Raw genomic sequence first — 55,423 nt, 5'->3', positions numbered from 1 at the left:
CATGACGCCGCTGGTGTCCTTGTCCAGCCGGTGCACCACGCCGGCGCGCGGCACCTTGGCCAAGGCCGGGTCGCGGAACAGCAGCGCGTTGACCAGGGTGCCGGTGGGGTTGCCGGCGCCGGGGTGGACCACCAGCCCGGCCGGCTTGTCGATCACGAGGACGTGCTCGTCCTCGTATAGCACCGACAGCGGGATGTCCTCGGGCAGGGCATCGGTTTCGACCTCCAGCACCGCGTCCAGCGTGGCCAGCTCGCCACCACGCAGCAGGTCGCGCGGGCGCGCCGGGGCGCCGTCGAGCAGCGCGGCGCCGGACTTGATCCAGTCGCTCAGCCGGGACCGGGAGAACTCGGGGAACAGCTCGGCCAGCACCGCGTCGAAACGGCGGCCGGCGGCGGCATCGGGCACCCGCGCCTGGCGGGAAGAAGGGGAAGCGTTGTCGGACATGGCAGGGGGCAGCGGAAGGGGAATTCGGGGTCCCGGTGGCAGGAGTCAGTCGCGGGACAGGCCACTAGGCTATCATCGCCCCTTCGTATTCCTGCCGCGTCCCGCCCCGACCCATGATCCGACGCTCCTTGCCGTTGTCCACGCCCGTCCGCATCACCGCCCTGCTGCTGGTCCTGGTTTTCGCCGCCAGCGGCTGCCACCGCGGCAGCAAGAAGAACGCGGACGAGGGCATGCCGGTCGAAACGCTCTTCGAAAAGGGCCACAAGCTGATGGAAGGCGGCAACTGGTCCGGCGCCGAGAACAGCTTCAGGCGCCTGATCGCGCAGTACCCGTACGGCCCGTACACCGAGCAGGCGATGATCGAAAGCGCCTACGCCCAGTACAAGGCCGGCAAGAACGACGACGCGGTGTCCAGCATCGACCGCTTCATCCGCACCTACCCGACCCACCGCAACATCGCCTACCTGTACTACCTGCGCGGGCTGGCCAACGGCAACAGCGACACCGTGTTCCTGCGCCGGGTGTGGTCGCTGGACTCCAGCCGCCGCGACCTGTCCGCCCCGCGCCAGGCCTATGCCGACTTCAACATCGTCACCGAGCGCTACCCGAACAGCCGCTACGCCGCCGACGCGCGCCAGCGCATGATCGAACTGCGCGACGTGTTCGCCCAGTACGAGATGGACAACGCCCTGTACTACATGCGTCGCGGCGCCTGGATCTCGGCCGCCGGCCGCGCCACCTACCTGCTGGAAACCTACCCGCAGAGCGCGTTCCAGAACGACGCGGTGGCCGCGCTGGGCGAGTCCTACACCCACCTGGGCAACAAGACCCTGGCCGACGACGCCCGCCGCGTGCTGGAACTGAACCAGCCCGACCACCCGTGGCTGCGCGGCGACTGGCCGAAGTACCCGTGGATGATCCGCAAGCTCAACCCGTTCGCCGGCGAGAAGTCGGCCGCCACCGGCCAACGCAACGCGCAGATGACGCGCAAGTAAGCAAGCCAGTCCCCCGCAATGGAACAGCACTGACGCCCCGCAAGGGGCGTCATGCGTTTGCGGCAGCAACAGCGTCGGGGATGTAGTCCCGACCTACCCGGCCGCACCGGAGAAGGCCACATGCCACGCGGCCCTGCCCGGCCCACGTTGGGAGCGCACTCACGCACGTCGGCTGGGCGCGTAAACCTCAAAAGCAATCACGGGTGAACCCGCTCCCACGGTGGCGCAGGTCGGGGCTACGCCCCCGACGGCGACACGCACAAAGCATCGGGGGTGTAACCCCGACCTACCCAGCCGCATGCGGGGCGAGCCGCGCATCTACGGCGCGGCTTCGTCGACCTTGAACACAGTCCTGCAGTCGCGGCGGAATTCCTCGCCGGTGCCGCGCCAGATGAAGCTGCGGCAGTGGCGGTTGCCTTCCTGCGTGTCCACCACCTTCACCGCGTAGAAGGCCTGGAAGAACTCGTCGCCGCTGACTTGGCCATCACCGTTCCAGTCCATCTGCTCCTTCTCCACGCCGCGGGTGATGGCGATGCCGGCGTACCACGCCCAGCCCAGCCAGCCCAGCGCCACCAGGACCAGTACCAGCAGCGCGCGGCGGCGCGGGGTGAACCTGCCGCGCAGGATCATGGCACCCGCCGGATGCGCGCACCGAGCGCACCGAGCTTCTCCTCGATGTTCTCGTAGCCGCGGTCGAGGTGGTAGATGCGGTCGATGCTGGTGTCGCCATCGGCCACCAACCCGGCCAGGATCAGCGACGCCGAGGCGCGCAGGTCGGTGGCCATCACCGGCGCCCCGCTCAGGCGCTCGACGCCACGGCAGATGGCGGTATGGCCCTCGACCTGGATGTCCGCGCCCAGCCGCAGCAGCTCGTTGACGTGCATGAAACGGTTCTCGAAGATCGTCTCGTTGACCACGCCCACGCCGTCGGCCACGCAGTTCAGCGCCATGAACTGCGCCTGCATGTCGGTCGGGAACGCCGGGTACGGCGCGGTGGTCAGGTTCACCGCCTTCGGCCGCCTGCCCTGCATGTCCAGGGTAATGCTGTCTTCGGTGGTTTCAATGCGCGCGCCGGCCTCGGCCAGCTTGGCCAGCACCGCGTCCAGCGTGTCCGGGCGCGCGTTGCGCAGGGTCACGCGGCCGCCGGTCATCGCCGCGGCGACGAGGAAGGTGCCGGTCTCGATGCGGTCCGGCAGCACCGCGTGGCGGCCGCCGTCCAGGCGCTCGACGCCCTCGATCACCAGCCTCGCGGTGCCCAGCCCCTCGATCTTCGCACCCAGCGCGATCAGGCAGTGCGCCAGGTCGGTGACCTCCGGCTCCATCGCCGCGTTTTCCAGCACGGTGGTGCCCTCGGCCAGCACCGCGGCCATCAGTACGTTCTCGGTGCCGGTGACGCTGACCATGTCGAAGGTGAAGCGGCCGCCCTTCAGGCGTTCGGCGCGGGCCTTGATGAAGCCGTTCTCGACGCTGATTTCCGCACCCAGCGCCTGCAGGCCCTTGATGTGCTGGTCCACCGGCCGCGAGCCGATGGCGCAGCCGCCGGGCAGCGACACTTCCGCCGCGCCATGTTTGGCCAGCAGCGGGCCGAGCACGAGGATCGAGGCGCGCATGGTCTTGACCAGCTCGTAAGGCGCCACGTGCTGGTTGACGCTGCGCGGGTCGACCACGATCGCGCTGCCGCGCGACAGCGTGCCCTGGTCGATGGTGACCTTGGCCCCCAGTTCGCCGAGCAGCTTCACCGTGGTGATCACGTCGTGCAGGTGAGGCACGTTGGTGATCTCCACCGGCGCATCGGCCAGCAGGGTCGCGCAGAGGATGGGCAGGACGGCGTTCTTGGCGCCGGAGACATTGACTTCACCGTTCAGCGCATTGCCGCCGGTGACCACGATTTTCGCCATTGGATTAAGGGCCGGTAGGTGGGCGGGGCCGGCTCAGCCGGCTTCGCCCGGGGTAATGGTTTTCAGCGCCAGCGCGTGGATCGCGCCGCCCATCAGTTCGCCCAGCGTGGCATAGACCATGCGGTGGCGGGCCAGCGGCAGCTTGCCGGCGAAGGCCTCGCAGACCACGGTGGCCTCGAAGTGCACGCCGTCCTCGCCCCACACCTCGGCGCGGGCGCCGGGCAGGCCGGCTTCGATCAGGTTCTGGATGGTCTCGGCGTCCAAGGCGCTTTCCTAATAAAATGAACGTCCATTCTACCCTTCGAGCGGCGCCCGCATGGTTGCTTCCCCCCTTTCCCCGGACACGCTGGACGATACTGACTTGGCCACCAGCGGTCGCCACGTATTCAAAATCGAATGCGCCGAACTGGAACGGGTCGGCAACCGCATCGGCGCCGAATTCGCCGCCGCCTGCCGGCTGGTGCTGGGCTCGCGCGGGCGCGTGGTTGCTACCGGCATGGGCAAGTCCGGCCATATAGCGCGCAAGATCGCCGCCACCCTGGCCTCCACCGGCACCCCGGCGTTCTACGTGCACCCGGGCGAGGCCGGCCACGGCGACCTGGGCATGATCACCGAGGACGACGTGGTGCTGGCGTTGTCCTATTCCGGCGAGTCGGACGAGGTGCTGATGCTGCTGCCAGTGCTCAAGCGCCAGGGCAACCCGCTGATCGCGATGACCGGCAAGCCGCAGTCCAGCCTGGCCCGCGCCGCCGACGTGCACCTGGACGTGAATGTGGACCACGAGGCCTGCCCGCTGGCGCTGGCCCCGACCTCCAGCACCACCGCCTCGCTGGCGATGGGCGACGCGCTGGCGGTGGCGCTGCTGGACGCGCGCGGCTTCACCGCCGACGACTTCGCCCGCTCGCACCCGGCCGGCAGCCTCGGCCGCCGCCTGCTGCTGCACATCACCGACGTGATGCACAGCGGCGACGACCTGCCGCGCGTGCGCGAGGACGCCAGCCTCAGCGCCGCCCTGATGGAAATGAGCCGCAAGCGCCTGGGCATGACCGCCGTGGTCGATGCCGGGGACAGGCTGGTCGGCCTGTTCACCGACGGCGACCTGCGCCGCGCGTTGGACACCGACATTGACGTGCGCAGCGCCGGCATCGCCAAGGTGATGACCCGCAACCCGCGCACCATCGGCGCCGACCAGTTGGCGGTGGAAGCCGCGCGGCTGCTGGAAAAACACCAGATCAACGGCCTGGTCGTGGTCGATGGCGACGGCCGTGCGGTCGGTGCCCTGAACATTCATGACTTGTTGCGGGCAAAAGTGGTTTAAAAGCCCGCACACTGACGTACCGGGCCACCCGGCCCGCCCCTACCGCAACGGATCGCCTGATGCCCTGGTCTCCCCTCGCCCACTTTCCCGCCGAACTGCATGCCGTCGCCGGCGGCATCCGGCTGGCCTGCTTCGACGTGGACGGGACCCTGACCGACGGCCGCCTGTACTACGACCATGCAGGCAACGAGAGCAAGGCGTTCTACGTGCAGGACGGGCTGGGCCTGAAGCTGCTGCAGAAGCACGGCATCCACCCGGTGCTGATCACCGCGCGCAACAGCCTGTCGGCACAGCGGCGCGGCGCCGACCTCGGCATCGATACCCAGATCGCCGTGGGCGACAAGCTGGCCAGCGTGCGCGCCCTGTGCGCACAGCATGGCATCGGGCTGGAACAGGTGGCCTTCATGGGCGATGACCTGCCGGACTTCGCCCCGCTGCGCGCGGTCGGGCTGGCGGTGGCGCCGGCCAACGCCCACCCGCTGGTTGCCGAACGCGTGCACTGGCGGACCCGCGCCGAAGGCGGCCGCGGCGCCGCGCGCGAGCTGTGCGACGTGCTGCTGGCCGCGCAGGACAAGCTCGACGCGGCCGTGGCGGGGTTCGCCCGATGAACTGGCGCATCGTGCTCGGCTTCGGCCTGCTGCTGGCCGCGCTGGCCAGCGGCTGGTCGGCATGGCGCCACCGCGCCGCCGCCACGCCGGCCAGCGTCGTCGAAAGCCGCACCGACTTCGTGCTGGGCGATTTCGAAATCGTCGCGCTGGACAAGGACGGCAAGGAATCGATCACCCTGCGCGCGCCGTCGATGGAACGCAACCGCGCCGACCAGACCTCGACCATCACCCGGCCGCTGTTCCTGATGCCCGACGCCGACGGTCAGCACTGGCAGCTGCGCGCCGATACCGGCTGGGTCAGCGCCAAGGGCGAGCAGTTGCGCCTGCGCGGCAACGTCGCCGGCGACAGCCCGCGGGACGGCAAGACCCCACCCACCACCTTCCGTACCAGCAGGCTGGACGTGTTCCCCGAACGCGACCTGGCCCGCACCAGCGCGCGCGTGACCATGACCCGCCCCGGCCTGCAGCAGACCGGCACCGGTTTCCGGGCCAACCTGAAAACCCGGCAGTATTCCCTCCTTTCCCAGGTCAAGACCCGCTATGAACCCAATGTTGCCCGCCAAGCTCGCTAAGCTCGCGCTGTTCGCCGCCCTGCTTGCTCCCGCGCTGGCGTGGGGCAAGGCCTCGGACCGCAACCAGCCGATGACCATCGATTCGACCAACAGCGACTGCAACTTCTCCGATGACGGCCGCTGCCGTTTCAGCGGCAACGTGGTCATCGTCCAGGGCACGATGGAAATCCACGCCGACACTGCCGACGTGATCCAGAAGAACGGCGAAACCGAGCGGGTGCTTCTGACCGGCAAGCAGGCCACGCTCAAACAGCAGATGGACGACGGCACCTGGATGAACGCCCGCGCCGACAGCCTCGACTACAACGTCAACAGCGAGGTGATCGTGCTCACCGGCAACTACAACGTCGAGTCCGAGCGCGGCTCCAACAGCGGCCAGCGCATGGTCTACAACACCCGCAGCGGCGACATGCAGAGCGGCGGCGACGGCACCCGCGTGCGCACCGTGATCCAGCCCAAGAACAAGGCCCCGGCCACGCAGGGAGACAAGAAGTAATGCTCGTCGCCGAAGGCCTGCGCAAGCGCTACAAGAACCGCGAGGTGGTCAAGAGCTTCGGCCTGACCCTCGATGCCGGCGAGGTGGTCGGCCTGCTCGGCCCCAACGGTGCCGGCAAGACCACCTGCTTCTACATGATCGTCGGGCTGGTCGAGAGTGACGCCGGCCGCATCGTGCTCGATGGCCGCGACATCACCAGTGAGCCGATGTACGCCCGCGCCAAACTCGGCGTCGGCTACCTGCCGCAGGAGCCGTCGGTATTCCGCAAGCTCAGCGTGGCCGACAACATCCGCCTGGTGCTGGAACTGCGCGAGGACCTCGACGCGGACGGCCGCGAACGCGAACTGTCGGCATTGCTGGACGAACTGCAGATCGGCCACGTCGCCGAACAGGCCGGCGCCAGCCTGTCCGGCGGCGAGCGCCGCCGCTGCGAGATCGCCCGCGCACTGGCCGCACGACCACGGCTGATCCTGCTCGACGAACCGTTCGCCGGCGTCGACCCGATCTCGGTCGGCGAGATCCAGCGCATCGTCACCCACCTCAAGCAGCGCGGCATCGGCGTGCTGATCACCGACCACAACGTCCGCGAAACCTTGGGAATCTGCGACCGCGCGTATATCCTCGCCGAAGGCAGCGTACTGGCGCAGGGGGCACCGGAAGAACTGCTGAACAACACCGACGTTCGCCGCGTCTACCTCGGAGACAGCTTCACCCTTTGAGCCGCGGCGGGCCCCACGTCACCTGCCGGGAAACGGGATGAAGGCACGGCTGCAGACATCGCTGGGACAGAACCTGGTCATGACGCCCCAGCTGCGCCAGGCCATCCGCCTGTTGCAGATGTCCAGTACCGAGCTGGAGCAGGAACTGGCCGAGGCGGTGGAAAGCAACCCGCTGCTGGAATGGGACGACGATGCCGGCGGCGGCGAAACCGCCACCGATGGCGTCGAAGCCCCCGCCCCCGATCCAGCCGACGACGGCGATGCGCAGGCCGAGTCGCCCCCCGCCGACGCCGACTGGAGCGGCGGCCACGGCGGCTCGTTCGACGATGACGACGACGGCAGCGCCGCCGAGCGCGTCGCCGAGGCCGACACCCTCGCCGACCACCTGCTGTGGCAGTTGCACCTGTCCCACCTCGGCGCACGCGACCTCGCCATCGGCATGCTGCTGGTCAACGCGCTGGACGAGGACGGCTACCTGCGCGAACCACTGGCCGCCATCGCCGAAACCCTGCGCCCGGACATCGTCGCCGACGAGGACGAGATCCTCGCGGTGCTGCGCCGCATCCAGCAGTTCGACCCCGTCGGCGTCGGCGCGCGCACGCTGGGCGAATGCCTGGACCTGCAGCTGGCGGCCCTGCCCGCCACCACGCCCGCTCTGGCACTGGCCCGGCGGATCGCCACCGGCCCGCTGCTGGAACGCCTGCCACGCGCGGGCATCGCCGGCATCGCCACCGAACTGAAGCAACCGCAGCAGGCCGTCGAACAGGCCGTGCAACTGCTGCGCTCGCTGGACCCGCGCCCCGGCGCGCAGCTGGGCGAACCGGCCGCCGACACCTACGTCGTCCCCGACTGCGTGGTCTGGCGCCAGCGCGGCATCTGGAAGGCGGCGCTGGCCAGCCACGCCGGCCCGAAGGTGGTGATCCACCGCGGCTACGAGCAGTTGATCCGCCGCTGCGGCGAGGCCGACGCCAGCTACCTGCGCACGCAGCTGCAGGAGGCGCGCTGGCTGCTCAAGGGCCTGCAGGCGCGCGGCGAAACCTTGTTGCGGGTGGTGGGCAGCCTGCTGCACCACCAGGCCGGCTTCCTGGAATTCGGCGAACAGGCGCTGCGGCCGCTGACCCTGCGCGAGATCGCCGCCGAGCTGGACCTGCACGAATCCACCATTTCCCGCGCCATCGCCCGCAAGTACGTGCGCACCCCGCGCGGCACCCTGCCGCTGCGCGCGTTCTTCGCCTCCGGCATCGACACCGATGGCGGCGGCGAGGCCTCCAGCACCGCGATCCAATCGATGATACGGCGCCTGATCGACGCCGAAAACCCGCGCAAACCGCTGTCTGACGCCAAGCTGGCCGACCTGCTCAAGAGCAGCGGAATACCGGTGGCGCGGCGCACCGTGGCGAAGTATCGTGAAGCCATGAACATCTCCGCCTCCCACGAACGCGTCCGCATCGCCTGAGGCGTGCGCAGGGGGCGGCAGCGGTTCATATCGCAAACCCGAACCACAGGAGGCACCCGATGCGTATCGAGACGTTTGGCAAGGACGTGGAAGTCACCCCGGCCCTGAAGGAATACGTGGAAACCAAGCTGCAGCGGCTGGGCAAGCACTTCGACCAGCACTGCGAAGTCCGGGTCACCCTGTCACTGCAGAAGAACGAACACCACGTCGACGCCAGCGCCAACCTCCCCGGCCAGACCCTGCACGCCGAAGCCGGCGGCCAGACCATGTACGCGGCCATCGACGTGCTGGCCGACAAGCTCGACCGGCTGGTCATCAAGTACAAGGAGAAGCACCTGCCCCACGCTTCGCACGCACTGCGCGACAATGGCTGACACCAGCCACCGCCAGTTCCCTCCATGCCCTTGAACGACCTGATGGCGGCCGTGAGTACCCGGGTACTCGCGGCCGCCGACCGTGACAGCGCCCTGCGTGCCGCCGCCGGCATGCTCGCCTGCCGCGAAGCCTCCGAAGACGCCCTGTTCCACAGCCTGCGCGAGCGCGAAAGCGTCGGCAGCACCGCCATCGGCCACGGCATCGCCATCCCGCACGGGCGCTCGCCGACGCTGCAACGCCCCCGCGGCGTGCTGCTGCGGCTGCAACGGCCGGTGGATTTCGGCGGCAGCGAACCGGTGGACCTGGTGTTCGCGATGGCCGTGCCCGAGCATTACACCCACCAGCACCTGATGCTGCTGTCGGAGCTGGCGGAAATATTTTCCGACGCCCACGTCCGCGACGCCCTGCGCGCGGCCGCCGACGGCGATGCATTGAAACGGATCCTCGACCACCCGCCCCGGACCTCCGCGCCATGAACACCCGCATCACCGCCCGCGAACTGTTCGACCAGCAGCGCGAGAAGCTGGAACTGCGCTGGATCGCGGGCCAGGCCGGCGGCGAACGCGAGCTGGATGCCGGCGACACCGTGGCGCGGCGCCCGTCGCTGGCCGGCTACCTCAACACCATCTACCCGAACAAGGTGCAGATCCTCGGCACCGAGGAACTGAGTTGGCTGGACTCGCTGGATTCGCGCCAGCGCTGGGAAGTGATCGAACGCATCATCCACGCCCGCCCGCTGGCGCTGGTGGTCACCAAGAACCACGGCTGCCCGGAGGACCTGCGCGCGGCCGCCGACGAATCGCAGACCCCGCTGTGGGGCTCGCCGCGGCGCGGTCACGAACTGCTGAACCACATCTCCTACCACCTGGCCCGCACGCTGGCACCGCGCATCATCCTGCACGGCGTGTTCATGGAGATCTATTCCATCGGCGTGCTGATCACCGGCGAGGCCGGCTCGGGCAAGAGCGAACTGGCGCTGGAACTGCTCAGCCGCGGCCACCGGCTGGTCGCCGACGACGCCCCGGAATTCACCCAGATCGCCCCCGACGTACTCGACGGCACCTGCCCGGAACTGCTGCAGGACCTGCTGGAAGTGCGCGGCCTGGGCGTGCTCAACGTGCGCCAGATGTTCGGTGACACGGCTGTAAAGAAGAACAAGTACCTTCGGCTCATCGTCCACCTGACCAAGCCGATGACCGAGCCCGGCACCTATGGCTACGAACGCCTGACCGGCGACTCCGGCAAGCGCCACGTGCTCGACCTGGACGTGCCGCTGATCACCCTGCCGGTGATGCCCGGCCGCAACCTGGCGGTGCTTACCGAAGCGGCCACCCGCCTGCACATCCTGCGCACCAAGGGCATCGACCCGGCGGCGATGTTCATCGCCCGCCACAGCAACCTGCTGGAGCAGCGCACCCCATGAACGCGCAGCCGCACCCGCTGCTGGTCATCGTCAGCGGCCTGTCCGGCTCGGGCAAGTCGGTGGCGCTGAAGACCTTCGAGGACCTGGACTACTACTGCTCGGACAACATCCCGGTGAACCTGCTGCCGGAGTTCGTGCGCGGGGTGCTCGGCGAACCCGGCAAGGAGAGCCCGCGGCGCATCGCGCTGGGCATCGACGTGCGCGGGCGCAGCGACCTGAGCCAGCTCGGGCAGTGGCGCCAGACCGCCAGCAACCACGACATCGACGCCACCCTGCTGTTCTTCGAGGCCGACGACGACACCCTGCTGGCCCGCTACGCCGACACCCGCCGCCGCCACCCGCTCAGCCACCTCGGCCTGTCGCTGCCCGAGGCCATTACCCGCGAGCGCGAACTGACCGCGCCGCTGCGCCGCGAAGCCGACGCCATCATCGACACCAGCCGGCTCAACGTGCACCAGCTGCGCCGCCACATCATCACCGAGCACGCGCTGAGCCACAGCAACAACCTGTCGCTGCTGTTCGAATCCTTCGCCTACAAGCGCGGCGTGCCGGCCGAGGCCGACTTCGTGTTCGACGCGCGGGTGCTGCCCAACCCGCACTGGGACCCGGAGCTGCGTCCGCTGACCGGCCGCGACCGCCAAGTGCGCGAGCACCTCGACGCCCAGCCCGAAGTGGCCCGCTACGTCGCCCAGCTCGAAGACCTGCTCGACACCTGGCTGCCGAAACTGGGCAGCGAGACGCGCAGCTACGTCACCATCGCCTTCGGCTGCACCGGCGGCAAGCACCGCTCGGTGTACCTGGCCGAACGCATGGCCCGGCATGCCCGCGCGCAGGGCTGGCCGGACGTGGCGACGTTCCACCGCGAACAGGAATGACCGGGCCGGGGTGAGCGCGGGAACGGGAAGCGGGAACGGCACCGCGAAAGACCGGCGCGCTCCCTTGTTTCCCTCCTCCCGACGCCTTACTTCTGCCTTCCGACCTGCTAACGTTCGACAATGACCTGCGGCATTCTCCTCGTGACCCATCCCGGCGTCGGCGCTTCCCTGCTGGAAGTGGCCACGCGCCTGCTGCGGCAACTGCCGCTGAAGGCCGAAGCCTTCGAAGTACCGTTCGACGCCGACCTCGACGCACTGCTGCCGCAGGCATCGGCGGCGCTGCGGCGGGTGGAGGGCGAAGCCGGCGTGCTGCTGCTGACCGACCTGTACGGCGCCAGCCCCAGCAACCTGGCCGCGCGGCTGGCGCGGCTGGGCACGCCGGTGCGGCGGGTATCGGCACTGAGCCTGCCGATGCTGCTGCGGGTAATGAACTATCCGGAACAGGGACTGGACCAACTGCCCGCCACCGCCGCGGCGGGCGCCCGCAATGGAGCCATCATCGACGATGCTTGAACGAGAACTCACCGTATCCAACCGCCTCGGCCTGCACGCCCGCGCCACCGCCAAGCTGGTGCAGCTGCTGTCCGGCTTCCGCGCCAATGCCACGCTGGTGGCCAAGGGCCGCGAGGTCAACGCCAAGAGCATCATGGGCGTGATGCTACTGGCCGCCGGCCAGGGCACGCCGGTCACCGTGCGCGTGGACGGCGAGGACGAAGCCGCCGCCCTCGACGCAGTCGCCGCCCTGTTCGAACGCCGCTTCGACGAGGACAGTTGATGGCCGCCGGACCCGCCCGTCCAGCCGGCGTGGCCGCATGAGCGCACTGCGCCTGCAGGGCCACGGTGCCTCGCGCGGCAGCGCGCTGGGGCGCGCGCGGGTACGCCTGCCTCCCACCCAGGACGTCGGGGAAAAGCGCATCGCCGCCAATGCGGTGGATGCCGAGCTGCAGCGCCTGCACCAGGCCATCGAGGCCGCGCGCACCGAGATGCGCGAGCTGCGCCAGCGCCTGCAGGGCGCGCTGCCGGCCGAGGTCGGCGAGTTCCTCGACCTGCACGCCATGCTGCTGGACGATCCCGAACTGCTGTTCGCGCTGGACGAGCTGATCCGCAGCCACCGCTACAGCGCCGCCTATGCCCTGCGCGTGCAGCGCGACAAGTTGGCGCAGGTGTTCGAGGGCATGGAGGATGACTACCTCAAGAGCCGGCTGGACGACCTGGACCACGTCATCGGCCGCATCAACGCCTTCCTGCACAAGCGTCCGGCCAGCGTGAAGGGGCTGGCCGGCGAAATCCTCGTCTGCGAGAACGTGGCACCGTCCGAACTGGCGCAGCTGCAGGCGCAGGGCGTGGTCGGCATCGTCAGCAGCGCCGGCAGCTCGCTGTCGCACAGCGCCATCCTGGCCCGCAGCCTGCACCTGCCGCTGGTGGTCGCCGCCAGCGGCGTGCTGCACCGGATCAACGACGGCGACGTGCTGATCGTCGACGGCGGCAGCGGCGAGGTGGTGCTGGACCCGGCCGCCGACGACCTGCGTCAGTACCGCCAGCGCCTGCGCGAACTGGCACGCGAGCAGCGTGAGCTGGGCCACCTGCGCTCCAAGCCCAGCCGCACCCTCGACGGCGCGGACATCACCCTGCTGGCCAACGCCGAATCGCGCGAGGACGTGGCGCAGGCGCATGCGCTGGGCGCGCACGGCCTGGGCCTGTACCGCACCGAATTCCTGTTCCTGCAGCGCAATGCGCTGCCAGACGAGGAAGAACAGTTCCACAGCTACCGCGACGCGGTGCTGGGCATGAGCGGCCGCCCGGTCACCATCCGCATCCTCGACCTCGGCGCGGACAAGGCCGACCGCACCGGGCTGGCGCTGGGCAGCGAGGAAAACCCCGCGCTCGGCCTGCGCGGCATCCGCCTGCTGCTGGCCCGCCCCAAGGTCGCCGATACCCAGCTGCGCGCCCTGCTGCGCGCCTCCGGCTACGGCCCGGTGCGCATCCTCGTGCCGATGGTCAGCACCCGCGAGGAAGTGCTCGCCATCAAGCGCCGCATCGTCAAGCTCGCCGGCATCCTGCGCGCCGAAGGCCACGCCCTGGCCGAACACGTGCCGGTCGGGGCGATGATCGAGGTCCCGGCCGCGGCGCTGGCGCTGGACAGCTTCATCGACCAGGTGGATTTCCTCTCCATCGGCACCAACGACCTGGTGCAATACCTGCTGGCCGCCGACCGCAACAACGAAGCGGTAAGCGAGCTGTATTCGCCGCTGCATCCGGCGCTGCTGCGGCTGCTGGCGCAGGTGGTCGAAACCGCGCGCGCGCACGGCGTGCCGCTGTCGGTCTGCGGCGAAATCGCCGGCGATGCGCGCATGACCCCGCTGCTGCTGGCGCTGGGGCTCACCGAACTCAGCCTGCACCCGGCCACGCTGCTGGAAGTGCGCCGTGCCATCCGCGAAAGCAGGCTGGCCGACCTGCGCGCCCTCGCGCCGAAACTGCTGGCGCTGCGCGATCGCCGCGGCATCGAACGCTGGATGATCCAGGCAACCACATAGGCCCCCCCTGGTGCGCGAGGGGCATTACCGGGGAAGCCACATCGCGCACCAAGGTGCGCTCCTGCACCGTGCCCCTGACCCACGGTAGTGCCGGCCGCTGGCCGGCAGCCTCACGATCATTGCCATTGCAGTTGCCGGCCAGCGGCCGGCACCACCGCATCCGCGAGGGTGTGCACTGAAACGTCGCCGCGTGATAATGACGCGCCGAACATCCCCGTCGCCGCATCCTGCACCGGACCGCGTCCTTTCCCCTTCCCCCTCCCCGGAGTTCCGATGGCCGAAGCCGTCCGCCACGACAAGACCGCACGCCAGTTGCGCATGCTTTCCGACGCGCTGGACAGCGGTCGGCTCGGGCCGGTGCGACGGCTGGTCAACACGCTGGCGCCGGCCGAGATCGGCAACCTGCTCGAATCGCTGCCGCCGGGCAAGCGCGAGGTGGTGTGGGGGCTGGTCGATCCCGAGGACGACGGCGAGGTGCTGGTCCACGTCGGCGACGAGGTGCGCGAGAGCCTGCTGGCCGACATGGACCCGGACGAGATCATCGCCGCGGTCGAGGACCTGGACATCGACGACCTCGCCGACCTGGTCGAGGATTTGCCCGACACCGTCATCGACGAAGTGCTCAAGTCGATGGACCGCGAGAACCGCGAGCGGCTGGAGCAGGTGCTGTCCTACCCCGAGGACAGCGCCGGGCGCCTGATGAACCCGGACGTGGTCACCGTGCGCGCCGACGTCAACATCGACGTGGTGCTGCGCTACCTGCGCCTGCGCGGCGAACTGCCCGACCACACCGACCATCTTTACGTGGTCAACCGCCGCCACCAGCTGATCGGCTGGGTCGCATTGCAGGACCTGATCACGCACGACCCCGGCACGCCGATCAACAAGCTGATCGACGACGAACTCGAATCGCTGCACGTCGACGCTTCGGCCCAGCAGGTCGCGCGCCAGTTCTCCGACAACGACTGGGTTTCGGCCCCGGTGGTGGACGACGGCAACGTGCTGCTGGGCCGCATCACCGTCGACGACGTGATCGACATCATCCGCGAGCAGGCCGAGCACCAGGCCCTGGGCGCCGCCGGCCTGGACGAGGAAGAGGACCTGTTCTCGCCGATCAAGCGCGCCGTGCGCGGCCGCGTGGTGTGGCTGGGCATCAACCTGTGCACCGCCTTCCTGGCCGCCAGCGTGATCGGCCAGTTCGAGGTCACGCTGGAGAAGGTCGTGGCGCTGGCGGTGCTGATGCCGATCGTCGCCGGCGTCGGCGGCAACGCCGCGGTGCAGGTGCTGACACTGATGGTGCGCGGCCTTGCGCTGGGCCAGGTGGGCGCGAGCAATGCCCGCATCCTGCTGTGGAAGGAGATGCGGGTCGCGCTGATCAACGGCACCCTGATCGGCGCACTGGTCGGCGTGGTCGCCTTCCTCTGGTTCCACAGCCTGCTGCTGTCCCTGGTCATCGCCCTGGCACTGGTCATCAACTTCTGCGCCGCCGCCCTGTCCGGCGTACTGCTGCCGCTGATGCTCAAGCGCATGAACGTCGACCCGGCCGTCGCCGGCACCGTGGTGGTCACCGCGGTCACCGACGTGATGGGCTTCTTCGCCTTCCTCGGCCTGGCCACGATGATCCTGCTGCACTGATAAAAGCAAAGCCGGAACCCCGCGAAGGGCTCCGGCTCCATGCACCGGCTTGCGGCGATCAGAAACTGGCGCGAATGCCCAGCCGGTAGAAGCGCACGTCCTCGTAGAACTCCGCTTCGCCCACCACGCCCCAGGTCGGGGTGAAGCGGTATTGGATGCCGACGTTGCCGACCGCCGAATCGTCGATCAGCAGGTTGTCGTCCACGCGCAGGTAGCCGGCCTTGGCCCACAGCTCCAGGTTGGACACCGGCCTTGCGCGGATACCCAGCATCAGCTTGCCGGCATACAGGTAGTCGCTGCCGCTGAAGTCGTCCTCGGGGTAGTCCCGGTCCTTGTAATCCAGCTTGCCGCCCAACCGCAGCAGCGACAGCTCGCTGGTGAAATCCACGCGTCGGGAAAGCGAAACACTCGCACCCAGACCGAACTCTGCCTGGTCGATGGTGACCTTGGCGTGTTCGGCATCCACGCTCCAGCTTTTCGCCACGCGGTCGTAGCCGCCGAACAGGTAGAGATCGTCGGTGATGGCCAGCGAGCCGCGCAGGTAACCGCCATTGCCACTCTCGCTGACGTCGTACATGTCCACGTCCACGCGAGCGGCGCCAGCCTCGATGTAGGTGTAGCCCGGCCCTTCGATCTTTTCCCGCCGGACGGCAGGCACATACGGCTGGTACGGCTGCTGCACTGCCGGTTGCGCGGAGCCATCCTGCGCGACGGACGTGGCCTCGCTTGCCTGCGCCGCCTTCTGTCGCTCCCACCACGGCGAACGCTGCGCGTGGGCGTCCTGTACCCAAGCCATCGCCGCGAGCACCACCGCGCCCGCGCAAACGGCCCTGATTTCCATCTTCATGCGTTTGTCCCCTTGTGAATTGATGCCCCTTGAACCGGCAGTGCCCCGGCCATGACCGGCGTGGCCTGCATTCAAGTATAGGGATTCAAACACAGTAGATTGATACGCTGTAGATCGTCAAGCGGTAGTCGCTGACTCTGGCCGGCATGGTCAAGACCGCGCCCCCGCCTGCCTGCACCGCCCGGCAGCGCATTTCCCGCAACATCAGGGCCTTGCGAAACGAACGCGGCCTGAGCCAGGAACAACTGGCGGAGCTGGCCGACTTCCACCGCACCTACGTGTCGCAACTGGAGCGCTGCGTGACCAACATCAGCATCGATGGATTGGACCGGCTGGCCACTGCGCTGGAAGTGGATATCGTCGATCTGTTGCGCGATGACGCTCCGGCGACCTGACATGACCACCACCGTCACCGACTACTACCAGCCCGGCTGGCGCGGCCAGCGCCACGCCTGCCCCGCCTGCGACTGGCAGGGCGACTCCCGGCAGATGGAAATGGAACTGCACGACGAGCAGAGCGAGTACGCCTGCCCGCAATGCGAATTCCCGTTGCTGGTGGTGTTGCACCCGGACCTCGCCCGGGTGCAGGCGGCGGCCGCGGCCGGCAATGCCGAGGCGCAGGAGCAGTTGGCGATATTGGCCAGCGCCCCGCCTCCGCATTGATGCCATGCAGGCTGCCGGTACCGCGGCAGCCCGCTAGGATGTCGGTGGCCCCGAACCGGAATCCGTCATGGCACTCCCGTTGCTTCGCCCGCTCACCCGCCTTGCCCTCGCGCTTGCCCTGCCGGCCCTCGTGGCCGCCTGTGCTTCGCTGCCCGATGCCGGCCAAGGCCGCTTCGTTGCCCGCAGCATCGAGCTGGAAGGCACGCGCATGCCCTATCAGGTGTTCGTCCCCGCCGCATCCGCGCGCAGGTCCGGCCCCTTGCCGGTGGTGCTGTTCCTGCATGGCTCGGGCGAACGCGGGCGCGACGGCGTCAAGCAGACCGAGGCGGGGCTTGGCCCCTACCTGCGCACCCATGCCGCCGATTTCCCCGCGCTGGCGGTGCTGCCGCAGGCACCGGATGGCGAAGAATGGAGCGACCGCAACAACCGGCTGGCACTGGCCGCGCTCGATGCGGCGATTGCCGAGTTCGCCGCCGACCCGGCGCGCCAATACCTGACCGGCATGTCGATGGGCGGCTACGGCAGCTGGAACATCGCCTTGGCCGAACCGACGCGCTTCGCCGCCATCGTGCCGATCTGTGGCGGCATCCGCGCCCCGCGCAGCGAACGCCCCGGCCTGATGGTCGAAGCACTGGCGCGGGAAAGCGACCCGTATGCCGCACTGGCCCAGCGCCTGAAGGACGTGCCGATCTGGATTTTCCACGGCGCACTGGACGAGGCGGTGCCGCCGGACGACGACCGCCGCCTGCGCGACGCCTTCCAGGCGGCGAACGCCCGCGACGCGCGCTACACCGAATACCCGCAGGGCGACCACAACGCATGGGATGCCACCTATGCCGATCCGGCGCTGTGGCAATGGCTGTTCGCGCAAAGGCGCTGACTCCTCGGTGGGTGCCGACCGTTGGTCGGCACGAGCAGCCCGCCCGCTGAACTTCCGACTCCGCGCACCGCTCGACCAACGGTCGAGCGCTACCAGGAGAGGATGACCTGGATGGAGCCGACCGGTGGTCGGTACCTGGCATCATCCATCAGCACTCCGGCTACGCCCTCAAGCGGAATCGCCCGACAGCCATGCTGGCGGCTTCCCCGCACGCTGCCCGCATGAACCGGAAGCGATTGCGATTGGGACGCCGATCCATCGTCGGTCACACCTACATGCTTACTACGGTATGCCACGACCGGCGGCGCTGGTTCGAAGACGATGCAGCCGCTCGCATCGTGACGGCGCGGTTCCGGCGGCTGGAACAGCAAGAACTCGCATCGTCCCTGGCATGGGTCGTCATGCCCGATCATGTGCATCGGCTTATGGAACTGCGCGCCTCAACACTCGGGCATGTCGTGCAGCGCTTCAAATCAGGCAGTGCGCTTTTGTTGAACCGGCGGCATGGGCGGAGCGGGCCAGTATGGCAATCGTGCTATCACGACCATGCCATTCGCTCGGATGAATCACTGCGGCAACATGCCGCTTACATTCTTGCCAATCCAATTCAAGCGGGATTGACTGAACGAATTGGGGATTACCCACATGCGTGGTGCTGTTGGAATCGGTGAAATTTTCCTGTGCCGGATGGATAGTGCCGACCAATGGTCGGCACCCACCGATGAAAGCCGGTAACGCCTTTGGGTGCCGACCGTTGGTCGGCACGGCCCTCAGCCCAGCAGCGTCTCCAGCACCGCCATGCGCACGGCGACGCCGTTGCAGACCTGGCGCAGCACCCACGATTGCGGGCCGTCGGCCACCTCGTCGGTGACTTCCACGCCACGGTTGATCGGCCCCGGGTGCAGCACCGCCGCGTCCTTGCCGGCACGGGCAAGGCGGGCGTTGGTCAAGCCATAGTCCGCGTGGTACTGCTCCAGCGACGGCACCAGCCCTTCCTCCATGCGCTCGCGCTGCAGGCGCAGCATCATCAGCGCGTCCACGCCTTCGAGCATGGCGTCGAAATCCCCGCCGACCACACAACCCTTCAAGGTGTCATCGTCCGGCAGCAGCGATTGCGGGCCGCACACACGGATTTCGCCGGTACCCAGCGTACGCAGCGCGTGCAGGTCGGTGCGGGCCACGCGCGAGTGCTTGACGTCGCCGACGATCAGCACCTTCAGCTTCGAGAAATCCGCGCCCTTGGCCTGGCGCAACGTCAGCATGTCCAGCAGGCCCTGCGTGGGGTGCGCGCTGCGGCCGTCGCCGGCATTGACCAGCGCGGTGCCCTCGCCCGCGGCGGCGGCCAGTTCGGCCACGGCGCCGTCGTCGGGATGGCGCACGACGAAGCCGCGCACGCCCATCGCTTCGAGGTTGCGCAGCGTGTCGGTGGCGGTTTCCCCCTTGCGCGTGGACGAGGTGGAGGCGTCGAAGTTCAGCACGTCCGCGCCCAGCCGCTGCGCGGCCAGCTGGAACGAGCTGCGGGTGCGGGTGGAGGGCTCGAAGAACAGCGTGCACACCGCGGTGCCGGCCAGCACGTTGCGCTTGTTGCCAACCCGCCCTACCGCCGCGTCGCGGATCTGCCCGGCGCGGTCCAGCAGCTGCAGCAGGTGCTCGCGCGGCAGCCCTTCCAGGGTCAGCAGGTGGCGCAGGCGTCCATCGGAATCGAGTTGCGGGGCGGTGGCGGTCATGGCGGGTCTTTCGGTCAGGTGACGGGAATGGCGTCGTGCGGGGCGGACAGCCAGCGTTCGACGATGACCGCGGCGGCCACCGCGTCGAGGCTGGCGGCATCGCGGCGGCGCTTGCGGCCTTCGGCGCGCTCGACGGCGAAGCGGCGCGCGGCCTCCACCGAGCTGGAACGTTCGTCCACCAGCAGCACCGGCACGCCGTAGCGCTGCCGCAGCTGGCGGGCGAAGGCGTGGGCGCGCCTGCGGTTGGGCTGGTCGTCGCCTTCGAGCGTGAGCGGGTCGCCGACGATCAGGCCCTGCGGCCGCCACTCTTTGTGCAGGCGGTCCAGCGCGTTCCAGTCGGGGCCGTCGGCACGCACGTCGATCATCGCCAGCGCCCGTGCGCCGACGCCGAAAGCGCTGCCGATGGCCACGCCGATGCGGCGCGAGCCGACGTCGAAGCCGAGCACGGTGCTGTCGGTGGACAACGGTGTCTCAGGCATGGCCGCTGTATCCGGCCAGGCGGAACAGGTCGACGCCGATGCGCGATGCCGCCAGCTGCCAGCGCTGCTCCAGCGGGGTGTCGAACAGCACCGCGGCATCGGCCGGCACGGTCAGCCAGCTGTTCTCGGCCAGTTCCTGCTCCAATTGCCCCGCCCCCCAGCCGGCGCAGCCGAGCGCGACCAGCGCATTGCGCGGGCCATCGCCGCGGGCCATCGCCTCGAGGATGTCGCGCGAGGTGGTCAGGTACAGGCTCCGGCCCACCTGCAGGCTCGAATCCCAGCCGCGCTCGTCGTCGTGGATGACGAAGCCGCGCTCGGGATGCACCGGCCCGCCGCTGAGCACCGGCAGCGCGGTCAGCTGGCTGTCGTCGGTATCGATTTCCATCTGCGCCAGCACTTCGCCCAGCGTGTATTCGGAGGGCTGGTTGACCACCACGCCCATCGCGCCGTTGTCGTCATGCTGGCAGATCAACGCGACGCCGCGCGCGAAATGCGGGTCGGCCAGCGACGGCAGCGCGATCAGCAGGTGGTTGGCAAGATTGTCGCAGCGCATGGACATGGCGGCATTCTACCCGCACGAGGTCCCCGCCCGGTCGCCCTGCATTCACGCCGCGGCGCTGTGCCGCGTGGCCGGTGCCCGTCCTGGAATGCGCAGCAAGAAGGTGCTGCCGCGGCCCGGCTCGCTTTCGGCATGGATGCTGCCGCCACCGGCCTCGATCAGATCCCTCACCACCGAAAGCCCCAGCCCGGTGCCCTGCCCGCGCGGCTTGATGGTGAAGAACGGTTCGAAGATGCGCGCCAGCACCGCCGCATCCATGCCCATGCCGTCATCGCCGAAAGCCAGCAGCAGGCCAGCGCCGGTGTCTTCCCGGGCGGTCACGGAAAACACGCCACCGCCCGGCATTGCATGGTCGGCGTTGGCGGCGATGTTGAGCACCATCAGTTCGAAACGGGTGCGGTCGAAATGGATCTCCGGCAGCGGCGTGGCGATGGAAAACCGCATCCGCACCGCCGGTGCCAGCAACTGTCGCAACATTGGCTCCAGGTTGGTGAGCGCCGGCCCCGGATCGAACCATTCGCGGACCTCGGCCTCCTCGCGGGAGAACGCCATCAGCCGGCGGGTCAACATCGCCGCCCTGGTCGCAGCCGACTCCATCCCGGCAAGGGCCGCCTTCATCCGCGCCGCATCGTCCGTCCCCAGGCCCCGGTGCACGTGGCCACCGATGATTCCCACAAGATTCCCGAAGTCGTGCGCCACGCCGCTGGCCAACCGGCCCATGGCCTCGGTCTTCTGCGACTGGATCAGTTGTGCATGGGTACGCTCGCGCTCGGCCATCTCCGCATGCAGGCGCGCATTGGCCACGCCCAGCGCAGCGCCGTGTTCGCGGGCCTCGCGCAGGCTCTCGCGCAGTGCCACCGAACTGCGGTCGAGCACGACCGCCACCAGCAGGAAGATCACCGCGCTGACCGCCATGTCGTTCGCAAAGGCAAGTGCCGCCCCCTGCATGCCGATATCGACCATGATCCCGCCGGCGAAAGCCAGCAGGATGCTGCAGAACATCCACCACAGCGCCGCACGCCCCACGATCAGCGCGGCGATCACCATCCACACCACCAGCAATGGCTGTTCGAAGCGCTGGGCGGAGAAACCGGTGGTCAGGTAGGCCAGGACCACCGAGGTGGCAAAGCCGGCCAGCAGCAGACGCGCGGCCCACGCGAAGCGGCCCCTGCGCACCAGCCGGAAACTCACCGCCGCCAATACGCTGACCGACAGGCCCACCAGCATCGAACCAACCTCGCCGGGCCGCCACGGCACGTCCGGCACCAGCGCGCGGGCCAGCCACGCCAACGGCGGCAGCGTGGCCAGCAACAGCGATACCACCTGCAACATCGGCGCATTGCGCCGGTCCAGCGGATCGTCGACGGGAACATCGCGCAACCATGCCCGCAGCCACCGCACAAGCATCAGCGGGGCATGCAGAAAACGGGCGACAAGCTGGTCTGGCATCCGGGTCCGGCTCCCGCAAGGGCACGAGGCAGCATGCAGCATGATGCCTGCGGCGAGTATAGCGACGGACGCCCACGCCTATACTGGCGGTCGCATGCAACCACCGGCACCCCCATGAGTTCCTACTGCGACTTCGCCCCCGGCCACCCGGTCCATGTGCACTACCACGCCCGTGAATACGGTTTCCCGCAACGCGCCGAGCCGGAACTGTTCGAGAGGCTGGTGCTGGAGATCAACCAGGCCGGCCTGAGTTGGGAAACCATCCTGCGCAAGCGCGACGGTTTCCGCCGCGCCTACCACGGCTTCGACGTGGACACGGTGGCCGCCTACGGCGAGGCCGACGTCGCGCGCCTGCTGGCCGACGCCGGCATCATCCGCAACCGGCTGAAGGTGCGGGCCGCCATCCACAACGCCAACGTGATCCGCGGCCTGCGCGATTCGCATGGCGGCTTCGCGCAATGGCTGGACGCCCACCACCCGCGCGACAAGGCCGGCTGGGTGAAGCTGTTCAAGCAGACCTTCCGCTTCACCGGCGGCGAGATCACCGGCGAGTTCCTGATGAGCCTGGGCTACCTGCCCGGCGCGCACCGCGCCGATTGCCCGGTGCTGGCCGACATCGTCGCCCGCAACCCACCGTGGACGCGGGGCTCGTAGATGCGGGGCTTGCCCCGCACGGAGGCTTTCCCGGTGAAGCTTCGTGCGGGGCAAGCCCCGCACCTACGGGTCAAGACCCTCTATCGGTTGGATGCCGAAACACGAAGCCCGGCCATTGGCCGGGCTTTGCATGCGCAGGCATGGCGCGGGCCTCAGCGCACGCCTGCGATCTCCACGCCGTCCAGCCCCTGCGCCAGGGTCTTGGCATCGCCGCCCTGCGAGAGCTTGATGCGCAGGCGCACCTCGTTCTGCGAGTCGGCATAGCGCAGCGCGTCGTCGTAGCTGATCTCGCCGGCCTGGTACAGCTCGAACAGACTCTGGTCGAAGGTCTTCATGCCCAACTGCACGGATTCCTTCATCACTTCCTTGAGCTTGTGGATCTCGCCGTCGCGGATGTAGTCCTGCACCAGCGGCGTGCCGAGCAGGATTTCCATCGCCACGCGGCGCGCCTTGCCGTCGGGCGTGGGCACCAACTGCTGCGCAACCACGCCCTTGAGGTTCAGCGACAGGTCCATCAGCAGCTGGTTGCGGCGGTCTTCCGGGAAGAAGTTGATGATGCGGTCCATCGCCTGGTTGGCGTTGTTGGCATGCAGCGTGGCCAGCACCAGGTGGCCGGTCTCGGCGAAGGCGATGGCGTGGTCCATGCCCTCGCGGGTGCGGATCTCGCCGATCATGATCACGTCCGGCGCCTGCCGCAGGGTGTTCTTCAGCGCCGCTTCCCAGCTGTCGGTGTCGATGCCGACCTCGCGCTGGGTGACGATGCAGCCTTCGTGCTTGTGCACGAACTCGATCGGGTCCTCGATGGTGATGATGTGCCCGGTCGAGTTCTGGTTGCGGTAGCCGATCATCGCCGCCAGCGAGGTCGACTTGCCGGTGCCTGTGGCGCCGACGAACAGGATGATGCCGCGCTTGGTCATCGCCAGCGTCTTGATCACCGGCGGCAGGCTCAGTTCCTCCACCGTCGGGATGCGCGTCTCGATCCGGCGCAGCACCATGCCGACCTGGTTGCGCTGGTAGAAGCAGCTGACGCGGAAGCGGCCGACGCCGGACAGGCCGATGGCGAAGTTGCATTCGTGGGTCTTCTCGAACTCCTCGCGCTGCGCCGGCGTCATCACGTTGAGCACCATGTCGCGGCTCTGCTGCGGAGTCAGCGGCGTCTGCGTGATCGGGCTGATCTTGCCGTTCACCTTCATCGACGGCGGCATGGCCGCGGTGATGAACAGGTCCGACGCCTTCTGGTGCGCCATCAGCTTGAGGAACGAGGTGAAATCGATGGTGCTCATGACCGTTCTCCGGGACCGGGAGCCGGGGATCGGGAAACCGCGCCGGCCAGGGCCGATGCCGTTCCCGCTTTCCCGGGCCATCCCCGTCCGTTCTTGGGGAAATACAGGAAACACTTCACTGCCGTCGCCGGTTCCCGTTCAGGGCCCCGGCCCGGCCTCACTCGAACAGGCGCTTGTCCTTGGCGTATTCCCTGGCCTGGTTGCGGGTGATCAGGCTGCGCTTGACCAGGTCCTGCAGATTCTGGTCGAGGGTCTGCATGCCCACCTGCTGGCCGGTCTGGATCGCCGAATACATCTGCGCCACCTTGTCCTCGCGGATCAGGTTGCGGATGGCCGGGGTGGCCACCATGATCTCGTGCGAGGCGATGCGGCCGCCGCCGACCTTCTTCAGCAGCGCCTGCGAGATCACCGCGCGCAGCGATTCGGACAGCATCGAGCGCACCATCGGCTTTTCGCCGGCCGGGAACACGTCGATGATGCGGTCGATGGTCTTGGCCGCCGAGCTGGTGTGCAGGGTGCCGAACACCAGGTGGCCGGTTTCCGCCGCGGTCAGCGCCAGGCGAATGGTCTCGAGGTCGCGCAATTCGCCGACCAGGATGATGTCCGGGTCCTCGCGCAGCGCCGAGCGCAGCGCCTCGTTGAAGCCGTGGGTGTCGCGGTGCACCTCGCGCTGGTTGATCAGGCACTTCTGCGAGGTGTGGACGAATTCGATCGGGTCCTCGACGGTGAGGATGTGGCCGTAGTCGTTCTTGTTGATGTGGTCGATCATCGCCGCCAGCGTGGTCGACTTGCCCGAGCCGGTCGGCCCGGTCACCAGGATCAAGCCCTGCGGTTGCTCGATCAGCTGGCGGAATACCGGCGGGCAGGCCAGGTCCTCCAGCGTCAGCACTTCCGAGGGAATGGTGCGGAACACCGCGCCGGCGCCGCGGTTCTGGTTGAAGGCGTTGACGCGGAAGCGCGCCAGCGACGGGATCTCGAACGAGAAGTCGACTTCGAGGAACTCCTCGTAATCGCGACGCTGCTTGTCCGACATGATGTCGTAGACCAGCGCGTGCACTTGCTTGTGGTCCAGCGCCGGGATGTTGATGCGGCGCACGTCGCCGTCCACGCGGATCATCGGCGGCAGGCCGGCGGACAGGTGCAGGTCCGACGCTTTGTTCTTGACCGAGAACGCCAGAAGTTCGGCGATATCCATGTGCGCGTATCCCCAAATGGTTTGCGAAAGATGTTTCCCCGGCCGGCAGTATAGCCCTCCCGCGTAACAGGTCGATGCCGCCGCGGGGACCGGTTTCCGGCACCGGCCCCCGGCCCGCGGATGGGTACACTTCGGGGGATTCCCCCACCCGCGACGAGGCCGCCATGACCGCACCCCACGACACCGTTCCCCTTTCCGGCGGCATCGCCTTCATCGGCGGCGGCAACATGGCGCGCAGCCTGATCGCCGGGCTGGTCGCGGCGGGGACGCCGGCCGCGTCGATCGAGGTGGTGGAGCCGCAGGCACCGCAACGGCAGGCGTTGCAGCAGGAACATGGCGTGCGCGTGGCCGAATCCCTCGCCACGGCGGCGCTCGACGCGCGCACGCTGGTGCTGGCGGTCAAGCCGCAGGTGATGGCCACCGTCTGCGCCGAACTGGTGCCGCGGCTGGCGCCGGGCGCGCTGGTGGTCTCCATCGCCGCCGGCGTCACCACCGCCGCGCTGCGCCGCTGGCTGGGGCCGTCGGCCGCGCTGGTGCGGGCCATGCCCAACACCCCCGCGCTGCTGGGCGCCGGCATGACCGGCCTATATGCCGGCACGGACGTGGAAGCCGCCGAACGCGGGACCGCGCAGGCTATCCTCGCCTGCGCCGGGCAGACCCGCTGGATCGACGACGAGGCGCTGATGGACGCGGTCACCGCGGTTTCCGGCAGCGGCCCCGCCTACGTATTCGCGCTGGCCGAAGCGATGGAGGACGCCGCGCTCGCCCAGGGGCTGGCCGCCGATGCCGCGCGGCAACTGGTGGTGCAGACGGTCCTCGGCGCGGCGCGCATGCTGGCCGAAAGCGGCCAGGACCCCGGCGCGCTGCGCAAGGCCGTGACTTCCCCCAATGGCACCACCCAGGCCGCACTGGAAACGCTGGCCGGCGGTGGTTTCCACGCGTTGGTCGGCAGCGCCGTGGCCGCCGCCGCGCAGCGTGGGCGCGAACTGGCCGCCGGCACCTGAAGGCCCGGCAGGGGCATGAAACGGCGTCCCGGCCCGCGGGTGCGATCGACGCACCCACGCCCAGCATGCTTCCGCCCCACCGCAATGCAGGGCTTCCCGGGGCAACCCTGACTGCAATCCCGCGTGGCGTTCCGGGACCGGTGCGTACTCAGCGCCCACGCGCCTGCTGCTCGCGCAGGTCCTGGCGCAGGATGCGGCGCACTTCCAGCACGGCTTCCGGCGTCTCCTGCACGCTGTGCCCGGAAACGACGACCTTCTCCGACAACGCGCCATCCAGGTGCGCGCTCCAGTACGGCACCAGCCCGTCGTCGGAACCGGCCAGCGCTCCTTCGGCCTTGCGGCGGGCGATGATCGAGTGGTACGCCAGCCCCGGCGCCAGCGGCAACTCCGACGCGGCGCGGATGAACGGGTCGGTCGCCTTGAGGTTGTCGATGCTGGTGCCGATCCGCGGCGCCTTGGGCTTGCCGCCATCGGGCTCGCCGGCATCCTGCATGGCCAGGAACACCTCCTCGAACTTACCCAGGATGGTCAGCGGCAGGCGCACCAGCTTCCCGATCAGGCGGCCGAGCCGGTCGCCGGCGATGTCGGTGCCGCGGTGCGGCGAGGCGATGAAGATCGCGCGCTCCACGTCCGGCTGCGGCGAGAAGCGCACCAGCGGCCCCAGCCTCGCCTCCACCCGTCGCAGCCGGTCGCCATGCAGGTCGAAGCGCTTCACCGCGCCGTCCCACAGGGCGTCGCCCGACTCGCTGAGCATCAGCCGCGCGATCACGCCGCCCATGCTGTGGCCGATGAACACCATGTCGTGCGTCGCCGGCGCGGTGCGCTGCGGGTCGAAATGGTCCAGCGTCTGGTTGAAGGCGTTGCCGATCGTGTAGCGGTTCAGCGCGATGGGCGCGTTGGTCGGGTAGTAGGCCGACCATATCTGGTAATGCCGGCGCATCTCCGGGTCGCCCATGATCTCGTTGGCCAGGTTCACCCACGCCTCCGGGCTGCTGGCCAGCCCGTGCAGCAGGAAGATGATGCGGCGGTTCGGATCGTAGGGCTGCATCAGGTAGATGTGCGGCTCGCGGATGCCCTGCCCGCGCCCGAACAAGGTGCGCAACGATTCGACGGCAAAGCCCGACTGCGCCATCCACACGCCGTAGGCGGCGGTGAAGTTGCCGGCCAGCGGCACCTGTTGGCCGTGCAGTTGGATGCTGGCGGTGGTTTCCGGCGACCACGCGGCCATGCGCACCGCATGGGTGGCCAGCACGTCGTCCAGCGTGTCGCCATCGAACTGCAGCAAGGCGGTGATGTTGACCGCCGGCATCTCGCTGAACACCGGCACGCTGGCGTCGGCGTCTGCCACGGCCAGCAGCGGCGGGGCCTGCACCGCCACCAGCTCGGCGCCGAAGCCGTCGCGCCGGTAGTTGCTGCGCAGGCCGGCGAAGCCCACCTGCGCGGCCGACACCAGTTGCCGGGGAATGCCGGCCAGTTGCAGCCGCGCAAGATCGGTGGTGATCGTCCATTGCTGCAACTGCACCGGGCGGCTGTAGTCCTGCCCGTCCAGCGCCCGCGCGCGGGCGTGCTGGAACACCACCGACGCCGCCTGCTGGGTGGCGTGATTGTAATAGTCGCGCACCTGGGTGAGCCGGTTCTCCAGCGCGCGCTCGGCCGGCGTGCGGCCACTGAAGAACAGGTAGGCGTAGGAATAGCGCGCCGCTTCCAGCCATGCGTCCAGCGCCGCGTCCGACAGCGGCGGTGGCTCGCCGCCCTTCGTCTTCGGGGTCAGCGCCAGCGCCTGCTGCATCCACAGCTCGGCCAGCGTGGAAAGGCGCTGCTCGGTCTGCAGGCCGTCGGTATCGGCGACCGCGCGGCGGCAGGCATCGGGCTCCTTGCCGCATTGCGCCGCGGTCAGGCCGATGACGCCCAGCGATTCCTGCGACAACGCGCTCAGGTGGCCGCTGTCGAGGATGTCGCCACGCTTGAGCAGCACGTATTCCGACGGCGCGACCTGCTTGATCTTCACCATCGCGCAACCGCTGGACAACAGCATCAGGACGCAGGCCGCCGCGCCCAGCCAGCCGCGCAGCCCTGCATGGGGAGTTGCTCTCATCGTGTCTTTCCTTCGGCAATGCCCGGCACGCCCTCGCGTATCCGGCGGGAAAAATCGGCCGCGTCGCCCGCCTCGCGGGCGCGCAGGGTGATGCGGCCACGCTCGCGCAACTGCGCCAGCGGCACGCCCGGCGCCAGCCCACCGACGTCGGCGGCGTAGTCGGCCAGGTAGCCGGACAGCAGCAGGCGGTAGTCCAGCGGCAGGCGCGGCGCGACGCGGCGCATCAGTTCGAACACCACCGTGGTGCAGTTGCTGGTCAGCGTGTTGTAGAACTCCGGCATGCGCTCCAGCTGCTGCCCGCGCGCCACGTAGGAGTGCACCAGCTCGCGCATCGCCTGCGGCGACAGGCCATGCAGGCGGTAGAGGTAGACGTCCTCGCCACGCACGTTGGTGCGCACCTGCACGATATCGCGTTCGTCGGCGGCCACCAGCACCGCCTCGAAGCGGCGGAAGAAGCCTCCCAGCGCCGAGAAAGACTCGCCGCGCTCCTTGCGGATTTCCAGCGAGAACACCAACTGCCGGCCGTCGGCGAAGCCGAACGACACCAGCGTGTGCGCGATGGCCGGCCCCATCCAGTACGACAGGATCAGGTCGACCGAACGCAGCTGCGACAGGTCGTATTCGCGCCGCTCCCAGCGGACGTCGTAGTCGTCCTGCCCGCGCCAGTGGAAATTGCGCACGTTGTCGACCAGCAGGCGGTCGCCATCGATTCGCGCATGCAGCGGTTGCGCCACGTCATCGGCCCATTGCCGGTCCTGCCGCGGCTGGATCGTCGCCCAGCCCCCCAGCAACGCGCAGGACAACACGGCGAACGCCGCCAACCTGCGCCAGCGCCGCCGCGGCGTGGCGCAGCCGTGCAGGGCCACGGCCGCAGCCACGCCCCACAATACCGCCACGACGACGCGCACGGCCGGCCCGGCGGGCAACTGGAACCACACGGCCAACGCGCCCCAGGCCCCGGCCAGCCCGCAGGCCAGCATCAGGCCGAGGCGCCCCATCCCGCGCAGCCAGCGGCGCAAATGGCCCCCGTCACCGGAGGCCATCGGTGCCTTCGCCACCCGCGCCATGACATGAAGGACGGCCCTTCGCGTCCCTCCTGCGTCCCATGCATGCAGTTGCTGCCATTCGATCGTTCCATCCACCTTTCCGGCCCGCGCAACGATAGCGTGTGCGCCGCGGGAAACCGAGTGGAATGCCTCCCGTGTATTGCCGGCCATGCCGCCGACGCTGATGTATATTGCGGAACCACGGAGATGGCATTCCTCCGCGAACCGCCGCGACAGCGGCTGATGATGCCTACGCTTGGCCGGACGGGCTGCGTGGGCGCGCGCCTGTCCTCGAACACCGATTCAAGGAGAGGACTCCATGTGGAAACCGATCGTCGCCATCGCCGTCGGCTCGGTGCTGGGCGGGCTGATGCGCTGGGGGCTGGGCCTGCGGCTCAACGCCCTGTTCCCCGACGTACCGCCGGGCACGCTCGCCGCCAACATGATCGCCGGCTACATCGTCGGCATCGCCCTGGCCTTCTTCGCACAGGCCCCCGGCCTGTCGCCGGAATGGCGGCTGCTGGTCATCACCGGCTTCTGCGGCGGCCTGTCCACCTTCTCGACGTTCTCCGCCGAGATCGTCGCCCTGCTGCAGCGCGGCCAGTACGCGCTGGCGCTGGGCGCCATCGCCATCCACGTCGCCGGCACGCTGCTGATGACCTTCGCCGGCATCGCCACCGTGGCGCTGTTCAAGGCCAGCTGAGGAGAACCCCATGAACGGTTACCAGATCACCTTCTTCACCCGGCAGGACCGCCGCCACGGCGGCTGCCCGCTGGCCGAGTGGCTGCTCCACCTCGCCGCCGAACTGGGCCTGCGCGGCGCCACCCTCATCCCGGCCAGCGAGGGTGTCGGGCGCGACCACCGCCTGCACTCGGCGCGCTTCTTCGAACTGGCCGAGCAGCCGCAGGCGGTGATGATGACCCTGACCACGGAAGAAACCGACAACCTGTTCCAGCGCCTGCGCACGGAGAACGTGCACCTGTTCTACACGCGCATGCCGGTGGAGTTCGGGAGCATCGGCGAACCCGGCACGCAGGGCTGACGGCGCTACTGCGGCCGACCCTGTGCAAGTCCACCGGGCTCCGGCCCGCACGGACCCGGTCCCGCCGAACGCCAGCATGGCCGTTGGCCAAGGAATCGCCCCGTATCCCCGATGCGACAGGCTCCAAGCCGCCCCCGGAATCCGGGCAACAAAAAAACCGCCAGGAGCGGTTTTTGACATCGCTTGTCGATGGCCCGAAGGGTTGCCGCCACGGATGGTGGCAACAAAAAACCCCTGAGGAAATCAGAGGTTCTTTCATTCGCTTGGTGGGCGGTGCAGGGTTCGAACCTGCGACCCTTGCCGTGTGAAGGCGAAATACATCCTATTAGTCACAAGGATTTTGGAGTAATTTTCACTCCAACGTGGCAAAAACGTGGCAACTCCATCATGGCAGCAATCACCCTGAGAGAGTCGGGGTTCACCCCCGTTTACACGGACTGTTGGGTTAAGAGTCTGAAGGCCTGATCCCGGGCATCGAGCCTTCGCTGGATGATCGGGTTGTGGAACCGTTCGATGTAGTCGAACACATCGCTCCTGGCTTCGGCCAGGGTCACGTAGCGACGACGGTGCACCCGTTCCCGCTTGAGCTTGCCGAAGAAGCCCTCGGCCGCTGCGTTGTCGCCGCAGTGGCCGACATCACTCATGCTGCTGACGATGTGGTGATCCTTCAGGAACTGCTGGTATTCGGTGCTGGTGAACTGTGTCCCTCGATCAGAGTGCAGGATGACTTCACTGCGGTCGGGACGTTGCCAGCAGGCCATCATCACCGCCTTGAGCACCAGGTGCCGATCCTGCACCGGTGACATCGACCAGCCGACCACCTTGCCCGCGTACAGGTCGACAACCGCGCACAGGTACAGCCAGCCCTCGCCGGTGCGGATGTAGGTGATGTCGACCACCCACTTGGTGTTGGGCTCGTTGGCGGTGAAGTCCCGGGCCAGTTGGTTGCGAACATGTGCGGGACGGGCGCCGGAGGGTTTGTGCCGCCAACGGCGTCTCTGCGGCACGCCTGCCAGACCATCGGCTGCCATCAGCCGGGCAATGCGATTGAGGCTGGCCGTCTCTCCTTCGTAGCCCAACGCCTCGTGCATGCGCCCGGCGCCCATGACGCCATCACTTGCTGCATGGTGTTCCCTGATCTTGTCGAGCAACCTGCAGTTGTCCAGAGTCCGGGCACTGGGGGCACGACTGCACCAGCCGTGGAAGCCACTGGGCGAGACCTTCAGACACCGGCACATCAGCCTGATCGGGTACTGGTCGCGGTGGCGTCGGATCGCCTCGTACCTCAAGACGATTCCTTGGCGAAGAACGCCGCCGCATCGCGCAAAAAATCCCGTTCCTTCTTGACTCGTGCAAGCTCCATCTTCAGAGCCAGCAATTCCTGGTCGCGTGCGGTGCCGTTGCCGGGGAAGGCCTTCTTGCCACCGGCTTCCAATTCCCTGCGCCAACGATGAATTTGGTTGGCCCGTATACCGAGGTCACGTGCGATCTGAGACACCTTCGCACCAGGCAAACGGGTCAGGCCGACGGCCTCACGCTTGAACTCTTCGCTGTATTTTTTCCGCTGTGGCATGACACTCCTCCTGCCCCATCATGGGGCCTAACTGAAGTGTCCGTGCTAGCGGGGGTGAACCCGTCGCAGACAAGCCACTGAGCGATCGTCGCGATGCGATCCGCGCGCAGCTCGACGATCTGCCTGAGGCCGGGCAGTTGCATAGCGACTTCTACGATCGCGACCGGCTGGCTACATGGGTCAATCACTATCCCGGGATTGCTGCCTGGGTCCGCATGCGGCTCGGCATCGGTATGTCGGGCTGGAGCAGCATCGGCGATTGGTGCGGCGTCGGCGTGAGCGAGGAGACGCCCTATCTCTTCAATGACAAGGCTTGCCTAACTGATGAGCGAACGAGCGATCGCGAGCAACTCACCATCGGCGAGGGTATCGCCCGGCTTCGCGTCTCTCTGACCAAAGCTCGCCAATGTATCCGGTTGATCGGCTTGTCCGGTCTCGGAAAGACTCGTCTCGTGCAGGCACTGTTCGAGGATGGTGTCGGCGAGGCGCCGCTGGACCCGGGGCTTGCCGTTTATACCGACTATTCGGTCGAGACTGACCCGACCGCCCGGGACATGGCGCGCCAGCTAGTTATCGCACGGCAACGTGCGATCCTGATCGTCGATAACTGCAATCCGGCGACGCACAGCGAACTTGCCCGCATCTGTTCGGAAGCGGGGAGCCAGGTCAGCCTCCTCACGGTCGAATATGATGTTCGCGACGATGAGCCCGAGCGTACCGAGGTCTTTCGCCTGCAATCAGCATCGCCCGAAATGGTGGAACTGTGGCTGGAAAAGACCTTCCCCAATGTGACGCAGGTGGACCGGCGCACGATATCGGAGTTCAGCGACGGCAATTTCCGCGTGGCGCGCGCCCTCGCCGAAACCCTCGGGAAAGGCGAGACCCTGGGAAAGCTCAAGAGCCGTGACCTCTTCGAGCGGATTTTTCACCAGCGCAACGAGCCCGACCGGGATCTCCTTTCCGCCGCCGAAGACCTTGCGCTGCTCTATTCGATCGATGGCGAAGACACGTCGGAAAGCGGCGAACTTGCGCGGGTTGCTGCTATTCGCGGCGCTTCCGTGGCGACGATATATGCGGCGCTGAACACGCTTCGTCAGCGCGGGATCGCGCAGCTGCGCGGACGGTGGCGCGCGATCCTGCCGCACGCGATCGCCAACCCGCTCGCCGGGTTCGCCCTCGAACGCATGCCCCCGGCCGATTTCGATCGCTTCTGCGCGTCGCTCACGGCGCGGATGCAGAAGTCCCTTTCGCGCCGCCTCGGCTATCTGCACGACAGCGCCGAGGCACGGGCCGCGGTCGAGCGCTGGCTCGGTGCCGACGGTCTTCTTGGCGATCTCACGGCGTTGGGCGAAGACGGCCTCCAGATCATCACGAATATCGCTCCGGTCGCGCCCGATGCCGTGCTCGCAAGGATCGAGCGAGACGTGGCCGGGCCGCGCGGCGCCAAGATACTCGATCCGCAGTCGAGCGACCGATGGCAGTGGATACGGTTGATCAAGCTCCTCGCTTACGATCCACCGCTATTCGACCGCGCGGCGACATTGCTTGCCCGGTTCCTTTCCGCCGAACCGCCCAATCACAACAACAACTCGGCATCGGACATGTTCGCCGAGCTGTTTCACCTGCACCTGTCCGGCACCAAGGCTTTGCCGGACCAGCGGCGATCGCTTGTGCGCCGGTTCGCGCAATCTGGTGATCCGGCTTTGATGCGCTGCGCCGGCGTCGCTCTCGATGCGCTGCTGAAGGCGCACTATTTCAGTTCATCCAGCGATTTCGACTTCGGCGCCCGGTCACGCGACTATGGCTGGCACCCGCCGACCTATGGCGACATCTGGGCCTGGTACAACGGCGCGGTCGACTTGGCGGTCGAGCTGTCGCCAATCATCGAAAACGCCCGGGACCACCTTGCCCATAGCGTAAGGGAGCTGTGGCATTTCGGCGCCTGTCACGATGCGCTCGAACGGGCGGCGACCCACTTCTCTTCCGAGCGGCCCTGGATCGAGGGGTGGATCGGCTTCCGCACAGCGCTGCGTTTCGAGGGCGACGCTATGCCTGATGAGGTGCGCGCGCGTCTCACCGCGCTCATCGACCGCCTAAAACCCACCGATCTTCTCCATCAGGCCCGTGCGGTGGTACTGGGGCGCAGCAGTTTCGGTTGGGATGTCGCTGACGGTGATGCCGACGACGGCGATGTCATGAAGCCGTATGAGCGCGCCTCCCAGCTCGCGAAGGAGATCGGAACCGCGCTCGCGCACGACCCGGAGACGCGCGCTGCCTTCATCGCCGAACTGCTCGTCGAACAACATCCGCAGCGCGCCTACGAGTGCGGCATCGGCCTGTCGGATGGCGCCGCCGATCTTGATGCGATATGGCGGGAACTGCTGGGTCTCTTTTCTGCCGCCGATGTGGACAGCCGGAATGCGACGGTGCTGGGCGGGTTCATCCATGGCGCACACGCCAGGGATTCGGCCTTCGCCGACGCCGCGCTGGAGGATGTGATCGAGAATCCCGATCTCGCCGCGAGCTTGCCCTATCTTCAGGCGCGTGTTGCTATCGATACCCAGGGCATTGCGCGGCTTCGGCGTGCGATTGAACGTGGCGTCCTGTCGGCGCGGACTTTTCACAGCATCGCCAATGGCAGCGTCGGCGAGTCTCCACCCGACGCTTGGCCCGCTGCTCACCGACATCGCCAGTCTCGCTGACGGCGTGGAGATCGCGCTCGATATCCTTCACATGCACTTCTACCGCGATCGGGAGGAGGGCCGACAACGCGCTCCATCCTTGATTGCCGTCGGCCGTGAGCTGCTGCTGCGCGCCGACTTCGGGAAGAAGCAGTCGCTTCGCGATTTCGGGCTGCATACCGTCATTCGGGTCTGCTGCGCCGGACCTGATGGTGCGGCGACGCTGCGCGAGATCTGCGCGCGGGTCCGGGCTGGGCTGGAGATCGTCTATCTCTCGTCCTACGATCTTGGTTATGTCTTGAAGGCGCTCTTCGAAACGCATCCCCTCATCGCTCTCGACGAATTCCTGCTTCCTGAGCTCCGGCCGAGGAATCGTGGACTGTTTGAGGGGGACTTCGGGTCTGGCACGCTGGTGGAAGATGTCGGCGCCGAGACCCTTGTTCAATGGGCGAATATCGATCCGGATCGGCGCTATCCGCTGCTTGGCAAAAGCATCTCCATGTTCAAGCGGCGGCAGGGCGAAGAGGAGAATGGTGTCTCCACGCTTTTCCTGGAAATATTGGGCCACGCGCGAGACAAGCGGGCGTTTCTCGGTGATATCTGGTCGCGGCTGCATCCGCGCAGCTGGAGTGGCTCGCTCGCCGATATCCTGGTTCAGCGTCGCGCAGCTATCACAACGCTGGGTGACAATGTCGGAGGCGAGGTTCGGCAATGGGTCACCGACATGCTGCCCGAACTGGAACGCTGGATCGAACATGAGAGCAAGCGCGATCGGGAAGGCGAGCAGAGTTTCGAATAGCTGCTGATCCGAGCATCCTCAGCGGGGCTCTGACGCCGATCGCGGCTCTCGCGGAGTCTTAGGCCGGATCCGCCGCCCTTTGCATTTCTGCCCGACGGCTTCGCGCCGGGGCGACTGGCCGGTTTTGGCACACCGCTGCCGAACGGCTGCTTAGGGTCGGAAGCAGCCATTTCGCTCCAGCAACAGTCATCCATCACCTACCTGAAATCCCGGCTCCTCGCCTCTACGCCACCGAGCAGTTCATCGAGTTTGGCCATGCGCTCAACGATCAGGTGGGCTACGCCATCCACCCGCTCCCACCGCCCTTCGAGGCCCAGTAATTGGCTCTCGACCAGGGTACGCCGGTATCGCTGCATCACATGCTGCCAGACCACGGCATTGACCATGCCATCCTCGTCCTCCAGCGTCACGAAGGTGACGCCGCTGGCGGTGCCCGGTGACTGCCGCATCCGCACGATGCCGGCGTGGCGCACGCGACGGTTGTGCGGGAGCTTTTCCAATTGTGTCGAGCGCAGGTAGCGGCGCGCTTCCAGTTGCCGGCGAAGGAAAGCCAACGGGTGCTTGCCCAGCGTGGTCTGGGTAGTCGCGTAGTCGGCCTGCATGTCTTGCCACGGGGTCGGCACCGGCAATGCAGGCGTCGGCTCGCTCGTTCCCGGCAGGCCATCGAACAACGGCAATGATTTCTCCACGCCCGATGCCTGCCAGCGCGCGCGATGGCGGTGTCCGGCTAGCCCTTTCAGTGCACCAGTATCGGCGAGCAATGCCAGATGGCGGGAATCCAGTTGGACACGATTACTGAGGTCGGCCACGTCGGTGAAGGCACGACGCTCGCGCTGCTGCTCCAATCGCTCGGCGACGACCGGCTGGAAGCTGTCGATCATCCGAAATCCGAGACGGATTTCGGGGTTTTCCGATACGTCATCGCGGGCAAACTCCAACGTGCAATCCCACTGGCTGTAACGCACGTCCACCGGCCGCACCTTGATGCCGTGGCGGCGCGCATCCTGAAGGATCTGGTCTGGGGTGTAGAAGCCCATCGGCTGGCTGTTGATCAGGCTGGCGGCAAACGCCGCGGGTTCGTGGCACTTGAGCCAGCAACTGGCATAGGTGACCAGTGCGAAGCTGGCCGCATGGCTCTCGGGAAAACCGTAGTCACCGAAGCCCTTGATCTGGTGGAACAACTGATCGGCGTATTCGCGGCTGTAGCCGCGGTCGAGCATGCCTTGGGTCAACTTGGCCTGATACGGCTCCAGTCCACCGCGTCGCTTCCACGCCGCCATTGAACGACGCAGCGCATCGGCCTCGCCTGGTGTGAAGCCGGCAGCGGCTACGGCCAATTGCATCACCTGCTCCTGGAATAGCGGCACGCCCAGCGTGCGCTCGAACACCTGATGCAGTTGATCGGGATATTCAACCGGCTCCTCGCCATTGCGACGGCGCAGGTAGGGATGAACCATGTCGCCCTGAATCGGCCCGGGGCGCACGATCGCCACCTCGATCACCAGGTCATAGAAATTCTTCGGCCGTAGCCGCGGCAGCATCGCCATCTGCGCCCGCGACTCAATCTGGAACACACCCACGGTGTCGGCCTTGCCGATCATGTTGTAGGTGGCCGTGTCATCGGCCGGAATCGTGGCCATTGTCAGGTCATGCCGGCCGGTGGCGCGAAGCATGTCCAAGCATTTGCGCACGGCGGTGAGCATCCCCAGCGCCAGACAATCAACCTTCATCAGCCCGAGCGTATCCAGATCGTCCTTGTCCCACTGGATAACGGTGCGCCCGTCCATCGCCGCGTTCTCCACCGGCACCAGCGTATGCAGCGGATATTCGGAGATCACGAAGCCGCCCGGGTGCTGGGACAGGTGCCGGGGGAAGTCGACCAACTCACTCGTCAGTGCCAGCAGCTGGCGCATGACCGGTGCTTCCGGGTTGAAGCCCCGCTCGCGCAGCGTACCGGGTAGCGGCGTATCCCCACTCCAGCGATCCAATGTCCGGGCCAGTTCGTCGATCTGATCGGAGGGAAGCCCCAGCGCCCGGGCCACGTCGCGAATGGCGCTGCGCCCGCGATAGCTGATCGCCACCGCCGTCAGTGCGGCACGGTCCCGCCCATAACGGGTGAATACGTATTGCAGCACTTCCTCGCGCCGCTCGTGCTCGAAGTCGATGTCGATGTCCGGCGGTTCGTTGCGCTCGCGCGAGATGAAGCGCTCGAACAGCAAGGTCATCCGCGCCGGGTCGATCTCGGTCACACCCAGCGCGAAACAGACGATGGAGTTGGCCGCCGAGCCGCGCCCTTGGCAGAGGATGCCGCGGCTGCGCGCGAACCGCACCAGGTCGTGGACGGTAAGGAAATAGGACTCGTAGTTCAGATCGGCGATCAGCCGCAGCTCGTGTTCGATCTGGGCGTGGGCTTTGTCCGGCACACCCTCAGGCCAACGCCAAGTGGCCCCTTCTTCGACCAGTTGCCGCAGCCAACTAGTTGGCGTGTGGCCTTGTGGCACCAACTCGTGCGGATAGGTGTAACGCAGTTCGTCGAGGCTGAAGCGGCAGCGTTCGGCGATACGCACACTCTCGGCCATTGCCTCGGCCGGGTAGATCGCCGCCAACGCTTGCTGGGTGCGCAGATGGCGTTCGCCATTGGGGAACAGTCGCCAGCCGGCCTCGGCCACGGTGCAGTGGTGACGAATGGCGGTCAGGGTGTCCTGCAATGCGCGGCGGCGGCGCACGTGCATGTGTACGTCGCCGGCGGCTACCATCGGCAAACCGTGACGGGTGGCTTTCTGCTGGACGTTACTCTGGTGTTGTTCGTCGTCCGGCCCCCGATGCAGTTCCAGCGCCAGCCAGAGACGTTCCGGGAAAACCCGTTTCAACCAGCCGACGTCCGAATCAGGTGTCGGGATTTTCGGGCATAGCAGGCAGCAAAGTCCGATCGCCTCGTCAGGAAAGTCCGCACGCAGGCATCGGTATTGCCCCTTCTTTGCCCGCCGCCGGGCCACGGTGATCAGTTGGCACAGGGTCTGGTAGCCGACCAGGGTTTCGCACAACAGGACGAGCTTCGGCCCGTCTTCGATCTGTATCTCCGCACCGACGATCAGCGCCACGTCGGATTCCTTGGCGGCCTCGTGGGCACGCACGATGCCAGCCAGCGAGCATTCGTCAGTGATGGCCAGTGCGATATAGCCCTGTTCCTTGGCCCGCTCGAACAATTCCTTTGCCGTCGAGGCTCCGCGCTGGAAGGAGAAAGCCGACAGGCAGTGCAGTTCCGCGTAGGCCGGTGCGTTCATGCGAACCACCCGTGCAGCATGAATGGACCATGCTCGCCCGGTGCGGTGAAGGCCCAGGCGCGTTGACCCTCCCGGGTCTGGAGGACGTAGTAGTCACGGCGCACCGGTTCGCCGTCCCACCAGCCGGTTTCGATGCGCTCCGGCCCGGACAACACCTGCATGCCGAAGCCGCGCAGGGGGGTCGGTTGCGGCAAAAGCCAGGCAGGCCGCAGGGGTAATTGTGGGGGCAGCGTTGAAGCAGGCAAAGCGCCGGAGGCCCGCTCGGGGCGATGGTCGGCCTGCACACTCAACCGCTGGACGGCGTCATCACCCAAGCGGGCGCGTAACCGTTCGCGCAGTTGTTCCCAGCCCACGGCCTGCTGTGGCCGGGTGTCAAACAGGTCTCGCGCCACCGGCACGAACGGCGGCAGCTCTTCCGCCACCAGTGACATGCCGCGTGTTCCAGTCGGCAGTTGCAGGTGATCCAGCCGACTGCGGGCCAGATCGAACAGCACGGCTGCATCGCGCTCGGCTGTCAGCAGACCCACCACCAATTCGCTGTCCGGGTGGTGTTCGTGCTCGAACTTCAGCACGAAGCGCTGCACGCCGCCGTCGCGACTGGACAGGAAGGCGGCCAGATCACTGGTCAGCCGGCGCAATGGGAACAGCAAGGCGGTGCTGGATTCGACTTCGTACTCGAACTCGATGCGTGCAGTGAAGCGGTCTGGTGGCTGGAAGTACGTCAGCGGCGCCACCTCCCGGCCTCGGATGGCATCCAGATGCGTCAGCACCTCTGGCAGAAAGCGCCGCACCAGACTCTCGCGGGCCAGCGCGAACACTGGCCGCAGGGTACGCAGGCCCGAGCGCGACAAGGTATCGACTGCGGTTTTGGGCAGGCCGCTGCGCTCGATAGGCACTTGGCCCAATACGGTTTGCAGTCGTCCTTCATCCACGCCCAACCCATCGTGGTTACGGGCCAGCACGTAGGCGGCGTGGGGATTGGGTGCAGCGACCAGCCGGTGGCGGAAACCCAGGGCGGTCAGCTCGCTGCGCAGACGTCGTTCCACATCGGGCCATTGTCCGAACAGGGCGCGGCTGGCGCCGATCTCCAGCACCAGCGCATGGTCGAAGTCGATGCAGACCTGCGAACTGAAGTTGTAGGCCCATGTCGCCAGCAAGGTGAAAGCCTGCTGATCCAACCGAGGATCATGGCTCTGGGCGATGAAGTCCGAAGTGAGGGCTTGGGCGGCCGACAGGCGCATGCCGCGCCGCAGGCCCAAGAGGTGCGCGGCAGGTGCAACTGCATGCAGTACCCGGCGCTGCACCGGGCCGCTGACCAGCACCAGTGGCACGTCCGGTTCCGACAGTTGCCGGATGGCGGCGTCCATCGCCAAATGCGGCAGAAGCAGACAGGCCCAACGCATGGTGATTCACGAAGTCGCAGCGAAGGGCAGCGGGCGAACCGGCGGATTGCCGCCACGGCACTTGAGCACCCGAATCTGGCCAGGGCTGACCAACAGCCGCAGCGCGGCCGGCGATGGGTTGTCTGCGTGGCGAGCATCGCGGAATGCGAAGCCGAGGCATTGGCCGGTTTCGGCAGCGACCTGCAAGCGTCGCAGCGTCCGGTCGTCGGCTTTGGTCGGCCAGCCCAGCACCGCGCCACAGGCCGCCGAGCGCAAGCACTGCTCGGTGGCCCACAGGGCTTCGCGTGGTGTTGCATGGACAACCTGCACCTGACGCAGATCCACACCAGCCCGCGCCCAAGCTGGTGCATGCGGACGATACGGCGGCGCGACCAGCACCACCCGCGACCCAGCCTTGGTCAGTCGGGCCAGCGTCGGCCAGACCAGCGACACCTCGCCCATCCCATCGGCCGGCAGCAGGATTTCCGACAGCGCATGGGCCGGCCAGCCACGCGCCGGCAGCACTGCATCCAGTTCGTCGTGGCCGGTGGGCTGGGGCGCAACGTCCAGCACACCCGCCGGCTGGCCACGCCAGACCCGACCAGTGTGGACCAGAGCCTCCAGCGCCAAGACCGCACCCATCAGGCCACCTCCGCAAGGCGGCAACAAGGGCTGCGAGAGTTGGGGTAGGACAACGGCATGAAGGCAGTCTCGGGGCAGGTCGGCGCATGACCTGAGACGGCGCATCATACATTTTTAGTAACTTTACTAACAAACGAAGAAGCAACAAGTGACTTCGAGGCCGCAGCCAAGACAGGCAGCCACACCGCTCCATTCCAAGCACCAAGCCGGAGAGGCATCACCCATCGCCTGCGCATGAAGCAAATCGCACGGCCCACTCTCAGCGCCATCCATGCAACCGCCCGTCGTGTCCCCTGCCTCTCTATCGTCCAGTATCTTTGGAAAACGCATGGCACAGGCCATCGCATTCCTCAGCGTTGCCCCTCATGGCTTCTTTCTGGGACGGCCCGGCCCTCGCCGCACTTGAACTGAGGCACCTGCCGAAACCGGCGCAACGGCGAGTGGTGGCACGCTCATCCACCGCGCGATGGATGCCGTCGCCCAATGGCTGCGATCCAGTCGTCCTTCAACAGGCAGATAGCAGCGCCCTTCAGCATCGGCCCGGAAACAGCGTTGGTGAAGCGCTGCACGGGAAATTTTCAGGCTATCGGCGATATCCCCCAAAGACATCGCAGGGCCGTACCCCTGCAACAGGTACAGCAGGAGGGTGTTGGTGCTATCGGTAGTGGTGGCTTCCACGGCTGACTCTCAATAGAAGAGAGCCGCCAAGCGGGCAAGGTGCCCAGACAGCCACGGCTGGGCAGGGAGAGCATTGCAAATGCCCACACAGCGATCAAGCGATTTCGTGCTGCAACCACGCATCTCGGTTGGCGCAGGCATGTCCCCATGCAGCCGCACGCATGGGCCGCCGGGCGGGCAAGCCTGTACATGATTGAACCTGCTGTCTCCCTGGGCTTGGGAGACGGCTCAACGCTGTCCCACCGAACCACAGGCACATCCCACGCACCCACCACTCACTTGCAAGCACCGTGGCACATCCGTGCCAAATCCAATGTAAGCCCTTGTAAGCGAAGGTCACACGGGGGGAATCACGTGGCAAAAAAGTGGCAGCTCGATTTTTGAACGGAAGGTTTTCGACCCTCCTACATACCCGGACCCGAAGTCAGGGCAACAAAAAACCCCTGAAAAATCAGGGGTTTTTGTCGTTCGCTTGGTGGGCGGTGCAGGGTTCGAACCTGCGACCCTTGCCGTGTGAAGGCAATGCTCTACCGCTGAGCTAACCGCCCGTGCTGCGAGCCGCCCATTATAGGGAGAACGGCGACGGCGTCAACGGATGGATGCGATTTTTTCCGCCGCGCCCATCACATGGTCTGGGTGGGCTTGTCCGAGCTCGTGGTGCCGGCCAGCAGGGTCTCGATGCGGTTGCGGATCGACTCGCCGTCGGCGCCGTCGGCCAGTTGCACGCCGATGCCGGCCTGGCGGTTGCCCTGCGCGCCCAGCGGCGTCACCCAGATGACCTTGCCGGCCACCGGCAGGCGTTCGCTGGAATCGGGCAGGGTCAGCAGCAGGAACACCTCGTCGCCCAGGAAATAGCGCTTGGGCGTGGGCACGAACACGCCGCCGTTCTTCACGAACGGCATGTAGGCGCTGTACAGCGCAGCCTTGTCCTTGACCGCCAGGGACAGGATGCCCTGGCGGGCGTTGATCGCACTCATCGGATATTCCCCTTTTGTTGCGGATTGGCCGCACCCCATGCCAACAGCAGCTCCACCACGGCCAGGTCGGCGCGCACCGTGGTGCGCAGCAGGTCGCGTGTGCGGTTGGCGGCATCGAACCAGGCGGCCAGCTTGTGCAATCGGGTCGGATCGGTCAAGCCGTCGCCGGCCTTGCGCAGGGCCAGGTCGGCGGCGTGGCGCAGGCGCAGCTCGGCGTGTTCGTCGCCGGTCCAGCGTTGTGCAAGTTCGACGCAGCCGAGCTTGCCGGCGGCGAGCCGTTCCAGTTCGTCGGCCACCTGCCGGCGCAGCGCCATGCCTTCGCCCTGCAGCCACTGGTCGGCCAGCACCGGGTGGCCGCGGGTGGCATCCAGCGCTTCGCGGGCGATGCCGTCGTCGTGGCCACGCTGCCGCAGCCACGCCAGCGCTTCCTCGCGCGGCGGCAGGCGGAACTCCAGGCGCTGGCAGCGGCTGCGGATGGTCTGCGGCAGCCGTGCCGGGTCGGCGCTGATCAGCCACAGGTAGCGGCCTGGGGCCGGCTCCTCCAGCGTCTTGAGCAATGCGTTGCAGGCGGCGCGATTGATGGCGTCGGCCGGGTCGACGATGACCACCTGCGCGGCACCGTATTGCGGGGTCAGCGCCAGCTTCTGCGAGATCTCGCGCACCTGCTCGATGACGATCTCGGTGCGCAGCTTGTCGCCGCTCTTGTTGGGGATGAAGGACACCAGCTGCAGGTCGGGGTGGGTACCGGCGGCGATCAGCTGCGCGTTGCGGGCGCGGCCGGCGGCGTCCATGTCACGGTCCAGCACGTGCGCGGCCAGCGCCAGCGCCACGGCGCGCTGGCCCATGCCGGCCGGGCCGCACAGCAGCAGGCCGTGGCCGAGGCGACCGGCATCCAGCGCCGCCACCGTCTGCTCGAAGGCGCGCAGCTGCCAGGGGGCGAAACCCTTGTCCATGCCCTGCCCGCTCACTGCTGCACCGCCCGGTTGCGGTTCTCGCGCAGTCGCTGCAGGTAGCGGGCGACGGCGGCATTGTGCTCGGCATAGCTGGCCGAGAACACGTGCGCGCCGCTGCCGTCGCCCACCGCGACGAAATACAGCGCATCGCCCGCCGCCGGCTGCGCGGCGGCGCGCAGGGCGTCCTTGCCGGGCATGGCGATGGGCGTGGGCGGCAGGCCGGCGCGGGTGTAGGTGTTGTACGGCGTGTCGGTGGTCAGGTGGGTCTTGCGGATGTTGCCGTCATAGCTGCTGCCGATGCCGTAGATGACGGTCGGGTCGGTCTGCAGGCGCATGCCCAGCTTCAGGCGCCGCGCGAACACGCCGGCGATCTGCGGCCGCTCGCTGGCCAGGCCGGTTTCCTTCTCGATGATCGAGGCCAGGATCAGCAGTTCGCCGGGCGAGGCCAGCGGCAGGTCGTCGCTGCGCGCGGCCCAGGCCTCGGCCAACGCCTTTTCCAGTGCGGCATGGGCGCGCTTGAGCACGTCCAGGTCGCTGTCGCCGCGCTGGTAGACATAGGTTTCCGGCAGGAAGCGGCCTTCCGGATGCTGGTCGGGAAAACCCAGCGCCGCCATCAACTCGGCATCGCCCATCCGTTCGGTTTCGTGCAGCAGCGGCTGCGCGCGGCCAAGCGCGGCGCGCAACTGGCGGATGTTCCAGCCCTCGACCAGGGTGACGCGGTACTGCAGCACCTTGCCCTGGCGCATGTTCAGCAGCAGCCCGCGCGGGGAGAGGTGGGTGTCCAGCGCATACTCGCCGGCCTTGATCTTGCCGGCGGCGTCGAGCTGGCGCGCCAGCAGTTTCCACTGGTAGTCCCGGCCTTCGTCCACGCCGGCTTCGCGCAGCTTGCGCAGCACGGCGTTGAAGCCATCGCCACGGGCGACCACCACGCTCCCGGCCTCGGCGGTGAGCGGCGTATCGGCAAACGCCGTCTGCCGCTGGTAGAACCACGCGCCGGCGCCGGCCGCGATGCCGGCCAGCAGCAGCAATACCGTCAATACCAGCAGGCAGCCGTGCCTGGCTCGCGCCATGTGTGACCTCTAGACAAACATCCGATCCGATGGCGCAGGATACCGTGCGCCCGCTGCCAAACGCACGACGGCTCAGGCGTTACCGGCCTTCAACTCACTGGCCAGCTCCCGCTTGAACTGCTCGAAATCCTTGCCGGCCGCCTGCGCCTCGGCATGCGCGGCGTCCTTGAGCGCGTCCGAATACATCAGCCGCACCGGCGTGCCGCCGCGCTCGTGCAGCTCGGCGGCCTGCATGATCAACGCCAGCACGCGCGCGGCGCTGCTGGTTTCGCCGGCGATCCTGCCGTCCATGCCCAGCACCCACTCGCCATCGCGGCGGACGATGCCCGCCAGCAGGGTGCGCTGCTGGTCGCGCAGCTCGGCATGCGGCTCCACCGCGGCCGTCGCCGGCGGGTTCGCGGCGGCCTGGTTGCGCTCGCGCTCGGCCTGCTTCTTTTTCGCCTCGCGGCGGCCCTTGGATTGGATCGACATGGTGGTTGCCTGTGTTGTTCGAGGGAGAAACCCGCGGGGCAAGCCCCGCAGCTATGCGGCATGGCGGCGATGTTCCCAATACCAGAACACAAAGCCCAGCAGCATGAAGGCGGCCATGCCCAGCGCCAGGTGCAGCGGCCGGCCGCTGAGCAGCGGCGAGACCACGCCGGCCACCACGGTGCTGATCATCAGTTGCACGAAGGCCTGCAACGAGGACGCCAGCCCGCGTTGCTGCGGGTACATGTCCAGCACCGCCAGCGCGAGGATCGGGAAGATCAGCGCCGTGCCCAGCCCGCCAATGAAGATCGGCAGCACCGCCCACGGCAGTTCGAGCTGCGGCGCCGCTGCCACGTAGCCGATGTTCAGCAGCGCCGAGAGCGCGCAGCAGGCGAAACCGATGCCGACCTGCCGCACCGGCGGGGTGTGCCCGGCCATGCGCCCGGACAGGAACGCGCCGGTGGTCATGCCGCCGATGGTGGGGATGAACAGCCACGCGAACCCGCCCTGGCCCAGCCGCAGGTGCTGCATCACGAACACCGGGGCCGAGGCGATGTACAGGAAGATGCCGCCGAAGTTGACGCTGCCGGCCAGCGCCAGCCGCAGGAAGCGCGGGTTGAGGCCGATGCGCAGGTAGTCGCGCAGCAGGCTGCGCGGCGACAGCGGCATGCGTGCCTGCGGCGGGTGCGTTTCCGGCAGCCAGCGCGCGGTGGCGGTGAGCAGCAGCACCGCGAACGCCACCAGGAACCAGAAGATCAGCGGCCAGTCGCCGCCGCCCAGCAGTATCCAGCCGCCGATGATCGGGGCGATGGCCGGGGCGATGCCGAAGATCATCGACACCTGGCTCATCAGCCGCTGCGCGTCGGCGCCGTGGTACAGGTCGCGGATCACCGCACGGCCGACGATCATGCCGACACCGGCGGAAATGCCCTGCAGGGCACGGAACAGCAGCAGCGTCGGCAGGTCGGACGCCAGCGCGCAGCCGACCGACGCGGCCACGAACACCACCAGCCCCGCCAGGATCACCCGCTTGCGCCCGAGCGCGTCGGACAGTGGCCCGTGTGCCACGCTCATCAGCCCGTAGAACAGCAGGTAGACGCTGATGGTCTGCTGCACTGCCACCTCGTCCACCGCCAGCTCCCGCGCCAGCAGCGGGAAGGCCGGGAAGATGGTGTCGATGGAGAACGGGCCGAACATCGACAGCCCGGCGAGCAGCAGGGCCAGGCGGCGGGTGGAAGGCGGGGCGGCGGCGGTCATCGGGCGTCCAGCGGTGGCGTGCGTGGGGGACGCACGGCGGGCGCCAGCCCGGCACGGGCGACGCCATCGAAAATGGAGGGGTCGGGCATGATAGGCGCCCGGCGGTGCCGGCGCCATGCACATGGCATGGAGATGGAACCCGGGGCGGTGCCCGTTCAGTCGCATCCGCCGCACCAGCGGCCCGGGGCAACCGCTATAATCGCCGCGCTACACGGTGGGAGAAGCGGCTCACCCCGCTGCCGAAGGCGCAAACGCCCGCAATCGCTCAGGCCCGATACCACCTGCAACAAAACTCTGGAGAGACCGGTTCAATCCGGCGCCGAAGGTGCACGAAGCGCGCGATCCGGTCGCGCCGCTTCCAAACTCTCAGGCAAAAGGACAGAGGGGCACGAGGCGAGCCGCCGGCTTGCCGGCCGTGGCGTCGCCTGCGCGCGACCACCGCCGGAAGGCCGCGTGTCCGCCGCCCCTGCCCCGCACGCCTTCTTCCGGACGTCCGCCATGCCCCAGAACACGCCCTCGCTGCGCGACCTCGAACACGCCTCCGCCTTCGTCGACCGCCACATCGGCCCCAACGATGCCGAAATCGCGCAGATGCTGCGCGTGCTCGGCCACGATTCGCTCGATGCGTTGACCGACGCCATCGTCCCCGGCTCGATCAAGTCCGGCAATCCGCTGGCCCTGCCCGAGTCGCTGACCGAAGTGCAGGCGCTGGAAAAGATCCGCGCCATCGCCGGCAGGAACAAGGTGCTGCGCAGCTTCATCGGCCAAGGCTATTACGGCACGCATACGCCGAACGTCATCCTGCGCAACATCCTCGAGAACCCGGCGTGGTACACCGCCTATACGCCGTATCAGGCGGAGATCTCGCAGGGCCGCATGGAAGCGCTGATCAACTTCCAGCAGATGGTCGCCGACCTGACCGGCATGGAGATCGCCAACGCCTCGCTGCTGGACGAAGCCACCGCTGCCGCCGAGGCGATGACCCTGGCCAAGCGCTCGGCCAAGTCGAAGTCCAACACCTTCCTCGCCAGCGGCGACACCCACCCGCAGACGCTGGAACTGCTGCGCACCCGCGCCGAGCCACTGGGCATCGACGTCGCGCTGGCCAACTCCGAGGAAGAGTGGAACGCCGCGCTGGCCAAGGGCGATTTCTTCGGCGTGCTGGCGCAGTACCCGGCCTCCAGCGGCTGGCTGGCCGACTGGGAGAAGGACGCCGAGGCGATCCACGCCCACAACGCGCTGTTCGTCGTCGCCACCGACCTGCTGGCGCTGACCCTGCTGAAGTCGCCCGGCGAGATGGGTGCGGACATCGTCATCGGCAACAGCCAGCGCTTCGGCGTGCCGTTCGGCTTCGGCGGCCCGCATGCCGCGTTCATGGCCTGCCGCGACGCCTACAAGCGCAGCATGCCGGGCCGCCTGATCGGCGTGTCGATCGACACCGAAGGCAACCCCGCCTACCGCCTGACCCTGCAGACCCGCGAGCAGCACATCCGCCGCGAGAAGGCCACCTCCAACATCTGCACCGCGCAGGTGCTGCTGGCGGTGATGGCCTCGATGTACGCCGTCTACCACGGCCCGGAGGGGCTGACCCGCATCGCCCGCCGCGTCGCGCGCCTGACCGCCATCCTCAAGGCCGGCCTGCAGCAGATGGGCCATGACCAGTTCCACCACGCCAGCGCGTTCGACACCCTGAGCCTGAAGACCGGCGAGCGCACCGACGCGCTGATGGCGCGCGCGGTGTCTTTGGGCGCCAACCTGCGCAAGGCATGGGACGAATACATCTGCATCTCGCTGGACGAAACCACCACCCGTGCCGACGTCGAGCTGCTGTGGCGCATCTTCGGCGGCGATGATGCCACCCTGCCATCCATCGATGCGCTGGACGCCAGCGCGCCGTCGCTGATCCCGGCCGGACTGGAACGCACCAGCGCGTTCCTGACCCACCCGGTGTTCAACACCCACCACAGCGAGCACGAACTGCTGCGCTACCTGCGCATGCTGGCCGACAAGGACCTGGCGATGGACCGCACGATGATCCCGCTGGGCTCGTGCACGATGAAGCTCAATGCCACCGCCGAGATGATCCCGGTGACGTGGCCGGAGTTTTCCAACATCCATCCGTTCGCCCCGGCCGGGCAGACGCAGGGCTACAAGGAGCTGATCGGCGGGCTGGAAGCGATGCTGGTGGAGGCCACCGGCTACGACGCGGTGAGCCTGCAGCCCAACTCCGGCGCGCAGGGCGAATACGCCGGCCTGCTGGCGATCCGCGCCTGGCACGCCTCGCGCGGCGAGAGCCATCGCAACATCTGCCTGATCCCCGAGTCCGCGCACGGCACCAACCCGGCCAGCGCGCAGATGTGCGGCATGAAGGTGGTGGTGACCAAGTGCGACGCCAACGGCAACGTCGATGTCGCCGACATCCGCGTGCAAGCCGAGAAGCACTCGGCCAACCTGGCCGCGATCATGATGACCTACCCGTCCACCCACGGCGTGTTCGAGGAGGACGTGGTCGAGATCTGCGAGATCGTCCACCAGCACGGCGGGCAGGTCTATACCGACGGCGCCAACATGAACGCACTGGTCGGCGTCGCCAAGCCGGGCAAGTGGGGTTCGGACGTCTCGCACCTGAACCTGCACAAGACCTTCTGCATCCCGCACGGTGGCGGCGGCCCAGGCGTCGGCCCGTGCGCGGTGAAATCGCACCTGGCACCGTTCCTGCCCGGCGCGCTGGGCAAGGATGGCGTGCGCACGGAAGGCACCGGCAACGGCGCGATGGTCAGCGCGGCCACCTTCGGCAGCGCCTCGATCCTGCCGATCAGCTGGATGTACATCGCGCTGATGGGCGCGGCCGGCCTGCGCAAGGCCACCCAGGTCGCCCTGCTCAACGCCAACTACATCGCCAGGCGCCTGGCCCCGCACTACAAGACGCTCTATACCGGCCGCAACGGGCTGGTGGCGCACGAGTGCATCCTCGACGTGCGCCCGCTGGAGAAGGCCACCGGCATTGGCGCCGAGGACGTGGCCAAGCGCCTGATCGACTTCGGCTTCCATGCCCCGACCCTGAGTTTCCCGGTCGCCGGCACGCTGATGGTCGAGCCGACCGAGAGCGAATCGCAGCACGAACTGGACCGCTTCATCGATGCGATGATCCAGATCCGCAGCGAAATCCAGGCCATCGAGGACGGCAAGCTGGACCGCGAGGACAACCCGCTCAAGCACGCCCCGCACACCGCCGCGCAGGTATCGGCCAGCGAGTGGGCGCACGGCTATCCGCGCGAACTGGCCGCCTTCCCGCTGCCGTCGCTGAAGCTGGGCAAGTACTGGCCGCCGGTGGCGCGCGTGGACAACGTGTACGGCGACAAGAACATCATGTGCGCCTGCATCCCGGTGGATGCGTACATGGATGACGTGGAAGGCTGACTGCACCACCACGCTTGATGGAAAAGGAAACGGCCCGCCATGCGGGCCGTTTTCGTTACCGGGCCAGCGGTGACGGCCAGAGGCATCACCCGATCGGATTGCTGCCCCTCTCAATGTGATAACTTTCGTTATAACCACATTCCAGAGCCCATCATGAAGCTCAAGATCACCAGCATCGGCAATTCGTCCGGCGTCATCCTGCCCAAGGATCTGCTGGCTCGCCTGCGCGTGGACAAGGGCGACGAGCTGTATGCGCTGGAAACGCCCGACGGCATCCGCCTGACCACGTACGACCCCACCTTGGCCGCGCAGATGGAAGTGGCCGAGGAAGTAATGCGCAAGCGCCGCACGCTCCTGCACAAACTTGCGCAATAGGAGGCCGGCGATGATCGTCTGGATCGGCCGTGCTCTGGCTTTGGCCATCCATGATCGCCAACTGGCCGAACATGGCGGCGGCAGTGGCATGCGCGACGAAGCATTGCTCGAATCCGCCCTCACCCGCCCCCAGCAGCGTTACGCCTGTGGCGACCCACCACCGGACCTGGCCGACCTTGCAGCCAGCCTAGCCTTCGGTCTGGCCCGCAACCACCCGTTCGTCGATGGCAACAAGCGCACCGCCGCCGTGGCCTGCGAAGTGTTCATCCTGCTCAACGATGCCATGCTGGAAGCGGACGACCTCGACCTGTACCCACCGTACCTCGGCCTTGCCGAAGGCAGCCTCGACGAAGCCGCCTTCGCCGCATGGCTGCGCCCGCGCATCGTCACCCCACATGGCAGCAGCATGCAGGAGGAGCCCGCAAGTTATCGCCGCTGAAATCGGCTGGGGCATGTCCCCTTGCGATTTGTGGCATAAAGCGCCGGGGGATCCGGATTGCTCCACCATCTTTCTCAAGGACCAGAGACATGCCAGAGTTCGCCATCCGCGCTTCGGCCGATGAAGTCGCCACCCTCTTGCAGCAAGGCCGCGCACGCGATGCCGCTGCCCATCTGGAAACACTGCGCCAAGGCCAGCCACCGGTCATCCGCGAGGCGCTGGACCGTTTCGTCGCGGCACGCGCGCAAGCGCAACTTGCCGCCTTGCGCCAACCCGGTGCCGTTCCCGTCGCCGATGCCGCCAGCGTGCAGCCCATGCTGGACCGGTTGGCGCGTGCGGGGCTTCCGCCTCGGTTTCGGGAGGCAGAGGAAACCAAGGATCTGACGCAAGCGCAGTTGCATGACGTCTATGCCAGCATCATTGCCACTCTCGGCAATGATTCCGCGCGTAGCGCGCTGGCAGGACAGGATCGTGTGATCCTGGGATTGCGTCAGGAAAACCGCACCATACAAGGTACATCGCGGGGCAACGCCCGCAATGCCGAAGGCAACGGGGTCTATGACGACCGCATCGTGGTGCTGTGGACCGATGCGAACGGCGAGCGCCATGCCCGCGAATTCCACAAGGCCAGCACCGAGCCCACCGCGCAATACGATGGCCATGCCAAGACCGCGGTGCGCAGCCCCGGCTTCGAGGACGTCGTCACCCGCCCGAAGACCGAAGGCAGCGACGTGAACGGCGATGGCGTGCGCGACCTGGGGCGCCTGGCCGATGGCACCACCGAAATGCTGGCGACCACGCATCCACGCAACCGCCTTCCCGATGAATTCGCACTGCGCCCCAGCCCGGCGGCGATAACGGCCGGCGCCAACCGCGTGGAGCGCGACAGCAATGGCGACGGCTGGTTCGATTCGCGCGACGTGCAGGGCATGCAGAACCTCAACAACACCTTCAAGATCCACCGCGGCAGCGACCACAACACCGATTCCGCCGGCTGCCAGACCATCGGCGGCGGCGAATACGACAGCTTCGTCGAAACCGTGCGCGGCACGCCCGGACAAACCCGCTGGCAATACGTGCTGACCTCGGTGGCGCCGGGGCAAACCCTGGCGCGCGACCTCGATAACCGCACCCCGCTGCACCCGGCCAACGACCCACGGCTGCCGCAGCATCCCGACCATGCGCTGTTGCGGCAAATCGACGCCCGCCTGCAAGCGATGGGCGGCCTGCATGCCGAGCGCGCCGAAGCCTATGGCCTGGGCCTGCTGCACGAAGCCAAGGCAGCGAATGTCACCCGCGTGGACCAGATCGTGGTCAGCAACGCCACCGCCACCCGCGCCGCGGGCGAGACGCTGTTCCTGGTGCAGGGCCGCGTGGGCGATCCCGCCGCCCTGCGGGTTGCAGTTTCCGCCGCCGAACTGGCCGGGACGTCGATCGACACCAGCCTGCAACGCTTGCAGGAACAGGCCATGCAGCCCCCGGCCACCGCGCCCGAACCGCCCCGGCAACTGCACGCGCCACACCTTGGAGGCCGTTGACCCATGAAGCACATCTTCCCGCGCCGCATTGCCGGCATTCCCGCCCTGCTGCTTTCGTTGGGCGCTTGTGCGTCTTCCCCCGACATGGGGACGCCCGCCGACAGCGGAACCACCACTGCCGCCACACGCCCCCTTCCCGCCCCCCTTCCCGCCCCCATTGCCGCCGCCGGCACGCCTCCCTTGCCCGGGGTGACCTCGCTGGGTGTGTCCATGCCCGAGACACGCATCGCCCTCAAGGGTTTGCCAAAAGACATCGAGGACCTTGTCCTGTCCCTGCCACCCGCCGATTTCCGCGCCACACCGGATATATGGCAATACACGGTGCGGCAAGCCATCGGCGGCATGATGCTGATTCCCCGCATCACCGGGCGCCCCGATCGCCGCATCAGCATGGTCGCACCTGTGGGATCATCCATGTGGATTCGCACCTTCGAATCGGAAAACCTGGCCATTACCGGCTATTTGATACAAACCCAGCTCGGCTGCGAACTGCTGAAGGACAGCCCTATCCAGTTGCCCGAAGGCAGCGCCCAGGACATCTGCCTCGGGTACCCCAATGCATGGATAGGCAGCGGCCTGCGTGCCTACCGCAAGGCCGCCGGCCAGCCCATCGAGGACGTGACCGCGCAACTGATGCCCCCGGAACAGGTGCTGGGGGAAAGGACGACGGAACGCTACAGGCAATCGGGCGCAAGCTGGCCGTTTCTGGACGATTCGCGGCTGGATTTGGTGCCGGTGGCGCGCTGGATCGTCGAATCCGACCCGGAAAATCCCCTGCCCGAAGATGCGCACACCTACGACGGCGGCTACCTGGCCCACGCCAACTTCCTGCTGTGGAACGGCGACCATTTCGAAACCCGCGCCACCGTCCCCGCCTCATTGTGGCCGTGCCCGCCGAACCGGCCCTCGTCCTGCATCGACGATGATCGCTTCGTGACGAAACCCTAGATGCCCATCAGAGAAGGCCGATTGCGACACGCATCCCCCGCATCGCAATCGCCTGCTGGCACGAAGCAGGCAGGCCACCGCGGAAACCTTTGCGGCGGCCTGCCTGCAACTGCATCAGTACCCGTGCTGCTTCAACCAGGCATCGATCTGCGGCTTGCGCTCGGCGCGCAGCTTCAGCTTGGTCTGGATGCCGGCGATCATCGTCTCGGCATCGCGGCGCGAGGTCGGTGCGATGTACTTGTCGGCGTAGTCCTAGATCTTGTCGACCATCTTCAAGTTATCCGAAATCATGTCCAACCGGGGTACGGCAGACCACATCCTTTTCAGCCAACAGACGTATCATCCAACCGCCCCTTGGCCGCGATCAACGCCCGGTATTGGCGCGGCGCCATGCCCACCTCGGCCTTGAACTTGCGGGTGAACGCGCTCTGGTCGCTGAACCCGCAGGCCTGGCCGATGCTGGCCACGCTGTCCTCGCCATGCAGCAGGTGCAGCGCGATCTGGATGCGCAGCCGGGTGAGCACCTGCTGGGGGGTCATCTGGAACACCTTGCGGAAGCTCCGCTCCAGCTTGGACAGCGAGAACCCGGTGATGTCCAGCAGGGTCTGCATGCGCACGCTCTCGGCGTAGTGCGTGCTGAGGTAGTCCAAGGCCAACCGCAGCGGCTCGTACTGCGACTCCAGCCCACCGCGTTGCCCCAGGTCGCGGGAAATGCCGATCAGGCCCACCACCTTGCCATTCTCGACGATCGGGCGCTTGCAGGTCAGGCACCAACCCGGCCGGCGGTTGGCAAACAGCTGCAGTTCCATGACGTTCTCGACCACCTCGCCAGCCAGCACGCGCTGGTCCTGCGCGACGTACGCCTCGCTCATGCCGGCCGGGTACAGCTCATCGGCACGCCTGCCGATCACCTCTCCGCGCGACCGCACGCCAAGCCGCTGCATCATCGTCTTGTTGACGTGGGTGTAACGCCCTTCGTTGTCCTTGGCAAAGAACAGCACGCTGGGAATAGCATCGAACAGGGCTTCGATTTCGGCAGGGTCGATTCGCATCGGCAGGAATCCGGCAGCATCGCAACGGCCGCATTCTAGCCAGCCGCCCCACTCTCCCGGACCTGCCAAAGGCAACGAATAGCGGATTGCCAACGCTTGCTTCACGCCCCGCTCTACCTGTCCGGCCTATACCTGCCGGCAATCCAATCACGGGAGAAGCGACATGACCCGAGGCGACAAGTCCAGCTATACCGACAAGCAGAAGCGGCAGGCCCGGCATATCGAGAAAAGCGAACTGGAGCATGGCCGTAGCCATGAAGCCGCCGAGCGGATCGCCTGGGCCACGGTCAACAAGCAGGATGGCGGCGGCAAGAAATCCGGCAGCGGCCGCAAGTCGCCCGACAGCGGGAAACACTGAAGGCCGGGGGCGGCCACCTCAACCACCCCGAGGCAATGACTGACATCGGATCACCGGGACTGGCTGCAGCCCTCCATGCACGGCCAAACCATGGCTGCATCGAGAAGCCCAGATACGAAAAGGCCCCGCAAGTGCAGGGCCTTTCCTCATGCCACTTCGCCGGCGAGGCTCAGCCCCACGGGTCCTGCAGGATCATGGTGTGGTCGCGGTCCGGGCCGGTGGAGACGATGCTGACCGGGCAGCCGGCCAGTTCCTCCAGCGCGCGCAGGTAGGCGCGGGCGGCCGGCGGCAGCTGTTCCCACTCGGTGATGCCGTGGGTGTTCTCGCTCCAGCCCGGGAACTCCAGGTACACCGGGGTGCATTCCTCCCAGCCCTGCGCGTCCAGCGGCGCGTACTCGGTGCGCTTGCCGCGGTATTCGTAGGCGATGCAGACCTTGAGCTTCTCCATGCCATCGAGCACGTCGAGCTTGGTGATGCACAGGCCGGAGATGCCGTTGATGGCCACCGCGCTCTTGAGCGCGACGATGTCCATCCAGCCGCAGCGGCGCGGGCGGCCGGTCGAGGCGCCGTATTCGGCGCCGCGGTCGCGGATGCCCTGGCCGATCTCGTCGTCCAGTTCGGTCGGGAACGGGCCGCCGCCGACGCGGGTGGCATAGGCCTTGGCGATGCCCAGCACGTAGTCGATCGAATCGGCGCCGACGCCGGCGCCGGCCAATGCGCCGCCGATGGTGGTGTTGGAACTGGTGACGTACGGGTAGGTGCCATGGTCGATGTCCAGCAGCGCGCCCTGCGCGCCCTCGAACAGCACGCGCTTGCCCTGCTTGCGCAGCTCGTGGCAGATGCCGGCCACGTCCGACTTCATCGGCTCGACGTATTCGCCGAACGCCAGCGCCTCGGCGTAGACGGCGTCGAAATCCACCGGCTCCACGCCCAGGTACTTGGTCAGCACGAAGTTGTGATAATCCAGCGCGGCGTGCAGCTTCTCGGCCAGCTGTTCGGGGTAGTGCAGGTCGGCGATGCGGATGCCGCGGCGCGCCACCTTGTCCTCGTAGGCCGGGCCGATGCCGCGTCCGGTGGTGCCGATGGCCTTGCCGCCGGCCGCCTTCTCGCGCGCCTGGTCCAGGGCGATGTGGTACGGCATGATCAGCGGCGCGGCCGGGGAGATCTTCAGGCGCGAGCGCACTTCCACGCCGGCCGTTTCCAGTTCCTCGATCTCCTTGCGCAGCGCGGCCGGGGAAATCACCACGCCATTGCCGA

The 55,423-nt window shown here is 67.5% G+C and carries 54 protein-coding genes, 1 tRNA gene, 1 pseudogene and 2 riboswitches (2 of these 58 cut by a window edge); of the genes and pseudogenes, 31 read left to right on the top strand and 25 right to left on the bottom strand.

Annotation, left to right across the window (positions count from 1 at the left end; translation table 11 throughout):
- Positions 1–444: the beginning of a 23S rRNA pseudouridine(1911/1915/1917) synthase RluD gene (gene rluD, locus MIC98_RS07755; RefSeq protein WP_239736725.1), read on the bottom strand. It extends 546 nt beyond the left edge of the window; 444 of the gene's 990 nt are visible here — the first part of the coding sequence; it begins with the start codon at positions 442–444; its stop codon lies off the left edge, out of view.
- A gap of 113 nt (positions 445–557) precedes the next feature.
- Here rluD and MIC98_RS07750 point away from each other — a divergent pair, with 113 nt between their 5' ends.
- Positions 558–1,439, top strand: coding sequence for an outer membrane protein assembly factor BamD (locus MIC98_RS07750; protein WP_239736724.1), 882 nt, complete (start codon positions 558–560; stop codon positions 1,437–1,439).
- 318 nt (positions 1,440–1,757) lie between these two features.
- Here MIC98_RS07750 and MIC98_RS07745 read toward each other — a convergent pair whose 3' ends face one another.
- From MIC98_RS07745 to MIC98_RS07735, 3 genes are read right to left on the bottom strand one after another with little or no spacing between them, the layout of a single operon-like run.
- The gene (locus MIC98_RS07745) at positions 1,758–2,069 is read right to left on the bottom strand and encodes an EF-hand domain-containing protein (RefSeq protein WP_239736723.1); all 312 of its coding nucleotides are present in this window, start codon (positions 2,067–2,069) and stop codon (positions 1,758–1,760) included.
- Positions 2,066–3,337: a UDP-N-acetylglucosamine 1-carboxyvinyltransferase gene (gene murA, locus MIC98_RS07740; RefSeq protein WP_057639353.1), complete on the bottom strand. Its 1,272-nt coding sequence runs from the start codon at positions 3,335–3,337 to the stop codon at positions 2,066–2,068. The genes MIC98_RS07745 and murA overlap by 4 nt, the downstream gene beginning before the upstream one ends.
- A gap of 33 nt (positions 3,338–3,370) precedes the next feature.
- On the bottom strand, positions 3,371–3,601 hold the full coding sequence (locus tag MIC98_RS07735; protein ID WP_057639352.1) for a BolA/IbaG family iron-sulfur metabolism protein: 231 nt from the start codon (positions 3,599–3,601) through the stop codon (positions 3,371–3,373).
- A 52-nt stretch (positions 3,602–3,653) separates the two neighbouring features.
- Between MIC98_RS07735 and MIC98_RS07730 the strand changes: the two genes are divergently transcribed.
- The 14 genes from MIC98_RS07730 to mgtE all read left to right on the top strand — a co-directional run bounded on the left by MIC98_RS07730 (position 3,654) and on the right by mgtE (position 15,348).
- Positions 3,654–4,655 (top strand): KpsF/GutQ family sugar-phosphate isomerase, encoded by a 1,002-nt coding sequence (locus MIC98_RS07730; RefSeq protein ID WP_239736722.1) that lies wholly within the window; start codon positions 3,654–3,656, stop codon positions 4,653–4,655.
- Between the two features lie 59 nt (positions 4,656–4,714).
- Positions 4,715–5,263: an HAD hydrolase family protein gene (locus tag MIC98_RS07725; protein WP_239736721.1), complete on the top strand. Its 549-nt coding sequence runs from the start codon at positions 4,715–4,717 to the stop codon at positions 5,261–5,263.
- Complete coding sequence (lptC, locus tag MIC98_RS07720; RefSeq protein ID WP_239736720.1) at positions 5,260–5,835, top strand: LPS export ABC transporter periplasmic protein LptC; 576 nt, start codon at positions 5,260–5,262, stop codon at positions 5,833–5,835. The genes MIC98_RS07725 and lptC overlap by 4 nt, the downstream gene beginning before the upstream one ends.
- Positions 5,804–6,331: a lipopolysaccharide transport periplasmic protein LptA gene (gene lptA, locus MIC98_RS07715; RefSeq protein ID WP_152979457.1), complete on the top strand. Its 528-nt coding sequence runs from the start codon at positions 5,804–5,806 to the stop codon at positions 6,329–6,331. The genes lptC and lptA overlap by 32 nt, the downstream gene beginning before the upstream one ends.
- Positions 6,331–7,050: an LPS export ABC transporter ATP-binding protein gene (lptB, locus tag MIC98_RS07710; protein ID WP_239736719.1), complete on the top strand. Its 720-nt coding sequence runs from the start codon at positions 6,331–6,333 to the stop codon at positions 7,048–7,050. The genes lptA and lptB overlap by 1 nt, the downstream gene beginning before the upstream one ends.
- 37 nt (positions 7,051–7,087) lie before the next feature.
- Positions 7,088–8,506, top strand: a complete 1,419-nt coding sequence (locus tag MIC98_RS07705) for an RNA polymerase factor sigma-54 (RefSeq protein ID WP_239736718.1) — start codon at positions 7,088–7,090, stop codon at positions 8,504–8,506.
- A gap of 59 nt (positions 8,507–8,565) precedes the next feature.
- Positions 8,566–8,880: a ribosome-associated translation inhibitor RaiA gene (raiA, locus tag MIC98_RS07700; RefSeq protein ID WP_057639346.1), complete on the top strand. Its 315-nt coding sequence runs from the start codon at positions 8,566–8,568 to the stop codon at positions 8,878–8,880.
- 24 nt (positions 8,881–8,904) lie between these two features.
- Positions 8,905–9,357 carry a PTS sugar transporter subunit IIA gene (locus tag MIC98_RS07695; RefSeq protein ID WP_239736717.1) on the top strand — a complete coding sequence of 151 codons (453 nt, stop codon included), beginning with the start codon at positions 8,905–8,907 and terminating at the stop codon, positions 9,355–9,357.
- Positions 9,354–10,304 (top strand): HPr(Ser) kinase/phosphatase, encoded by a 951-nt coding sequence (gene hprK, locus MIC98_RS07690; RefSeq protein WP_057639344.1) that lies wholly within the window; start codon positions 9,354–9,356, stop codon positions 10,302–10,304. Before MIC98_RS07695 ends, hprK begins: the two co-directional genes overlap by 4 nt.
- Positions 10,301–11,179: an RNase adapter RapZ gene (rapZ, locus tag MIC98_RS07685; RefSeq protein ID WP_057639343.1), complete on the top strand. Its 879-nt coding sequence runs from the start codon at positions 10,301–10,303 to the stop codon at positions 11,177–11,179. The genes hprK and rapZ overlap by 4 nt, the downstream gene beginning before the upstream one ends.
- Before the next feature lie 120 nt (positions 11,180–11,299).
- The gene (locus MIC98_RS07680) at positions 11,300–11,692 is read left to right on the top strand and encodes a PTS fructose IIA subunit family protein (RefSeq protein ID WP_057639342.1); all 393 of its coding nucleotides are present in this window, start codon (positions 11,300–11,302) and stop codon (positions 11,690–11,692) included.
- Entirely contained in the window at positions 11,685–11,954 is a 270-nt protein-coding gene (locus MIC98_RS07675; protein ID WP_057639341.1) for an HPr family phosphocarrier protein, read from the top strand. The genes MIC98_RS07680 and MIC98_RS07675 overlap by 8 nt, the downstream gene beginning before the upstream one ends.
- Before the next feature lie 37 nt (positions 11,955–11,991).
- Positions 11,992–13,713: a phosphoenolpyruvate--protein phosphotransferase gene (gene ptsP, locus MIC98_RS07670; protein ID WP_239736716.1), complete on the top strand. Its 1,722-nt coding sequence runs from the start codon at positions 11,992–11,994 to the stop codon at positions 13,711–13,713.
- A 273-nt stretch (positions 13,714–13,986) separates the two neighbouring features.
- Entirely contained in the window at positions 13,987–15,348 is a 1,362-nt protein-coding gene (gene mgtE, locus MIC98_RS07665) for a magnesium transporter (protein WP_057639339.1), read from the top strand.
- A 58-nt stretch (positions 15,349–15,406) separates the two neighbouring features.
- On the opposite strand, the gene MIC98_RS07660 is transcribed toward mgtE, so the two are convergent.
- Positions 15,407–16,195 carry a hypothetical protein gene (locus tag MIC98_RS07660; RefSeq protein WP_239736715.1) on the bottom strand — a complete coding sequence of 263 codons (789 nt, stop codon included), beginning with the start codon at positions 16,193–16,195 and terminating at the stop codon, positions 15,407–15,409.
- A 146-nt stretch (positions 16,196–16,341) separates the two neighbouring features.
- Between MIC98_RS07660 and MIC98_RS07655 the strand changes: the two genes are divergently transcribed.
- The 4 genes from MIC98_RS07655 (at position 16,342) to MIC98_RS07640 (ending at position 18,409) form a co-directional block, all read left to right on the top strand.
- On the top strand, positions 16,342–16,590 hold the full coding sequence (locus tag MIC98_RS07655; RefSeq protein WP_057639337.1) for a helix-turn-helix transcriptional regulator: 249 nt from the start codon (positions 16,342–16,344) through the stop codon (positions 16,588–16,590).
- A 1-nt stretch (position 16,591) separates the two neighbouring features.
- Entirely contained in the window at positions 16,592–16,858 is a 267-nt protein-coding gene (locus MIC98_RS07650; protein ID WP_057639336.1) for a hypothetical protein, read from the top strand.
- A 79-nt stretch (positions 16,859–16,937) separates the two neighbouring features.
- Positions 16,938–17,738 carry an alpha/beta hydrolase-fold protein gene (locus tag MIC98_RS07645; RefSeq protein WP_239738085.1) on the top strand — a complete coding sequence of 267 codons (801 nt, stop codon included), beginning with the start codon at positions 16,938–16,940 and terminating at the stop codon, positions 17,736–17,738.
- Between the two features lie 221 nt (positions 17,739–17,959).
- Positions 17,960–18,409, top strand: coding sequence for a transposase (locus tag MIC98_RS07640; protein ID WP_239738083.1), 450 nt, complete (start codon positions 17,960–17,962; stop codon positions 18,407–18,409).
- A gap of 99 nt (positions 18,410–18,508) precedes the next feature.
- Here MIC98_RS07640 and MIC98_RS07635 read toward each other — a convergent pair whose 3' ends face one another.
- Genes MIC98_RS07635 through MIC98_RS07620 form a run of 4 tightly spaced genes read right to left on the bottom strand, consistent with a single transcriptional unit; the run spans position 18,509 to position 21,883 of the window.
- Positions 18,509–19,465 (bottom strand): aspartate carbamoyltransferase catalytic subunit, encoded by a 957-nt coding sequence (locus MIC98_RS07635; protein ID WP_239736713.1) that lies wholly within the window; start codon positions 19,463–19,465, stop codon positions 18,509–18,511.
- A 14-nt stretch (positions 19,466–19,479) separates the two neighbouring features.
- The gene (gene ruvX, locus MIC98_RS07630; protein WP_239736712.1) at positions 19,480–19,944 is read right to left on the bottom strand and encodes a Holliday junction resolvase RuvX; all 465 of its coding nucleotides are present in this window, start codon (positions 19,942–19,944) and stop codon (positions 19,480–19,482) included.
- Positions 19,937–20,503: a YqgE/AlgH family protein gene (locus MIC98_RS07625; protein ID WP_239736711.1), complete on the bottom strand. Its 567-nt coding sequence runs from the start codon at positions 20,501–20,503 to the stop codon at positions 19,937–19,939. The genes ruvX and MIC98_RS07625 overlap by 8 nt, the downstream gene beginning before the upstream one ends.
- 45 nt (positions 20,504–20,548) lie before the next feature.
- A complete protein-coding gene (locus MIC98_RS07620; RefSeq protein WP_239736710.1) occupies positions 20,549–21,883 on the bottom strand; it encodes an ATP-binding protein in 1,335 nt (444 codons plus the stop codon).
- Between the two features lie 183 nt (positions 21,884–22,066).
- Here MIC98_RS07620 and MIC98_RS07615 point away from each other — a divergent pair, with 183 nt between their 5' ends.
- Complete coding sequence (locus MIC98_RS07615; protein WP_239736709.1) at positions 22,067–22,606, top strand: DNA-3-methyladenine glycosylase I; 540 nt, start codon at positions 22,067–22,069, stop codon at positions 22,604–22,606.
- Between the two features lie 152 nt (positions 22,607–22,758).
- Here MIC98_RS07615 and MIC98_RS07610 read toward each other — a convergent pair whose 3' ends face one another.
- Together MIC98_RS07610 and MIC98_RS07605 are read right to left on the bottom strand one after the other, a co-directional pair.
- Positions 22,759–23,889: a PilT/PilU family type 4a pilus ATPase gene (locus MIC98_RS07610; protein WP_057639330.1), complete on the bottom strand. Its 1,131-nt coding sequence runs from the start codon at positions 23,887–23,889 to the stop codon at positions 22,759–22,761.
- A gap of 157 nt (positions 23,890–24,046) precedes the next feature.
- The gene (locus tag MIC98_RS07605) at positions 24,047–25,084 is read right to left on the bottom strand and encodes a type IV pilus twitching motility protein PilT (protein ID WP_057639329.1); all 1,038 of its coding nucleotides are present in this window, start codon (positions 25,082–25,084) and stop codon (positions 24,047–24,049) included.
- A 164-nt stretch (positions 25,085–25,248) separates the two neighbouring features.
- On the opposite strand from MIC98_RS07605, the gene proC reads away from it, so the two are divergent.
- On the top strand, positions 25,249–26,088 hold the full coding sequence (gene proC, locus MIC98_RS07600; RefSeq protein ID WP_239736708.1) for a pyrroline-5-carboxylate reductase: 840 nt from the start codon (positions 25,249–25,251) through the stop codon (positions 26,086–26,088).
- Positions 26,089–26,236: 148 nt separating this feature from the next.
- On the opposite strand, the gene MIC98_RS07595 is transcribed toward proC, so the two are convergent.
- On the bottom strand, positions 26,237–28,183 hold the full coding sequence (locus tag MIC98_RS07595) for an alpha/beta fold hydrolase (RefSeq protein ID WP_239736707.1): 1,947 nt from the start codon (positions 28,181–28,183) through the stop codon (positions 26,237–26,239).
- Positions 28,180–29,226, bottom strand: a complete 1,047-nt coding sequence (locus tag MIC98_RS07590) for a DUF4105 domain-containing protein (protein WP_239736706.1) — start codon at positions 29,224–29,226, stop codon at positions 28,180–28,182. The genes MIC98_RS07595 and MIC98_RS07590 overlap by 4 nt, the downstream gene beginning before the upstream one ends.
- 197 nt (positions 29,227–29,423) lie before the next feature.
- Positions 29,424–29,489, top strand: a riboswitch (Fluoride riboswitch).
- 59 nt (positions 29,490–29,548) lie between these two features.
- On the opposite strand from MIC98_RS07590, the gene crcB reads away from it, so the two are divergent.
- Entirely contained in the window at positions 29,549–29,932 is a 384-nt protein-coding gene (gene crcB, locus MIC98_RS07585) for a fluoride efflux transporter CrcB (RefSeq protein ID WP_239736705.1), read from the top strand.
- A 10-nt stretch (positions 29,933–29,942) separates the two neighbouring features.
- Positions 29,943–30,272 carry a DUF190 domain-containing protein gene (locus MIC98_RS07580; protein WP_239736704.1) on the top strand — a complete coding sequence of 110 codons (330 nt, stop codon included), beginning with the start codon at positions 29,943–29,945 and terminating at the stop codon, positions 30,270–30,272.
- A gap of 428 nt (positions 30,273–30,700) precedes the next feature.
- Here the strand turns inward: MIC98_RS07580 and MIC98_RS07575 are convergent.
- Positions 30,701–31,845 (bottom strand): IS3 family transposase gene (locus MIC98_RS07575; protein WP_239736703.1). Its coding sequence is split into 2 segments (ribosomal slippage): positions 30,701–31,605 and positions 31,605–31,845, totalling 1,146 coding nucleotides; the frame shifts between segments, so codons are not numbered across the junction.
- 137 nt (positions 31,846–31,982) lie between these two features.
- Here MIC98_RS07575 and MIC98_RS07570 point away from each other — a divergent pair.
- Together MIC98_RS07570 and MIC98_RS07565 are read left to right on the top strand one after the other, a co-directional pair.
- Positions 31,983–34,547 carry a hypothetical protein gene (locus MIC98_RS07570; protein WP_239736702.1) on the top strand — a complete coding sequence of 855 codons (2,565 nt, stop codon included), beginning with the start codon at positions 31,983–31,985 and terminating at the stop codon, positions 34,545–34,547.
- Positions 34,480–35,325, top strand: a complete 846-nt coding sequence (locus MIC98_RS07565) for a hypothetical protein (protein ID WP_239736701.1) — start codon at positions 34,480–34,482, stop codon at positions 35,323–35,325. Before MIC98_RS07570 ends, MIC98_RS07565 begins: the two co-directional genes overlap by 68 nt.
- 197 nt (positions 35,326–35,522) lie before the next feature.
- Here MIC98_RS07565 and MIC98_RS07560 read toward each other — a convergent pair whose 3' ends face one another.
- The 9 genes from MIC98_RS07560 to MIC98_RS07520 all read right to left on the bottom strand — a co-directional run bounded on the left by MIC98_RS07560 (position 35,523) and on the right by MIC98_RS07520 (position 46,036).
- Positions 35,523–38,609, bottom strand: a complete 3,087-nt coding sequence (locus tag MIC98_RS07560) for an error-prone DNA polymerase (protein ID WP_239736700.1) — start codon at positions 38,607–38,609, stop codon at positions 35,523–35,525.
- Positions 38,606–40,012 (bottom strand): DNA polymerase Y family protein, encoded by a 1,407-nt coding sequence (locus MIC98_RS07555; protein ID WP_239736699.1) that lies wholly within the window; start codon positions 40,010–40,012, stop codon positions 38,606–38,608. The genes MIC98_RS07560 and MIC98_RS07555 overlap by 4 nt, the downstream gene beginning before the upstream one ends.
- 6 nt (positions 40,013–40,018) lie before the next feature.
- Positions 40,019–40,633, bottom strand: coding sequence for a translesion DNA synthesis-associated protein ImuA (gene imuA, locus MIC98_RS07550; protein ID WP_239736698.1), 615 nt, complete (start codon positions 40,631–40,633; stop codon positions 40,019–40,021).
- A gap of 1,151 nt (positions 40,634–41,784) precedes the next feature.
- Positions 41,785–41,859, bottom strand: a tRNA-Val gene (locus MIC98_RS07545).
- 75 nt (positions 41,860–41,934) lie between these two features.
- Positions 41,935–42,288 carry a PilZ domain-containing protein gene (locus MIC98_RS07540; protein ID WP_057639325.1) on the bottom strand — a complete coding sequence of 118 codons (354 nt, stop codon included), beginning with the start codon at positions 42,286–42,288 and terminating at the stop codon, positions 41,935–41,937.
- A complete protein-coding gene (locus MIC98_RS07535; protein WP_239736697.1) occupies positions 42,285–43,241 on the bottom strand; it encodes a DNA polymerase III subunit delta' in 957 nt (318 codons plus the stop codon). Before MIC98_RS07535 ends, MIC98_RS07540 begins: the two co-directional genes overlap by 4 nt.
- A gap of 11 nt (positions 43,242–43,252) precedes the next feature.
- Positions 43,253–44,311 (bottom strand): endolytic transglycosylase MltG, encoded by a 1,059-nt coding sequence (mltG, locus tag MIC98_RS07530; protein WP_239736696.1) that lies wholly within the window; start codon positions 44,309–44,311, stop codon positions 43,253–43,255.
- A 72-nt stretch (positions 44,312–44,383) separates the two neighbouring features.
- Positions 44,384–44,782, bottom strand: coding sequence for a hypothetical protein (locus MIC98_RS07525; protein WP_239736695.1), 399 nt, complete (start codon positions 44,780–44,782; stop codon positions 44,384–44,386).
- Between the two features lie 51 nt (positions 44,783–44,833).
- The gene (locus MIC98_RS07520) at positions 44,834–46,036 is read right to left on the bottom strand and encodes a multidrug effflux MFS transporter (protein WP_239736694.1); all 1,203 of its coding nucleotides are present in this window, start codon (positions 46,034–46,036) and stop codon (positions 44,834–44,836) included.
- A gap of 284 nt (positions 46,037–46,320) precedes the next feature.
- Positions 46,321–46,428, top strand: a riboswitch (glycine riboswitch).
- A gap of 106 nt (positions 46,429–46,534) precedes the next feature.
- Here MIC98_RS07520 and gcvP point away from each other — a divergent pair.
- From gcvP to MIC98_RS07495, 5 genes are all read left to right on the top strand, one after another.
- A complete protein-coding gene (gcvP, locus tag MIC98_RS07515; protein WP_239736693.1) occupies positions 46,535–49,456 on the top strand; it encodes an aminomethyl-transferring glycine dehydrogenase in 2,922 nt (973 codons plus the stop codon).
- Between the two features lie 153 nt (positions 49,457–49,609).
- A complete protein-coding gene (locus MIC98_RS07510) occupies positions 49,610–49,831 on the top strand; it encodes an AbrB/MazE/SpoVT family DNA-binding domain-containing protein (protein ID WP_057639319.1) in 222 nt (73 codons plus the stop codon).
- 10 nt (positions 49,832–49,841) lie between these two features.
- A complete protein-coding gene (locus MIC98_RS07505; RefSeq protein ID WP_239736692.1) occupies positions 49,842–50,270 on the top strand; it encodes a type II toxin-antitoxin system death-on-curing family toxin in 429 nt (142 codons plus the stop codon).
- A gap of 89 nt (positions 50,271–50,359) precedes the next feature.
- On the top strand, positions 50,360–51,808 hold the full coding sequence (locus MIC98_RS07500; protein WP_239736691.1) for an XVIPCD domain-containing protein: 1,449 nt from the start codon (positions 50,360–50,362) through the stop codon (positions 51,806–51,808).
- A 3-nt stretch (positions 51,809–51,811) separates the two neighbouring features.
- Positions 51,812–52,756 (top strand): hypothetical protein, encoded by a 945-nt coding sequence (locus tag MIC98_RS07495; protein WP_239736690.1) that lies wholly within the window; start codon positions 51,812–51,814, stop codon positions 52,754–52,756.
- Between the two features lie 323 nt (positions 52,757–53,079).
- Here MIC98_RS07495 and MIC98_RS07490 read toward each other — a convergent pair whose 3' ends face one another.
- Positions 53,080–53,808 carry an AraC family transcriptional regulator gene (locus MIC98_RS07490; RefSeq protein WP_239736689.1) on the bottom strand — a complete coding sequence of 243 codons (729 nt, stop codon included), beginning with the start codon at positions 53,806–53,808 and terminating at the stop codon, positions 53,080–53,082.
- A gap of 163 nt (positions 53,809–53,971) precedes the next feature.
- Between MIC98_RS07490 and MIC98_RS07485 the strand changes: the two are divergent.
- Positions 53,972–54,139, top strand: a pseudogene (locus MIC98_RS07485) (HupB); the annotation flags it as partial.
- 196 nt (positions 54,140–54,335) lie between these two features.
- On the opposite strand, the gene MIC98_RS07480 reads toward MIC98_RS07485, so the two are convergent.
- On the bottom strand, positions 54,336–55,423 hold the 3' portion of the coding sequence (locus tag MIC98_RS07480; protein WP_239736688.1) for an adenylosuccinate synthase. It continues 205 nt past the right edge of the window; only the last 1,088 of its 1,293 coding nucleotides appear in the window; the start codon falls outside the window, past its right edge; it ends in the stop codon at positions 54,336–54,338.

Source organism: Stenotrophomonas sp. NLF4-10, assembly GCF_022359915.1.
Classification (GTDB): domain Bacteria; phylum Pseudomonadota; class Gammaproteobacteria; order Xanthomonadales; family Xanthomonadaceae; genus Stenotrophomonas; species Stenotrophomonas daejeonensis.
This window is presented reverse-complemented; position numbering and strand designations above follow the sequence as displayed.

What these genes read in the sequence shown, in the direction of transcription:
- MIC98_RS07565 (WP_239736701.1), top strand. Translation starts at nt 34,480, where the DNA reads ATGGCAGCGTCGGCGAGTCTCCACCCGACGCTTGGCCCGCTGCTCACC.
- lptB (WP_239736719.1), top strand. Translation starts at nt 6,331, where the DNA reads ATGCTCGTCGCCGAAGGCCTGCGCAAGCGCTACAAGAACCGCGAGGTG.
- MIC98_RS07510 (WP_057639319.1), top strand. Translation starts at nt 49,610, where the DNA reads ATGAAGCTCAAGATCACCAGCATCGGCAATTCGTCCGGCGTCATCCTG.
- mltG (WP_239736696.1), bottom strand. Translation starts at nt 44,311, where the DNA reads ATGGCGCGAGCCAGGCACGGCTGCCTGCTGGTATTGACGGTATTGCTG.
- MIC98_RS07695 (WP_239736717.1), top strand. Translation starts at nt 8,905, where the DNA reads ATGCCCTTGAACGACCTGATGGCGGCCGTGAGTACCCGGGTACTCGCG.
- hprK (WP_057639344.1), top strand. Translation starts at nt 9,354, where the DNA reads ATGAACACCCGCATCACCGCCCGCGAACTGTTCGACCAGCAGCGCGAG.
- MIC98_RS07525 (WP_239736695.1), bottom strand. Translation starts at nt 44,782, where the DNA reads ATGTCGATCCAATCCAAGGGCCGCCGCGAGGCGAAAAAGAAGCAGGCC.
- MIC98_RS07680 (WP_057639342.1), top strand. Translation starts at nt 11,300, where the DNA reads ATGACCTGCGGCATTCTCCTCGTGACCCATCCCGGCGTCGGCGCTTCC.
- MIC98_RS07605 (WP_057639329.1), bottom strand. Translation starts at nt 25,084, where the DNA reads ATGGATATCGCCGAACTTCTGGCGTTCTCGGTCAAGAACAAAGCGTCG.
- MIC98_RS07745 (WP_239736723.1), bottom strand. Translation starts at nt 2,069, where the DNA reads ATGATCCTGCGCGGCAGGTTCACCCCGCGCCGCCGCGCGCTGCTGGTA.
- MIC98_RS07520 (WP_239736694.1), bottom strand. Translation starts at nt 46,036, where the DNA reads ATGACCGCCGCCGCCCCGCCTTCCACCCGCCGCCTGGCCCTGCTGCTC.
- MIC98_RS07655 (WP_057639337.1), top strand. Translation starts at nt 16,342, where the DNA reads ATGGTCAAGACCGCGCCCCCGCCTGCCTGCACCGCCCGGCAGCGCATT.
- lptA (WP_152979457.1), top strand. Translation starts at nt 5,804, where the DNA reads ATGAACCCAATGTTGCCCGCCAAGCTCGCTAAGCTCGCGCTGTTCGCC.
- MIC98_RS07750 (WP_239736724.1), top strand. Translation starts at nt 558, where the DNA reads ATGATCCGACGCTCCTTGCCGTTGTCCACGCCCGTCCGCATCACCGCC.
- murA (WP_057639353.1), bottom strand. Translation starts at nt 3,337, where the DNA reads ATGGCGAAAATCGTGGTCACCGGCGGCAATGCGCTGAACGGTGAAGTC.
- MIC98_RS07590 (WP_239736706.1), bottom strand. Translation starts at nt 29,226, where the DNA reads ATGGCCTCCGGTGACGGGGGCCATTTGCGCCGCTGGCTGCGCGGGATG.
- MIC98_RS07660 (WP_239736715.1), bottom strand. Translation starts at nt 16,195, where the DNA reads ATGAAGATGGAAATCAGGGCCGTTTGCGCGGGCGCGGTGGTGCTCGCG.
- MIC98_RS07725 (WP_239736721.1), top strand. Translation starts at nt 4,715, where the DNA reads ATGCCCTGGTCTCCCCTCGCCCACTTTCCCGCCGAACTGCATGCCGTC.
- rapZ (WP_057639343.1), top strand. Translation starts at nt 10,301, where the DNA reads ATGAACGCGCAGCCGCACCCGCTGCTGGTCATCGTCAGCGGCCTGTCC.
- MIC98_RS07540 (WP_057639325.1), bottom strand. Translation starts at nt 42,288, where the DNA reads ATGAGTGCGATCAACGCCCGCCAGGGCATCCTGTCCCTGGCGGTCAAG.
- MIC98_RS07730 (WP_239736722.1), top strand. Translation starts at nt 3,654, where the DNA reads ATGGTTGCTTCCCCCCTTTCCCCGGACACGCTGGACGATACTGACTTG.
- lptC (WP_239736720.1), top strand. Translation starts at nt 5,260, where the DNA reads ATGAACTGGCGCATCGTGCTCGGCTTCGGCCTGCTGCTGGCCGCGCTG.
- MIC98_RS07610 (WP_057639330.1), bottom strand. Translation starts at nt 23,889, where the DNA reads ATGAGCACCATCGATTTCACCTCGTTCCTCAAGCTGATGGCGCACCAG.
- ruvX (WP_239736712.1), bottom strand. Translation starts at nt 19,944, where the DNA reads ATGCCTGAGACACCGTTGTCCACCGACAGCACCGTGCTCGGCTTCGAC.
- proC (WP_239736708.1), top strand. Translation starts at nt 25,249, where the DNA reads ATGACCGCACCCCACGACACCGTTCCCCTTTCCGGCGGCATCGCCTTC.
- MIC98_RS07650 (WP_057639336.1), top strand. Translation starts at nt 16,592, where the DNA reads ATGACCACCACCGTCACCGACTACTACCAGCCCGGCTGGCGCGGCCAG.
- MIC98_RS07495 (WP_239736690.1), top strand. Translation starts at nt 51,812, where the DNA reads ATGAAGCACATCTTCCCGCGCCGCATTGCCGGCATTCCCGCCCTGCTG.
- mgtE (WP_057639339.1), top strand. Translation starts at nt 13,987, where the DNA reads ATGGCCGAAGCCGTCCGCCACGACAAGACCGCACGCCAGTTGCGCATG.
- MIC98_RS07705 (WP_239736718.1), top strand. Translation starts at nt 7,088, where the DNA reads ATGAAGGCACGGCTGCAGACATCGCTGGGACAGAACCTGGTCATGACG.
- MIC98_RS07490 (WP_239736689.1), bottom strand. Translation starts at nt 53,808, where the DNA reads ATGCGAATCGACCCTGCCGAAATCGAAGCCCTGTTCGATGCTATTCCC.
- MIC98_RS07580 (WP_239736704.1), top strand. Translation starts at nt 29,943, where the DNA reads ATGAACGGTTACCAGATCACCTTCTTCACCCGGCAGGACCGCCGCCAC.
- MIC98_RS07615 (WP_239736709.1), top strand. Translation starts at nt 22,067, where the DNA reads ATGAGTTCCTACTGCGACTTCGCCCCCGGCCACCCGGTCCATGTGCAC.
- MIC98_RS07500 (WP_239736691.1), top strand. Translation starts at nt 50,360, where the DNA reads ATGCCAGAGTTCGCCATCCGCGCTTCGGCCGATGAAGTCGCCACCCTC.
- ptsP (WP_239736716.1), top strand. Translation starts at nt 11,992, where the DNA reads ATGAGCGCACTGCGCCTGCAGGGCCACGGTGCCTCGCGCGGCAGCGCG.
- MIC98_RS07675 (WP_057639341.1), top strand. Translation starts at nt 11,685, where the DNA reads ATGCTTGAACGAGAACTCACCGTATCCAACCGCCTCGGCCTGCACGCC.
- MIC98_RS07560 (WP_239736700.1), bottom strand. Translation starts at nt 38,609, where the DNA reads ATGAACGCACCGGCCTACGCGGAACTGCACTGCCTGTCGGCTTTCTCC.
- MIC98_RS07640 (WP_239738083.1), top strand. Translation starts at nt 17,960, where the DNA reads ATGAACCGGAAGCGATTGCGATTGGGACGCCGATCCATCGTCGGTCAC.
- MIC98_RS07595 (WP_239736707.1), bottom strand. Translation starts at nt 28,183, where the DNA reads ATGAGAGCAACTCCCCATGCAGGGCTGCGCGGCTGGCTGGGCGCGGCG.
- gcvP (WP_239736693.1), top strand. Translation starts at nt 46,535, where the DNA reads ATGCCCCAGAACACGCCCTCGCTGCGCGACCTCGAACACGCCTCCGCC.
- imuA (WP_239736698.1), bottom strand. Translation starts at nt 40,633, where the DNA reads ATGGGTGCGGTCTTGGCGCTGGAGGCTCTGGTCCACACTGGTCGGGTC.
- MIC98_RS07535 (WP_239736697.1), bottom strand. Translation starts at nt 43,241, where the DNA reads ATGGACAAGGGTTTCGCCCCCTGGCAGCTGCGCGCCTTCGAGCAGACG.
- crcB (WP_239736705.1), top strand. Translation starts at nt 29,549, where the DNA reads ATGTGGAAACCGATCGTCGCCATCGCCGTCGGCTCGGTGCTGGGCGGG.
- MIC98_RS07555 (WP_239736699.1), bottom strand. Translation starts at nt 40,012, where the DNA reads ATGCGTTGGGCCTGTCTGCTTCTGCCGCATTTGGCGATGGACGCCGCC.
- raiA (WP_057639346.1), top strand. Translation starts at nt 8,566, where the DNA reads ATGCGTATCGAGACGTTTGGCAAGGACGTGGAAGTCACCCCGGCCCTG.
- MIC98_RS07505 (WP_239736692.1), top strand. Translation starts at nt 49,842, where the DNA reads ATGATCGTCTGGATCGGCCGTGCTCTGGCTTTGGCCATCCATGATCGC.
- MIC98_RS07625 (WP_239736711.1), bottom strand. Translation starts at nt 20,503, where the DNA reads ATGTCCATGCGCTGCGACAATCTTGCCAACCACCTGCTGATCGCGCTG.
- MIC98_RS07635 (WP_239736713.1), bottom strand. Translation starts at nt 19,465, where the DNA reads ATGACCGCCACCGCCCCGCAACTCGATTCCGATGGACGCCTGCGCCAC.